48 protein-coding genes and 5 tRNA genes (2 of these 53 only partly in view) are annotated in these 57,671 nt (G+C 69.9%); 34 read left to right on the top strand and 19 right to left on the bottom strand.

Annotated features, from left to right (window positions below; all coding sequences use genetic code 11):
* From OG257_RS11765 to OG257_RS11725, 9 genes are all read left to right on the top strand, one after another.
* A protein-coding gene (locus tag OG257_RS11765; RefSeq protein ID WP_329207084.1) for an ABC transporter substrate-binding protein crosses the window boundary here: on the top strand, positions 1-984 show its 3' portion. It extends 696 nt beyond the left edge of the window; 984 of the gene's 1,680 nt are visible here — the last part of the coding sequence; its start codon lies off the left edge, out of view; its stop codon occupies positions 982-984.
* Positions 985-1,003: 19 nt separating this feature from the next.
* Positions 1,004-2,059 (top strand): ABC transporter ATP-binding protein, encoded by a 1,056-nt coding sequence (locus OG257_RS11760; RefSeq protein WP_329207082.1) that lies wholly within the window; start codon positions 1,004-1,006, stop codon positions 2,057-2,059.
* Complete coding sequence (locus OG257_RS11755; protein WP_329207080.1) at positions 2,056-3,036, top strand: ABC transporter permease; 981 nt, start codon at positions 2,056-2,058, stop codon at positions 3,034-3,036. The genes OG257_RS11760 and OG257_RS11755 overlap by 4 nt, the downstream gene beginning before the upstream one ends.
* A 2-nt stretch (positions 3,037-3,038) precedes the next feature.
* Complete coding sequence (locus OG257_RS11750) at positions 3,039-4,052, top strand: ABC transporter permease (RefSeq protein ID WP_329207078.1); 1,014 nt, start codon at positions 3,039-3,041, stop codon at positions 4,050-4,052.
* Complete coding sequence (locus tag OG257_RS11745; RefSeq protein WP_329207076.1) at positions 4,049-5,044, top strand: ABC transporter ATP-binding protein; 996 nt, start codon at positions 4,049-4,051, stop codon at positions 5,042-5,044. The genes OG257_RS11750 and OG257_RS11745 overlap by 4 nt, the downstream gene beginning before the upstream one ends.
* A 47-nt stretch (positions 5,045-5,091) precedes the next feature.
* On the top strand, positions 5,092-6,501 hold the full coding sequence (locus tag OG257_RS11740; RefSeq protein ID WP_329207074.1) for a GH1 family beta-glucosidase: 1,410 nt from the start codon (positions 5,092-5,094) through the stop codon (positions 6,499-6,501).
* A 21-nt stretch (positions 6,502-6,522) separates the two neighbouring features.
* Complete coding sequence (locus tag OG257_RS11735) at positions 6,523-8,400, top strand: discoidin domain-containing protein (RefSeq protein WP_329207072.1); 1,878 nt, start codon at positions 6,523-6,525, stop codon at positions 8,398-8,400.
* A gap of 38 nt (positions 8,401-8,438) precedes the next feature.
* On the top strand, positions 8,439-11,525 hold the full coding sequence (locus OG257_RS11730; protein WP_329207070.1) for a glycoside hydrolase family 3 N-terminal domain-containing protein: 3,087 nt from the start codon (positions 8,439-8,441) through the stop codon (positions 11,523-11,525).
* A gap of 61 nt (positions 11,526-11,586) precedes the next feature.
* The gene (locus OG257_RS11725; RefSeq protein WP_329207068.1) at positions 11,587-12,981 is read left to right on the top strand and encodes a hypothetical protein; all 1,395 of its coding nucleotides are present in this window, start codon (positions 11,587-11,589) and stop codon (positions 12,979-12,981) included.
* A gap of 36 nt (positions 12,982-13,017) precedes the next feature.
* On the opposite strand, the gene OG257_RS11720 is transcribed toward OG257_RS11725, so the two are convergent.
* Positions 13,018-13,587 (bottom strand): MSMEG_1061 family FMN-dependent PPOX-type flavoprotein, encoded by a 570-nt coding sequence (locus tag OG257_RS11720; protein WP_329207066.1) that lies wholly within the window; start codon positions 13,585-13,587, stop codon positions 13,018-13,020.
* Positions 13,588-13,747: 160 nt separating this feature from the next.
* Here OG257_RS11720 and ppk2 point away from each other — a divergent pair, with 160 nt between their 5' ends.
* The 4 genes from ppk2 to OG257_RS11700 all read left to right on the top strand — a co-directional run bounded on the left by ppk2 (position 13,748) and on the right by OG257_RS11700 (position 17,141).
* Positions 13,748-14,698 carry a polyphosphate kinase 2 gene (gene ppk2 / locus OG257_RS11715; RefSeq protein WP_329207064.1) on the top strand — a complete coding sequence of 317 codons (951 nt, stop codon included), beginning with the start codon at positions 13,748-13,750 and terminating at the stop codon, positions 14,696-14,698.
* Between the two features lie 135 nt (positions 14,699-14,833).
* Positions 14,834-15,223 (top strand): GntR family transcriptional regulator, encoded by a 390-nt coding sequence (locus OG257_RS11710; protein WP_329207062.1) that lies wholly within the window; start codon positions 14,834-14,836, stop codon positions 15,221-15,223.
* On the top strand, positions 15,220-16,113 hold the full coding sequence (locus tag OG257_RS11705) for an ABC transporter ATP-binding protein (RefSeq protein ID WP_329207061.1): 894 nt from the start codon (positions 15,220-15,222) through the stop codon (positions 16,111-16,113). The genes OG257_RS11710 and OG257_RS11705 overlap by 4 nt, the downstream gene beginning before the upstream one ends.
* Entirely contained in the window at positions 16,110-17,141 is a 1,032-nt protein-coding gene (locus OG257_RS11700; RefSeq protein WP_329207059.1) for an ABC transporter permease subunit, read from the top strand. Before OG257_RS11705 ends, OG257_RS11700 begins: the two co-directional genes overlap by 4 nt.
* A gap of 187 nt (positions 17,142-17,328) precedes the next feature.
* Here the strand turns inward: OG257_RS11700 and OG257_RS11695 are convergent, their stop codons facing one another.
* From OG257_RS11695 to OG257_RS11685, 3 genes are all read right to left on the bottom strand, one after another.
* Positions 17,329-18,444, bottom strand: a complete 1,116-nt coding sequence (locus tag OG257_RS11695) for a chitinase (RefSeq protein ID WP_329207057.1) — start codon at positions 18,442-18,444, stop codon at positions 17,329-17,331.
* Positions 18,445-18,669: 225 nt separating this feature from the next.
* Entirely contained in the window at positions 18,670-19,764 is a 1,095-nt protein-coding gene (locus tag OG257_RS11690; RefSeq protein ID WP_443054559.1) for a cellulose-binding domain-containing protein, read from the bottom strand.
* A 187-nt stretch (positions 19,765-19,951) separates the two neighbouring features.
* Positions 19,952-21,322: a cellulase family glycosylhydrolase gene (locus OG257_RS11685; protein ID WP_329207054.1), complete on the bottom strand. Its 1,371-nt coding sequence runs from the start codon at positions 21,320-21,322 to the stop codon at positions 19,952-19,954.
* A 659-nt stretch (positions 21,323-21,981) separates the two neighbouring features.
* Here OG257_RS11685 and OG257_RS11680 point away from each other — a divergent pair.
* Positions 21,982-22,215 (top strand): hypothetical protein, encoded by a 234-nt coding sequence (locus OG257_RS11680; protein ID WP_329207052.1) that lies wholly within the window; start codon positions 21,982-21,984, stop codon positions 22,213-22,215.
* A 108-nt stretch (positions 22,216-22,323) separates the two neighbouring features.
* Entirely contained in the window at positions 22,324-23,361 is a 1,038-nt protein-coding gene (locus tag OG257_RS11675; protein ID WP_329207051.1) for an RNA polymerase sigma factor, read from the top strand.
* A gap of 4 nt (positions 23,362-23,365) precedes the next feature.
* Here the strand turns inward: OG257_RS11675 and OG257_RS11670 are convergent, their stop codons facing one another.
* Complete coding sequence (locus OG257_RS11670) at positions 23,366-23,617, bottom strand: DUF397 domain-containing protein (RefSeq protein WP_329207049.1); 252 nt, start codon at positions 23,615-23,617, stop codon at positions 23,366-23,368.
* A gap of 3 nt (positions 23,618-23,620) precedes the next feature.
* Entirely contained in the window at positions 23,621-24,439 is an 819-nt protein-coding gene (locus OG257_RS11665; protein WP_329207047.1) for a helix-turn-helix domain-containing protein, read from the bottom strand.
* Between the two features lie 111 nt (positions 24,440-24,550).
* On the opposite strand from OG257_RS11665, the gene OG257_RS11660 reads away from it, so the two are divergent.
* From OG257_RS11660 to OG257_RS11650, 3 genes are read left to right on the top strand one after another with little or no spacing between them, the layout of a single operon-like run.
* Positions 24,551-24,997 carry an ATP-binding protein gene (locus OG257_RS11660; RefSeq protein ID WP_329207045.1) on the top strand — a complete coding sequence of 149 codons (447 nt, stop codon included), beginning with the start codon at positions 24,551-24,553 and terminating at the stop codon, positions 24,995-24,997.
* A 15-nt stretch (positions 24,998-25,012) separates the two neighbouring features.
* Positions 25,013-26,053: an NAD(P)/FAD-dependent oxidoreductase gene (locus OG257_RS11655; protein WP_329207043.1), complete on the top strand. Its 1,041-nt coding sequence runs from the start codon at positions 25,013-25,015 to the stop codon at positions 26,051-26,053.
* Complete coding sequence (locus OG257_RS11650; protein ID WP_329207041.1) at positions 26,050-26,682, top strand: SAM-dependent methyltransferase; 633 nt, start codon at positions 26,050-26,052, stop codon at positions 26,680-26,682. Before OG257_RS11655 ends, OG257_RS11650 begins: the two co-directional genes overlap by 4 nt.
* A gap of 86 nt (positions 26,683-26,768) precedes the next feature.
* On the opposite strand, the gene OG257_RS11645 is transcribed toward OG257_RS11650, so the two are convergent.
* Positions 26,769-27,386 (bottom strand): YceI family protein, encoded by a 618-nt coding sequence (locus OG257_RS11645; RefSeq protein ID WP_329207039.1) that lies wholly within the window; start codon positions 27,384-27,386, stop codon positions 26,769-26,771.
* 254 nt (positions 27,387-27,640) lie between these two features.
* Here OG257_RS11645 and OG257_RS11640 point away from each other — a divergent pair, with 254 nt between their 5' ends.
* Complete coding sequence (locus OG257_RS11640) at positions 27,641-28,162, top strand: hypothetical protein (RefSeq protein ID WP_329207038.1); 522 nt, start codon at positions 27,641-27,643, stop codon at positions 28,160-28,162.
* A gap of 59 nt (positions 28,163-28,221) precedes the next feature.
* On the opposite strand, the gene OG257_RS11635 is transcribed toward OG257_RS11640, so the two are convergent.
* From OG257_RS11635 to OG257_RS11625, 3 genes are all read right to left on the bottom strand, one after another.
* Positions 28,222-29,442, bottom strand: a complete 1,221-nt coding sequence (locus tag OG257_RS11635; RefSeq protein WP_329207036.1) for a cysteine desulfurase-like protein — start codon at positions 29,440-29,442, stop codon at positions 28,222-28,224.
* Between the two features lie 150 nt (positions 29,443-29,592).
* Positions 29,593-31,341: an amidohydrolase gene (locus OG257_RS11630; protein ID WP_329207034.1), complete on the bottom strand. Its 1,749-nt coding sequence runs from the start codon at positions 31,339-31,341 to the stop codon at positions 29,593-29,595.
* A gap of 205 nt (positions 31,342-31,546) precedes the next feature.
* On the bottom strand, positions 31,547-32,773 hold the full coding sequence (locus OG257_RS11625) for a glycoside hydrolase family 64 protein (protein ID WP_329207032.1): 1,227 nt from the start codon (positions 32,771-32,773) through the stop codon (positions 31,547-31,549).
* Between the two features lie 357 nt (positions 32,774-33,130).
* On the opposite strand from OG257_RS11625, the gene OG257_RS11620 reads away from it, so the two are divergent.
* From OG257_RS11620 to OG257_RS11610, 3 genes are all read left to right on the top strand, one after another.
* Positions 33,131-37,000: an endo-alpha-N-acetylgalactosaminidase family protein gene (locus OG257_RS11620; protein WP_329207030.1), complete on the top strand. Its 3,870-nt coding sequence runs from the start codon at positions 33,131-33,133 to the stop codon at positions 36,998-37,000.
* Between the two features lie 284 nt (positions 37,001-37,284).
* Complete coding sequence (locus OG257_RS11615) at positions 37,285-38,868, top strand: acyl-CoA carboxylase subunit beta (RefSeq protein ID WP_329207028.1); 1,584 nt, start codon at positions 37,285-37,287, stop codon at positions 38,866-38,868.
* A 71-nt stretch (positions 38,869-38,939) separates the two neighbouring features.
* Positions 38,940-39,143: an acyl-CoA carboxylase subunit epsilon gene (locus tag OG257_RS11610; RefSeq protein WP_329207026.1), complete on the top strand. Its 204-nt coding sequence runs from the start codon at positions 38,940-38,942 to the stop codon at positions 39,141-39,143.
* A 116-nt stretch (positions 39,144-39,259) separates the two neighbouring features.
* Here OG257_RS11610 and OG257_RS11605 read toward each other — a convergent pair whose 3' ends face one another.
* From OG257_RS11605 to OG257_RS11570, 8 genes are all read right to left on the bottom strand, one after another.
* Entirely contained in the window at positions 39,260-39,841 is a 582-nt protein-coding gene (locus OG257_RS11605; protein ID WP_205022613.1) for a GTP-binding protein, read from the bottom strand.
* Positions 39,822-40,466 (bottom strand): DUF742 domain-containing protein, encoded by a 645-nt coding sequence (locus OG257_RS11600; RefSeq protein ID WP_329207024.1) that lies wholly within the window; start codon positions 40,464-40,466, stop codon positions 39,822-39,824. Before OG257_RS11600 ends, OG257_RS11605 begins: the two co-directional genes overlap by 20 nt.
* Positions 40,467-40,555: 89 nt before the next feature.
* Positions 40,556-40,969, bottom strand: coding sequence for a roadblock/LC7 domain-containing protein (locus OG257_RS11595; RefSeq protein WP_006127847.1), 414 nt, complete (start codon positions 40,967-40,969; stop codon positions 40,556-40,558).
* 10 nt (positions 40,970-40,979) lie between these two features.
* On the bottom strand, positions 40,980-44,177 hold the full coding sequence (locus OG257_RS11590) for a sensor histidine kinase (RefSeq protein ID WP_329207022.1): 3,198 nt from the start codon (positions 44,175-44,177) through the stop codon (positions 40,980-40,982).
* A gap of 349 nt (positions 44,178-44,526) precedes the next feature.
* Entirely contained in the window at positions 44,527-45,108 is a 582-nt protein-coding gene (locus OG257_RS11585) for a GTP-binding protein (RefSeq protein WP_128848843.1), read from the bottom strand.
* Positions 45,089-45,496: a DUF742 domain-containing protein gene (locus OG257_RS11580; protein ID WP_003966010.1), complete on the bottom strand. Its 408-nt coding sequence runs from the start codon at positions 45,494-45,496 to the stop codon at positions 45,089-45,091. Before OG257_RS11580 ends, OG257_RS11585 begins: the two co-directional genes overlap by 20 nt.
* A gap of 134 nt (positions 45,497-45,630) precedes the next feature.
* A complete protein-coding gene (locus OG257_RS11575) occupies positions 45,631-46,044 on the bottom strand; it encodes a roadblock/LC7 domain-containing protein (RefSeq protein WP_168713747.1) in 414 nt (137 codons plus the stop codon).
* A 9-nt stretch (positions 46,045-46,053) separates the two neighbouring features.
* Positions 46,054-49,701, bottom strand: a complete 3,648-nt coding sequence (locus OG257_RS11570; protein WP_329207018.1) for a sensor histidine kinase — start codon at positions 49,699-49,701, stop codon at positions 46,054-46,056.
* Positions 49,702-50,280: 579 nt separating this feature from the next.
* Between OG257_RS11570 and OG257_RS11565 the strand changes: the two genes are divergently transcribed.
* The 9 genes from OG257_RS11565 (at position 50,281) to OG257_RS11525 (ending at position 54,160) form a co-directional block, all read left to right on the top strand.
* Positions 50,281-50,463, top strand: coding sequence for a hypothetical protein (locus OG257_RS11565; RefSeq protein WP_329207017.1), 183 nt, complete (start codon positions 50,281-50,283; stop codon positions 50,461-50,463).
* Between the two features lie 81 nt (positions 50,464-50,544).
* Positions 50,545-51,321 carry a fumarylacetoacetate hydrolase family protein gene (locus OG257_RS11560; RefSeq protein ID WP_329207015.1) on the top strand — a complete coding sequence of 259 codons (777 nt, stop codon included), beginning with the start codon at positions 50,545-50,547 and terminating at the stop codon, positions 51,319-51,321.
* Complete coding sequence (gene gltX / locus OG257_RS11555; RefSeq protein WP_329207013.1) at positions 51,314-52,786, top strand: glutamate--tRNA ligase; 1,473 nt, start codon at positions 51,314-51,316, stop codon at positions 52,784-52,786. The genes OG257_RS11560 and gltX overlap by 8 nt, the downstream gene beginning before the upstream one ends.
* 103 nt (positions 52,787-52,889) lie before the next feature.
* Positions 52,890-53,600 carry an HAD family hydrolase gene (locus OG257_RS11550; protein ID WP_329207011.1) on the top strand — a complete coding sequence of 237 codons (711 nt, stop codon included), beginning with the start codon at positions 52,890-52,892 and terminating at the stop codon, positions 53,598-53,600.
* Between the two features lie 87 nt (positions 53,601-53,687).
* A tRNA-Gln gene (locus OG257_RS11545) sits at positions 53,688-53,759 on the top strand.
* A 19-nt stretch (positions 53,760-53,778) separates the two neighbouring features.
* Positions 53,779-53,851 (top strand) — tRNA-Glu (locus OG257_RS11540).
* A 60-nt stretch (positions 53,852-53,911) separates the two neighbouring features.
* Positions 53,912-53,984: transfer RNA gene (locus OG257_RS11535), tRNA-Glu, on the top strand.
* Positions 53,985-53,996: 12 nt separating this feature from the next.
* Positions 53,997-54,068 (top strand) — tRNA-Gln (locus tag OG257_RS11530).
* Between the two features lie 19 nt (positions 54,069-54,087).
* Positions 54,088-54,160: transfer RNA gene (locus OG257_RS11525), tRNA-Glu, on the top strand.
* A 285-nt stretch (positions 54,161-54,445) separates the two neighbouring features.
* Here OG257_RS11525 and ndgR read toward each other — a convergent pair.
* Positions 54,446-55,162 carry an IclR family transcriptional regulator NdgR gene (gene ndgR / locus OG257_RS11520; protein WP_014048551.1) on the bottom strand — a complete coding sequence of 239 codons (717 nt, stop codon included), beginning with the start codon at positions 55,160-55,162 and terminating at the stop codon, positions 54,446-54,448.
* A gap of 174 nt (positions 55,163-55,336) precedes the next feature.
* Between ndgR and leuC the strand changes: the two genes are divergently transcribed.
* From leuC to OG257_RS11505, 3 genes are all read left to right on the top strand, one after another.
* Entirely contained in the window at positions 55,337-56,764 is a 1,428-nt protein-coding gene (gene leuC, locus OG257_RS11515) for a 3-isopropylmalate dehydratase large subunit (RefSeq protein ID WP_329207009.1), read from the top strand.
* 2 nt (positions 56,765-56,766) lie between these two features.
* Positions 56,767-57,360: a 3-isopropylmalate dehydratase small subunit gene (leuD, locus tag OG257_RS11510; RefSeq protein WP_329207007.1), complete on the top strand. Its 594-nt coding sequence runs from the start codon at positions 56,767-56,769 to the stop codon at positions 57,358-57,360.
* A gap of 104 nt (positions 57,361-57,464) precedes the next feature.
* On the top strand, positions 57,465-57,671 hold the 5' portion of the coding sequence (locus tag OG257_RS11505; protein WP_329207005.1) for a hypothetical protein. Its footprint extends 21 nt past the window's final position; only the first 207 of its 228 coding nucleotides appear in the window; the start codon lies at positions 57,465-57,467; the stop codon falls past the right edge of the window.

The raw sequence follows: 57,671 nt of genomic DNA, 5'->3' as shown, positions 1-57,671 counted from the left end.
CTGCGCTACACCGCGTACAACGACAACAGCGCGGCGACCACGGCGCTCGCGGGCGGCAAGGTCGAGTGGTCGTTCGTCTTCATGCCGAACTACAAGCAGCTGTACGTGGCCAAGGACCCCAAGAACCACAAGCTGTGGTTCCCCTCCGGGCTCGGCATCCACGGCCTGTGGTTCAACACCGCCCGCAAGCCGTTCGACAACCCGGCGCTCCGCAAGGCGATGGCCATGGTCGTCGACCGCAGGGCGATCCACGTCCAGGCCCAGGCGACGCTCTACCCGGAGATCACCAACCCGACCGGCATCCCGCTGCCCGCGGGTGAGTCGTTCCTCGCGCCCGAGTACAAGGACGCCACCACCAAGCCCGATGTCGCCGGGGCCAAGAAGATCCTCGACGAGGCGGGATTCAAGCTCAGCGGCGGAGTCCTGAAGGACCCGAGCGGCAAGCCCGTGAAGCTGACCTTCACCGACCCGGCCGGCTGGAACGACTACATCACCGGGCTGTCGATCATCAAGGACAGCATCAAGGAACTCGGCATCGAGGCCAAGGTCAAGACGCAGACCGCCGAGGCCTGGGGCAACGACGTCGCCACCGGGAACTTCGACGCCACCCTGCACTGGACCAACAGCGGCGCCACCCCGTACGACCTGTACCAGAACATCATGGACGGCGCGATCCTCCAGCCCATCGGCAAGAGCTCCCAGCTCGGCAACTTCGGCCGCTTCAAGAGCCCCGAGGCCACCGCCGCGCTCAAGGAGTACGCCAACGCCACGGACGACGCCACCCGCACCAAGGCCCTGAACGTCATTCAGAAGATCATGGTCGAGGAGGCGCCGGTCATCCCGACGGCCGCGGCCCCCATCGGTGCCGAGTACTCCACCAAGAACTGGGTGGGCTGGCCCACCGAAGCCTCTCCCTACGCGCCGCCGCAGCACACCCAGCCGACCGCGCTGGAGATCGTGCTGAACCTGACGCCCGCCAAGTAAGTACGGGGAAGAACCGGCCATGAGCACCGAACAGTCCCACGACGTGCACACCGAGACCGATGTGGTCCTCGAAGCACGCGGAGTCACCAAGCACTTCCCCGTGCGGCGTACGGGCGGCGACATCCTCGCCCGCAGACGCCGCACCGTCCACGCCGTCGACGACGTCTCGCTGAAGCTCCGGCGCGGCACCGTGACGGCCCTGGTGGGGGAGTCCGGCTCCGGGAAGTCCACCGTCGCACGGCTGCTCGCTCAGCTGTATCCGCTCACCGAGGGCGAGATACACATGGGCGGCAAGGCCGTGAAAGCGGGACGTGGCCGGTCCTTCCGCAGTTACGTCAAACAGGTCCAGCTGATATTCCAGGACCCGTTCGCCTCCCTGAACCCCGTGCACACCGTGCGCTACCACCTCACCCGGGCGCTGAAGATCCACGGCCGGGCGGGGAACGGGGAGGTGGACCTGGAGAAGAACCTGGCCGCCCTGCTGGAGAGGGTCCAGCTGACCCCTCCGCAGCAGTTCCTGGAGAAGTTCCCGCACGAGCTGTCGGGAGGGCAGCGCCAGCGCGTCGCGATCGCGCGCGCGCTCGGCGCCGACCCTCAGGTCCTGCTGGCCGACGAGCCGGTGTCGATGCTCGACGTGTCGATCCGGCTGGGCGTCCTCAACCTGCTGCGCGACCTCAAGGAGCGCATGCACCTCGCGATCCTCTACATCACCCACGACATCGCCTCCGCCCGCTACTTCGCGGACACGACGCTGGTGATGTACGCGGGCCGGATCGTCGAGGGCGGCGACAGCGAGACCGTGACCCAGCGCCCCGCGCACCCCTACACGCAGCTGCTGATCGCCTCGGCGCCGGACCCCGACCGGGTGGCCGACGAGCAGGCGCAGGAAGAGACCGGAAGCGGCGAGCCGCCCTCGTTGATCGCCCCGCCGGACGGCTGCCGCTTCCACCCCCGCTGCCCCAAGGCCATGGAACGCTGCCGCACCGAGCTGCCGCCGCGCTTCGACCTGGCGGACGGCCAGTGGGCCGCCTGCTGGCTGTACGACGGAACGACCGCACAGGGGGCCGGCAAGTGAAGTACATGCTGCAGAGGCTCGCCTTCTACGCCGTCACCGCGTGGGCCGCCATCACCATCAACTTCCTGATCCCGCGCCTGATGCCGGGTGACCCCGTCGAAGCGCTGATCAGCCGCTACCAGGGCCAGCTCGACACGAGTGCCATCGCCTCCCTGAAGGCACTGTTCGGCCTCGACGACAACCAGTCCATCTGGGAGCAGTACACCGACTACTGGTCGCACCTCCTGGACGGCGACCTCGGCCTGTCGTTCACCTTCTTCCCGACGCCGGTCGGCGAGGTGATCTCCCAGTCACTGCCGTGGACGCTCGCGCTCGTCGGCGTCACCACGATGATCAGCTTCCTCCTCGGCACCGGGATCGGCGTCTACAGCGGCTGGCGGCGCGGCTCCTGGCTCGACGGTCTGCTGCCCGTCACCACCTTCATCTCCGCCATCCCGTACTTCTGGCTCGGCCTCATCGCCATCGCCCTGTTCGCCGTGAAGTGGCCGCTCTTCCCGGCCGCCGGAGGGTACGACAGTTCCCTTGTCCCGGCCTTCGACTGGCCGTTCATCTCCAGCGCGCTCTACCACGCGGTGCTGCCCGGCGTGACGATCGTGCTGAGCGCCATCGCCGGCTGGATCCTCGGCATGCGCAACATGATGGTCACCGTCTCCTCCGAGGACTACGTCATGGTGGCGCAGGCCAAGGGGCTCTCCGAGCGGCGCGTGATGTTCGGCTACGCCGCCCGCAACGCGATCCTGCCCAACATCTCGGGCTTCGCCCTCTCCCTGGGCTTCATCGTCGGCGGCACGCTGCTGGTCGAGATGGTCTTCTCCTATCCCGGAATCGGCTACCAGCTCTTCCTGGCCGTCGGGGCCAAGGACTACCCGCTGATGCAGGGCGTCTTCCTGATCATCACGCTCTCGGTGCTCGCCGCGAACCTGCTGGCCGACATGATCTACGCCCTCCTCGACCCGCGCACCCGTAAGGAGGCCTGACGATGGCCGTCACCGCCACCGACACCGCCGTGCTCGAAGGGGTGCCCGCCCCGGCCGCACCCACCAGCAGGGCCAGGTTCCGCTTCCTGCGCGGCGGGAAGGCCCGCACCGGGCTGCTGATCCTCGGCTTCTTCGTGATCCTCGCCGTCGCGGGGCCCTGGCTCGCCCCGTACGACCCCGACATGATGAGCGACGAACTCCTGCAGGCGCCGTCCGCCGCCCACTGGTTCGGCACCACCCAGACCGGGCAGGACGTCCTCTCGCAGATCCTCGTCGGCACCCGGGGCGTCCTCGTCGTCGGCTTCATCGCCGGCATCCTCGCGACCGCCCTGTCCGTACTGATCGGGGTCAGCGCCGGATTCCTCGGCGGGGCCGCCGACGAGATCCTCTCGATGCTCTCCAACATCTTCCTGGTCATCCCCGGACTGCCGCTGATCATCATCATCGCGAGCTTCGTCCCCGACACCGGGGACCTGCTCATCGCCTCCGTGATCGCCCTCACCTCGTGGGCCTGGGGCTCGCGGATCCTGCGGGCGCAGACCCTGTCGCTCAGACGGCGCGACTACGTGGAGGCGGCCCGCGCCACGGGCGAGTCGACCTGGCGGATCATCCTCTTCGAGATCATGCCCAACCTGACCGCCGTCATCGCGTCCGGCTTCGTCGGCACCGTCATCTTCGCCATCCTCTCGGAGATCACCCTCGCCTTCATCGGCGTCGCCGACATCTCCCACTGGAACTGGGGCACCGTGCTCTTCTGGGCCCAGTCCAACCAGGCCCTGGCCCAGGGCGCCTGGTGGTGGTTCGTCCCCGCCGGCCTGTGCATCGCCCTCCTGGGCACCGCCCTCGCCCTGATCAACTTCGGCATCGACGAGTTCGTCAACCCGCGGCTGCGTACGGCGACCGGCGCCTCGCGGAAGGTCAAGATGCGGGTCGGATTCACCCCGGTGGCCCGTACGGACCGCACCGGCACCCACGCCGCCCGCACCGGCACGCGCACCAAGGAGCAGAGCGAATGACCGGCGAGCCGATCCTCACCATCAGCGGACTGAACGTCGACTACGGCACCGGATCGAGCGGCGTGCAGGCGCTGCGCGACATCGACCTCACCCTGCACCGCGGCGAGGTCCTCGGCCTGGCGGGCGAGTCGGGATCCGGGAAGTCCACCCTCGCCTACGCGGTCACCCGGCTGCTCTCCCCGCCCGGGGTGATCACCGGCGGCGACGTCCACTACCACCGGCCGGGCGCCGAGCCCGTCGACATCCTCTCCCTGTCCCCGGACGAGCTGCGCGCCTTCCGCTGGCAGGAACTGTCGATCGTGTTCCAGGGGGCGATGAACTCCCTCAACCCCGTGCACACCGTCCACAGCCAGCTCACCGACGTCCTCAAGGCGCACCGGCCGGATATGCGGTCCCGTGAACGGACCGCGCGGGCCGAGGAGTTGCTGACCCTGGTCGGCATCTCCACCGACCGGCTCGCCGCCTACCCGCACCAGCTCTCCGGCGGGATGCGCCAGCGCGTGATGATCGCGATGGCGCTCGCCCTGGAACCCGAGATCGTCATCATGGACGAGCCGACCACCGCGCTCGACGTCGTGATGCAGCGCCAGATCCTGCGCAGGCTGGTCCAGCTGAGGGAACAGCTCTCCTTCTCCGTCGTGTTCATCACCCACGACATCTCCCTGCTGATCGAGTTCTCGGACCGGATCGCGATCATGTACGGGGGCCGGATCGTGGAACAGGCCGGCGCGGCCGAGATCTACCGCGACCCCCGCCACCCCTACAGCGACGGGCTGCTGCACTCCTTCCCCGCGCTGCACGGCCCCCGGCGCGAGCTCACCGGCATCCCCGGCGCTCCCCCGCACCTCAGCGCGATGCCCACCGGCTGCGCCTTCCACCCCCGCTGCGGCAAGGCCTTCGAGCCGTGCGCCCAGCAGGTCCCGGTCCTGGCCGCGCCGGACGCCGCCCAGGACCGTGAGGTCGCCTGCTGGCTGCACACCCAGCCGGCCTGACCCGCCCGACGCCCTACCGCACCCCCACAAAGGACTTACGGAGACCCATGAACCTCGCCACGCCCCGCAGCCTGCAGCCCGCCGCCGTCCAGGGACTCCCGGCCGACTTCCGCTGGGGCGTCGCCACCTCCTCGTACCAGATCGAAGGGGCCCCGCGGGAGGACGGCCGCACCCCGTCGATCTGGGACACCTTCTGCGATGTCCCGGGCGCCGTGCACAACGCGGAGAACGGCGACGTGGCCTGCGACCACTACCACCGGATGCCCCAGGACGTGGAGCTCATCGCGGGCCTCGGCGTCGACACGTACCGCTTCTCGCTCGCCTGGCCGCGCATCCAGCCGGGCGGCCGGGGACCCGTCAACGCCAAGGGCATGGACTTCTACAAGCGGCTGGTCGACGAGCTCCAGGACAGGAACGTCACCCCGTGGATCACCCTCTACCACTGGGACCTGCCGCAGGAGCTGGAGGACGCGGGCGGCTGGCCGGCCCGTGACACCGCGTTCCGCTTCGCCGACTACGCGATGCTCGCCTACGAGGCGCTCGGCGACCGGGTCGAGCACTGGACCACGCTGAACGAGCCGTGGTGCTCGGCGATGCTCGGCTACGCCTACGGGGCCCACGCCCCCGGCCGGAGCGACATGGGCGACGCCATGGGCGCCGTCCACCACCTCCTGCTGGGCCACGGCCTCGCGGCGCAGCGGATGCGGGAGGCCGCGGGCGACAACCCGCTCGAGCTCGGCATCACCCTCAACCTCGGCACCGCCACCCCGGAGACCGACAGCGAGGCCGACCGCGAGGCCTGCCGCCGTGCCGACGGCATGGGCACCCGCCTCTACCTCGACCCGATCGTCCGCGGCAGCTACCCGCAGGACGTCGTCGACGACCTCGCGGCCCAGGGCATCGAACTGCCCGTCCAGGACGGCGACCTGGCCACCATCGCCACCCCCCTCGACGTCCTCGGCGTCAACTTCTACCGCGGCGCCCTGTTCTCCGGAGTCACCGAGGACGGATCGCCCACCGACGCCGACGGCCTCCCCGTCACCCGTGGTGTGGAGCGCGACCTGCCCCGCACCGCGATGGACTGGGAGATCACCCCGACCGAGCTCACCGATCTGCTCCTGCGGCTCCAGCGCGACTACGCGCTGCCGACCGTCATCACGGAGAACGGGGCGGCCTTCGACGACACCGTCGCCGCCGACGGCTCCGTCCCCGACGCGGACCGCACCGCCTATCTCGCCGACCACATCGCAGCCGTGTCCGAAGCCCGTTCCCAGGGCGCCGACGTCCGGGGCTACTTCGCCTGGTCGCTGATGGACAACTTCGAGTGGGCCTACGGCTACGACAAGCGGTTCGGCATCGTCCGGGTCGACTACGACACGCAGGAGCGGACGCTCAAGGACAGCGCCAAGTGGTACCGCGACACGGTCCACCTCACCCGGAACGCTCGTCACGACTGACCCGCATTGGAGCACCCCCACATGCCCTCCCGTACGACGTTATTCGCCACCACCACCGCCGCCCTGGTCGCACTCGCCACCCCCATGGCCTTCGCCGCACCCACCCCCGACCCCGCGGTCCGGGCCGCCGCCGCTGCCTGGGACACGGACCGAGCCGCGTCCGCCTACACCGCGGACCCCGGCTCGGTCACCGCGTCCGGCAGTGAGAACGGCGCATCGGGACCCGGGGCCGCCGCCGACGGAAACGCCGCCACCCGCTGGTCCAGCAACTTCGCCGACGACGCCTGGATACGTATCGACCTCGGCTCCACCATCCGCATCAACCAGGTCAAGCTGGAGTGGGAGGCCGCGTACGGCAAGCGGTACGTCCTGGAGGTCTCCAAGGACGGCACCGACTGGACGAGTTTCTACACGGAGACCGAAGGCACCGGCGGCACCGTCACCGCCCACACGTACCCGCAGGAAGTCACCGGCCGCTACGTCCGGATGCGCGGAGTGGAGCGGGCCACCGCCTGGGGCTACTCCCTCTTCTCCTTCCAGGTGTACGGAGGCGAGCCGGCCCCCGCCTCGACGACCCGCGCCAACCTCGCCCTGAACCACCCCACGTTCGGCAACCTCTACCAGCACGCCGGCAACTCGCCCGCCTACGTCACCGACGGGGGCTGGCCCGCCGACCTGAAGGCGGACCGGTCCCGCTGGTCCTCCGACTGGAACGCGGACCGCTGGGTCGGCGTCGACCTCGGCGCCACCTCCACCATCAGCAGCGTCGACCTGTACTGGGAGGCGGCCTACGCCGTCGACTACGAGGTCCAGGTCTCCGACGACAACAGGAACTGGCGCACCGTCCACCGCCCGTCCGCCGCCGAGGTCGCCGCCAGGCGCGCCGACGTGAAGTCCCCGGGCGACGCCGTCGGGCGCCACGACACGATCAACCTGGCCTCCCCGGCGACCGGCCGCTACGTCCGGATGCTCGGCAAGGAGCGCCGCTCCTTCTACAACCCGGCACCCTCCACCGCCCAGTTCGGCTACTCCCTCTACGAGTTCCAGGTCTGGGGCACCGGCGGCAACGCCGCTGCCGCCTACCCGGCCCTGCCCAAGGACCAGGGCGGCGCGTACACCACCCGCTTCTTCGACGACTTCACCGGCTCGGGCCTGGACCGCTCCAGGTGGCGTGTGGTGCGCACCGGTACGGAGATGGGCCCGGTCAACGGCGAGTCGCAGGCCTACGTCGACTCGACGAACAACATCCGCACCGAGAACGGCGCCCTGGTCCTGGAGTCCAAGTACTGCAAGGGCTGCACCTCCACGCCCAACGGCACCTTCGACTTCACCTCGGGCCGGGTCGACACGAACACCAAGTTCGACTTCACCTACGGCAAGGTCAGCGCCCGCATGAAGCTCCCGGTCGGCGACGGCTACTGGCCCGCCTTCTGGATGCTGGGCAGCGACGTCGACGACCCGGCGGTCTCCTGGCCGGGCTCCGGTGAGACGGACATCATGGAGAACATCGGATACGGCGACTGGACCAGCTCCGCCCTGCACGGACCCGGCTACTCCGCCGACGGCAACATCGGCAAGCAGCAGACCTTCCCGAACGGCGGGCGCGCCGACCAGTGGCACACCTACGGCGTCGAGTGGACGCCCGAGGGCATGACGTTCACCGTCGACGACCGCGTCGTCCAGCAGACCTCCCGCCAGAAGCTGGAGTCGACCCGCGGCAAGTGGGTCTTCGACCACAACCAGTACGTGATCCTCAACCTCGCCCTCGGCGGCGCCTACCCCGCCGGGTGGAACAAGGTCACCCAGCCCTACTGGGGTCTCCCGCAGTCCAGCGTCGACCGTGTCGCGCAGGGCGGCATCAAGGCGGAGATCGACTGGGTGCGGGTCGAGCAGAAGTAGCCGACACCGGAGAACGACCGAACAAGAGACGAGCCGCAATGCCACGCACACCGCACACCCGCCCACTCAACCGAGCGAGACCGGCGACCGCCGCGCTCGCCGCCGTCACGGTCCTCGCCGGACTGCTCGCCGGGGCCGTCCCCAGCGCGGCAGCCGCGGGGGACGAGCCCGCACCGGTACTCGTCGACCGCTTCGAGGGCGAGGTCCCGCTCGGCAACCCGCCCGCCGACTCCCTCTTCACCTGGGGCGGCGACGCCGACGACCACCCCGCTCTGGAGTTCAAGGAGCGCGCCGACGCCCCCGAGGGTGCCAAGGTCCTCCAGGGCACCTACGACATCAGCGCCTGGGGCGGACTCAGCCACGAGTTCGCCGTCGACCAGCCCCCGGAGAACTGGACCGCCCACAAGGGCATCCGCTTCTGGTGGTACGGGCAGAACACCGCGCCCCTGCCGCCCGGTTCGGGCAAGCGCATCCACTTCGAGATCAAGGACGGCGGCGCCAACGGCGGCGCGTCCGAGCTGTGGACCACCTCGTTCACCGACGACTGGGAGGGCTGGCACCAGGTCGAGATCCCGTTCGCGGACTTCGTCTACCGGGCCGACTACCAGCCCGTCGGCGGCATCGACCAGGTCCTCGGCCTCGACGAGATGTGGGGTTACGCCCTCACGCTCCCGCCCGGCGCCCCCGGCGCGTTCGCCATGGACGCCGTCGAGCTGTACGGGAAGGCCGACCCCGCGCTGAAGTCGGGCGTCGTCATCGACTCGGCCGTGCACCCGGTCAAGGAGGGCGGCACGGCGGACATCAGGATCTCCGTCGCCACCACCGGCTCCGTCCCCGTCGAGGAGCCCGTCACCGTCGCGTACACGACCCAGGGCGGCAGCGCCGAGTCCGGCAAGGACTACACCCCGGTCACCGGCACCCACACCTTCCCCGCGGGTACCGCCTCCGGCACCACGCACACGGTCTCGGTGACCACGCGGAAGGACGGCGGCGCGGAGTCGGCCGAGACGGTCCCGCTCGAACTCACCGTCACCGGGGCCAAGCCGCCCAAGGAGAACCCGCAGGTCGTCATCGACGCCCACGGACTGCCGTACCAGAACGCGAAGCTTCCGGTGAAGAAGCGCGTCGAGGACCTGCTGTCGAGGATGTCGCCGGCCGAGAAGGCCGGCCAGATGACCCAGGCCGAGCGCAACGCGCTCAGGTCCCCCGGCGACATCGCCGCGTACGACCTCGGCTCGCTGCTCTCCGGCGGCGGCTCCGTACCCACCCCGAACACGGCCGCGGCCTGGGCGAAGATGGTCGACGCCTACCAGCTGCGCGCCCAGGCGACCCGCTTCCAGATACCGCTGATCTACGGCGTGGACGCGGTGCACGGCCACAACAACGTGATCGGCTCGACGATCATGCCGCACAACATCGGCATCGGCGCGGGCCGCGACCCGAAGCTCGCCGGGAAGACCGGTGCGGTCACCGCGAGCGAGGTGCGCGCGACCGGCATCCCGTGGGACTTCGCCCCCTGCGTGTGCGTGACCCGCGACGAGCGCTGGGGACGCTCCTACGAGGCGTACGGCGAGGACCCGGCCCTGGTGGAAGCCATGGAGACGGTGATCACCGGCATGCAGGGCCACGCCTCCGGCAAGGACCTGGCCCGGAGCGACAAGGTGCTGGCCAGCGCCAAGCACTTCGTCGGTGACGGCGGTACGGAGTTCGGTTCGTCCACCACCGGCTCGTACCCCATCGACCAGGGCATCACGAAGGTCACCCGCGAGGAGCTCGAAGCGGTCCACCTCTCGCCGTTCGCCGAGTCCGTGAAGCGGGGAGTCGGCACGGTCATGCCGTCGTACTCCTCGCTGGACATCCTCGGTGACGACGAGGGTCCGGTGAAGATGCACGCCAACGCCGAGATGATCAACGGTGTGCTGAAGGACCGGATGGGCTTCGAGGGCTTCGTCATCAGCGACTGGCAGGCCATCGACCAGATCCCCGGTGACTACGCCAGTGACGTACGGACGTCCGTCAACGCCGGACTCGACATGATCATGGTCCCGACGCGCTACCAGGAATTCACCGAGACCCTTCAGGACGAGGTCACCGCCGGCCGGATCGGCCAGGCCCGGATCGACGACGCCGTGTCCCGGGTCCTGACCCAGAAGTTCCGCCTCGGCCTCTTCGAGAAGCCGTACGCGGACGCCTCCAACCTGGACAAGGTCGGCTCGGCGGACCACCGCGCGGTCGCCCGCGAGGCGGCGGCCAAGTCCCAGGTCCTCCTGAAGAACGACGGCGCGGTCCTCCCGCTCCGGCCGTCCCAGAAGGTGTACGTCGCCGGATCCAACGCCGACGACCTCGGCAACCAGGCCGGCGGCTGGACGGTCAGCTGGCAGGGCGCATCCGGAAGGACCACCACGGGTACGACGATCCTGGAGGGCATCAGGAAGAACAACGCCTCCGCCACGTACTCCAAGGACGCCTCGGCTGCCACGGACGGTTACGACGTCGGTGTCGTGGTCGTCGGCGAGACCCCGTACGCCGAAGGCATCGGTGACGTCGGCAACGGCCACGACCTGGAGCTCACGGCCGCCGATCAGGCAGCCGTCGACAAGGTCTGCGCGGCGATGAAGTGCGCGGTCCTGATCGTCTCCGGGCGCCCGCAGCTCATCGGCGACAAGCTCGGTGACATCGACGCGCTGGTGGCCTCCTGGCTGCCGGGCACCGAGGGCGACGGCGTCGCCGACGTCCTCTACGGCAAGAAGGCCTTCACCGGACAGCTCCCGGTGACCTGGCCGAAGTCCGAGTCGCAGCTGCCGATCAACGTCGGCGACGCGGCGTACGACCCGCAGTTCCCCTACGGATGGGGACTGACCACCCTGAAGAAGGTCCCCGGAGGCGGCGAGCTCACCCTCACCGCCCTCGCCGCGGCCGCGCAACTCGCGGAGAAGGCGCACCTCGGGAAGACCCCGGCGGGCAGGGCGATCGTGGACCAGGCCAGGCTGCTGGTCCAGCAGAAGGCCGGCGGGAAGCCGACAGCGGCGGTGTCCAAGCCGTTCGCCGAGGCCGACCACCTGCTGCTCACCGGTGACCTGACCGGAGCGGTGGCGAAGCTGCGCACGGCGTACCGCGCCGCGTAACAACACGGAGGAAGCCCGAGTGGGCGGCGCATTTGTCGCCCACTTGGGTTACTTTCGGAGTATGCGGAAGAGGCTGTTCGCCCCCCTTTGGGCCTTCCTGCTGCTGATACTCACGGCGGCCGTGCTGGCGCTGTCCCCCGCTGCACCGGCCGTGTCCGCCGCCCCCGCCACCGTCGACGAGGCCGGGCAGGCCCTGCGCGAGGACCCGGTGTACGTGGACCCGGCAGCCACCGGCCTGCTCTCCGCCTCGCAGGAGAAGGCCCTGGAGGACAAGATCCTCGACGCCGACAAGCCGGTCTTCGTGGCCGTGCTCCCGGCGACGTCCGAATACCCCGAGCAGAACCTCCTCCAGAACCTCCGCACCGACACCGGGATCACCGGTGTCTACGCGGTCCGGCTCGGCGACGGGTTCGACGCGGGTGCCGACCCGCAGGTCATGCCGGTCCGGGCGGTGGACAACCTCACCACGGCCGTCGAGGCGCCCGGCACGGACACGAGCGCAGCCACCCAGCTCAACGCCTTCGTCGACCGTGCCGTCGAACAGGCCAGGGGCAGCGCCCCCGCCTCGTGGTCCGGCACCGGCGGCGACGAGAACGGCGCGGCCGGTGCGGCCGGCCTGATCGCACTGGGCGCGGTGGCGGTCGCCGGCGGCGCGGGCGCGTACGCGATCGTCCGCCGCAACAGGAAGCGCAAGGAGGAAGAGGAACAGGCCTCTCTCGAAAAGCTCCGGGTCGTCGTGGACGAGGACATCACCGCGTACGGCGAAACCCTGGACCGGCTGGACTTCCACCCCGCGGAGGCGGGCGCCGACGACGCGATGCGCACGGACTACGAGCGCGCGCTCGACTCCTACGAGGACGCCAAGTCCCGTATGGGCAATGCCCGCCACCCCTCCGACGTGCGCGGGGTCACCCAGGCCCTGGAGGACGGCCGCTTCTCCCTCGCCGTCCTGGAGGCCCGCCGCAAGGGCGGCGCCCTCCCGGCCCGCCGCCCGCCCTGCTTCTTCGACCCGCGCCACGGCCCGTCGGTCGCCGACGTCCTGTGGAGCCCGTCCGGCGGCGCGGCCCGGGACGTGCCGGTCTGCGGCGCGGACGAGGTGCGGCTGCGCGAGGGCGAGGACCCGATGAGCCGCACGGTCGACGTGGGCGACGGCCGGCGCCGCCCGTACTGGGAGGCGGGCCCCGCGTACGGCCCCTGGGCGGGCGGCTACTTCGGCGGCGGCCTGCTGCCCGGCCTGCTGGTCGGGACCATGCTCGGCTCGATGCTCGCCACCCCGGCCTACGCGTCGGAGTACGGCGGCGGTGACTTCGGCGGCGGCGGGGAGTGGAGCGGCGGCGACTCCTCCGGCTCCGACTTCGACTCCTCGGGCTTCGGCGGCGGCGGCTTCGGTGACGGCGGAGGGTTCGGTGACGGCGGCGGCTTCGGCGGCGGCGACTTCGGCGGGGGCGGGTTCTGACCCAGGGCGCCGGCTCAGGGGTTCCGGCTCAGGCCCTCAATCCCGGCCCGCTCCCTCCCACGTGTCCGGGGCCCAGACCCCGGAGCGGCGCAGGGCGGCCGGGCAGTGCAGGTAGATCTCGTCGATCTCGACGACCAGAGCGAGATCCGGACGCTTGCCCTTGACCGTCATGTCGTCGAAGAACGGTGCGTCCGTGAGGATCCGGGCGCGGCCGTTGATCCGCAGAACGGTCATCGCCCCGGGTATGAGGTAGAGCAGGCCGACGTGCGGGTTGGCCAGGATGTTGTGGAAGCTGTCGCCGCGCCGGTTGCCCGGAAGGTCGGGCAGCGCGAGGGTGCGGGCGTCCAGGACCCGGGTGAAGCCCGGCTCGCCGCCGCGCGGGGAGGTGTCGCAGTTGCCGTCGGCGTCGGAGGTGGACACGGCGCAGAACGGCGCACGGGCCAGCAGGCCGAGGTCGTCGTCGGTGAGCGTGTCATGGACCTTGTCGATGACGAGGGGCCACGGAACGCCGAGGATCTCCCGCAGCTGCTCCGCCGACTGCAGGGGCACGGCTCCGGCCAGCGGGTCCCCGGTACGGGAGGGCGCGGCGGGCGCGGCGTTCGACAAGGGTTTCTCCGTACCTCGTGGGATGCGGCAGCTCATCGCCGACCTGCCGTTATTAGGGTTACCTTACTTAGCTCTCCGCGGGTGTCGGTACCGGGGGAGGGTGCGTGCTGTGTCCGCCATCCGGTGGCATCCGGTGCGAACGGGTGCCAGGCTGGGCAGGGTGGACCGCGACGAGGTGGGCAAGCAGCTGCTGGACGGGCTGACCGTAGACACCAGCAGGCCGGAACAGCCGGTCCTGCTCGACGAGGCGGGCCGGCCGATCAAGACCTGGCGGCAGAACTACCCGTACGACCGCAAGATCCGCCGCAAGGAGTACGACCGCGCCAAGCGCATCCTGCAGATCGAGCTGCTCAAGCTCCAGCGGTGGACGAAGGACACCGGCGCGCGCGTCGTCGTGGTGTGCGAGGGGCGGGACGCGGCCGGCAAGGGCGGCACCATCCAACGCTTCACCGAACGCCTCAACCCCCGTGGCGCCCGCATCGTCGCCCTGGACAAGCCCACGGACCGCGAGCGGGGGCAGTGGTACTTCCAGCGTTACGTCGCCCACCTGCCGGCGCCGGGCGAGCTCGTCTTCTTCGACCGCTCCTGGTACAACCGGGCCGGTGTCGAGCGGGTCATGGGGTTCTGCACCGAGCCGGAGTACGAGCTGTTCCTCGAACAGTGCCCGGCCTTCGAGGACATGCTCGTCGAGGACGGCATCATCGTCGTGAAGTTCTGGTTCTCCGTCTCCCGGGCCGAGCAGCGCACCCGTTTCGCCATCCGCCAGGTCGACCCGGTACGGCAGTGGAAGCTCTCGCCCACGGACATCGACTCCCTCGACCGCTGGGACGACTACACCACGGCGAAGGTCGAGATGTTCCGCGTCACCGACACCGCGCACGCGCCGTGGACCGTCGTGAAGAGCAACGACAAGCGCCGCGCGCGCATCGAGGCCATGCGCAGTCTCCTGGCCCGTATCGACTACGCGGCGAAGGACGTCGAGGCCGTCGGCCGGCCGGACCCGCTCATCGTGGGCGCCGCCGCCACTCTGCTGGAACCGGGCGAGGAGGACACCGCCCTCTCGCCCACCCGTTTCGCTCCGAACGCGGAAGGTCCGGGCGAACACCCTTAGGGCGTACGGCGTACGGATCCCGAGGGCGGCACGCACATGTGCCGCCCTTTTTCTGCGTGCTCGGCCGGTTCCGTTGACAGATCCGGGGTCGCTAGAGTCCTATAGTGCTAGGAACCTAGATGAATAGAGGAGACGGTGATCGAGTTTCACCTCGACTCCCGGTCCGGCGTCGCGCCGTACCTGCAGCTCGTCCACCAGGTGCGTCAAGCGATGCGGCTGGGCCTGCTGTTCGAGGGCGACAGGCTGCCCACGGTCAAGGACGTCGCGGCCAAGGTCGCGATCAACCCCAACACCGTGCTCAAGGCGTACCGGGAGCTCGAGTACGAGGGCCTGGTCGCCAAGAAGCCCGGCGTCGGCACGTTCGTGTCCAGCACCCTCAGCGACGCCTCGCTGTCCGAACACGAGCCGCTGCGCCAGGAGTTGCGCGGCTGGCTGGAGCGGGCGCGAGCAGCGGGGCTGAACGAGGAGAGCATCGAGGCCCTGTTCCTGAGCACCTTCCGCACCTCCACCGAAGAGGAGAAATGACCGCAATTCTGGAAGCGAGAGGCCTGGGCAAGCGGTACGGCCGCCGCCAGGCGCTGGACGACTGCACCCTGAGCGTGCCCGCCGGCCGGGTCGTCGGCCTGGTCGGCCCCAACGGGGCAGGAAAATCAACCCTGTTGCAGCTGGCCTGCGGGCTGATCACCCCGACCTCGGGCACCATCGAGGTCCTCGGCGGACGCCCCGCATCCGGGCCCGCACAGCTGGCCAAGGTCGGCTTCGTCGCCCAGGACACCCCGACGTACACCGGGCTGTCCATCGCCGATCACCTGCGCCTCGGTGCCCGGCTCAACCCCGCCTGGGACGAGAAGCTGGCCCAGGGCCGGATCCAGGACCTCGGCCTGGACCCCGCCCAGCGGGTCGGCAAGCTCTCCGGGGGCCAGCGCGCCCAGGTCGCCCTGACCCTCGCCGTGGCCAAGCGCCCCGAACTGCTCATCCTGGACGAGCCGGTCGCCGCCCTGGACCCGCTGGCCCGGCGCGAGTTCCTGCAGGGACTCATGGAGTACGTCGCCGAGCACGGCACCACCGTCATCCTCTCCTCGCACCTGGTCTCCGACCTGGAGCGGGTCTGCGACCACCTGGTCTCCCTGGTCGCCTCCCGCGTGCAGATCGCCGGCGACGTCGACGACCTCCTGGGCACGCACTTCCGGCTCACGACGGCCCGCCGCGACGCGGAGGACCTGCCGGACGGGATGCGGGTCCTGACGGCCACGCACACCGAACGGCAGAGCACCTTCATCGTCCGGGCCGCCGCCCCGGTCCACGACCCCGCCTGGGTCCTGGAACCCCTCGACCTGGAGGACCTGGTCCTCACGTACATGGCCGACGGCAGGGCCCGCCCGGCCGGCCGTTCCGCACTGGAGGCACAGCGATGATCTGGCTCACCTGGCGCCAGTACCGAGTCCAGACCCTGGTGGCCCTCGCGGCCCTCGTCGTGATCGCGGCGGCCCTCCTGGTCACCGGGATCCAGATCCGGGACACCTACGACAGCAACATCCTCGGCTGCGGCGCGGACTGCGGATCGGCCAAGAACGCGTTCATCACCGAGTACGAGTCCCTGTACTTCCTCGCCACCGGTCTCGTCATCGCCGTCCCCGGAGTCTTCGGGATCTTCTGGGGTGCGCCGCTGATCGCCCGGGAGCTGGAGACCGGCACCCACCGGCTGGTCTGGAACCAGAGCATCAGCCGCACCCACTGGCTCGCGGTCAAACTCTCGGCGGTCGGCCTGAGCGCCGTGGCGGTCTCGGGACTGCTCAGCCTCGGGGTGACCTGGTGGGCTGCCCCGCTCGACGAGGTCTACAGCGAACGCTTCACGCCCGTCCTCTTCGACGGGCGGGGCATCGTCCCGCTCGCCTACGCGGCCTTCGCCTTCACCGCCGGCGCCTGCGCCGGACTGCTGATCCGCAGAACGGTCCCCGCGATGGCGGCCACACTCGCCCTGTTCGTCGCGGTCCAGGTGCTCATGCCCTTCGCCGTCCGTCCGCACCTCATCGCGCCGGAACATGCCGTCGTATCGCTCAAGGCGATCACCATGCCCGGGGACGAGGGCGGCGCCGAGTCGTCCGCCACGCCGGAGTGGACGGCGACGAACATCCTCCTGTCCGGCGACGAGGACAACGCGAGCCTGGACGTCGGCGTGTCCAAACCGGGCGCCTGGGTGGTGTCCGGCACCGGGCCGGTGCTCGATTCGGCGGGCCGGGAGGTCCGGGGGGCCGAGGGCTGCGCGAGCCGCGACACGGACGCCATCAAGTGCTTCGCGGAGTCCGACCTCCACGTCGAGGTGTCCTACCATCCCGCCGACCGCTACTGGCCGTTCCAGTGGATCGAGACAGCGATCTTCCTCGCCCTGTCCGGGCTGCTGACCGGCTTCTGCGTCTGGTGGCTGCGCCGCCGTCTGAACTGACGGGCACATGAGAAGGCGGCCGAAGCCAACGCAACTGGCTTCGGCCGCCCTCCGAGAACCCTAGGGCCTCTCGTTGAACCCTAGGGCCTCTCGTTCGGATCATGCCGGGCTCGCGAGGTCCGGCCTGATCCGAACGAAAGACCCCGGCCGCCGGTCGGGCGCCTGTCGGAGACGGGGCGGGACCGGCTCAACGCCCCTGCAGTGCCTTGACGTTGTCGCCGAAGGTCCAGCCGCGCGACCCGTCCCAGTTGATCGACCACGTCATCAGCCCCTTGAGGCCGCTGATGCCGTTCCACGCCTGGGACACGAGCGAGGGCGCCATGTAGCCGCCACCTGCTCCCGACTGGGCGGGCAGACCGGGTACCTGCTTGTCGTACGGCACCCTGATGGTCGTGCCCTGCACGACGAGGCCCCGGTCCAGACAGTCGGTCTGGGCGGTGAAGCCCTGCACGGTGCCGGCCTCGTAGGAGTCGCCGGAGCACCCGTACATGCTGCCGTTGTAGTACTGCATGTTCAGCCACCACAGCCTGCCGTTGTCGGCGTACTTCTTGATGACCGGCAGATAGGCGCCCCAGATCGAGCCGTAGACGACGCTGCCGCCGGTGACGTAGGCGGTCTCGGGGGCCATGGTCAGGCCGAACCCGGCGGGCATGGCGGCGAGGACCCCGTCGATGATCCGGATCAGGTTGGACTGCGAGGGCGAGAGCGTGCTGATGTTGCCGCTGCCGATGAGGCCGGTCTCGATGTCGATGTCGATGCCGTCGAAGTTGTGCGTCTTGAGGATCGGCACCACGGTCTCCACGAAGCGGTCGGCCACCGCCGTGGAGCTGAGGTCGATGCCGGCCGTCGCGCCGCCGATGGACAGCAGGGTGGTGAGCCCCGCCTCCTTCGCCTGGCACATCTCGGTCGGCGTGGGCACCTTGACGGTGGCGTCCATGCCGTCCTCCCACAGCACGGTGCCGTCCGAGCGGATGACCGGGAAGGCCGCGTTCACGACGTTGTAGCCGTGCTGGGGGATGCGCGGATCGGCGATCGAGGTCCAGCCGAACGGCGGGTGGACGCCGTTGGCTGCTCCGTCCCAGTTCTCCCAGTACCCCTGGAGCACCTTGCCCTGCGGCCGGGCCTTCAGGGCGCAGGTGGCGGCGGCCGGGGACGCGGAGTTCGCGGAGGGCGCCCCGGTGGCGGCGGATGCGGCCGGTGCCGTGCCGATCAGCGCCTGGGCGGCTCCCGCGGCCGCCAGCGCGACAGCCAGAAGCCGGGTGGTGCACGTGTTTCTTGCCTTGCGTCGCGACAGTCGAGGCATGGGGGCCCTTTCTGTGGGCTGCGCCGAGGGCACAGTGGGGGGATGCGGGGGCCGGCGGCACGCTGCGGTCTAGACCAACTCTGAGGCTAGTCCTGCCGGTTGGGCATGTCCATACCAATGTTGTCCCGTGGGCTGCGGGCCGAGCCCGGCCCCGAAGGCGGCTCACGCAAACGAGGGAACACCGGGGCAGACGCAGTCGTCCCCGGTGTTCCGGTCGGTGGACCGTCAGCAGCCGATGGGAGCGGAGCCGACGGTCACATCGTCGAACCACAGGGTGTCGTCGCCCGTCCCGTAGCTCTCCCACCCCAGGCGCAGGGCCGTGGGCCGGGGCGGTGCGGTGCGGGCGAGCCACTGCTGGTCGATGTCCTGTGTGGGGACACCGTCGGCGTGCAGGCCCGGAATCTGCTCGTCGCCGAGCCAGGTGTCGAGACCGGGGGCCGTCGTGTCGATCGCGAACCGCAGGCACTGCCAGCTTCCCGTCGGCAGCGGCCTGCTCAGCGCCACGCCGACCGGGCTCTGCGCCGGCAGTGTGGCGTCGTCGCTCTCCCGGTTCCACTGCAGGGCGCCGTTCTGGCCCCCGACGCGCAGGCTCCGCCCGGCCTGGGAGCTGTCGGGCAGGGAGACGAAAGTGACGTGGGCGGCGGGGAGCGCGGTGGTGTGCCTCACCCACATGCGTACGTACATCACCGGACCCACCGAGGACAGGTCCGCGGTGGAGGCGACGAAGGCGTGGTTGCAGTAGCCGGTCCCGCCGTCGATCCGCAGCGACCTGCCGCCGCTGTGCGCGACCACGGTGTCGACAGCAGCCGTGCCGGTGCCCTGGCAGTCGGGTGCGGTGAACTGCCAGGCGCCGGACGGAGCGGGGCCGGTCTGGTCCTCGAAGTCGGAACAGATCACTGCGCTGCCGCAGTCCGCGGCGGGCGGGGTCGTGGGCGGCGGGGTCGTCGGGGGAGTGGTCGTGGGGGGAGTGGTCGGCGGCGGGGTGCCGTCACCGCCGCAGGGCGTGCCGTTGAGGCTGAAGTCACTGGGTGCGGGGTCGGCCGAGCGCCAGGTCCCCTGCAGGCCGAAGTCGGCCGTGCCACCCGTGGCCAGCGTGCCGTTCCAGCCGGAACCCACGGCGACGACGGAGCTCCCGGTCTGGGTGACGCTCGCGTTCCACGCCGAAGTCACCTGCTGGTCGCCGGTGTAGGTCCAGTTCAGACGCCAGCCGTCCAGTGCCGGGCCGAGATTCGTGACCTTGATCTGGGCGGTGTAGCCGCCCGTCCACTTGTTCACGGTGTAGTCGACCCGGCAGCCGGACTCCGCGCCGCTCGCGGACATCGCCGTGAAGCCGGACGCCAGCAGCACGACGGCCGTGAGGACCGCCGTCCACCGCCTGTGCAGTAATCGTGGGAGAAGGACGCGCACGTGTGCCTCCGAGGCAGGGGGTGAGGGGGTGCGGAAGGGTGACGGGAGCGGTTCCCGTCACCGGGGCGGGGCTCCGGCCCGGCCGGAGCCCCGTCGGACGTCAGCCGGTGGGGAAGCTGTCGGGAGTGCTGATCCGGTTCTTGAGCAGCGCCCCGGACTCGGTCAGCACACCACTGCTGCTGTAGTCGCTGCCGGCGCAGGTGCCGGGCCGGAGGGCCGCACTGCTCTCGGGGGCGTCGGAGTAGGTCCAGTTCGCGTAGCTGATCTTCAGCTGATCGAGCAGGTTCAGCCAGGCCGTGGTGCTCGCCGCGTCCATCGCTCCACCGCCGGTGGCGCTCACCGTGCCGAACTCGGTCACGAACAGCGGCAGTTGTGAAGCCGCCCGGCTCACCGTGGTGCGGTAGTTGTCCTTGTGGCTCGCCGCGTAGAAGTGGAACGCGTACATGATGTTGGTGGCATTGACGGGATTGCTGACGACCTCGCTCTCGTTGGAGCCGTCCGAGACTCCCAGCGATGACCAGCCGCGGGTTCCGACGATGACGACGGCATCCGGGTCGGCGGCCCGGATCACCGGGATGACCTGCTCGGCGTAGTTCTTGATGGCCGACCAGCTCACGCCGTTGGGCTCATTGGCGATCTCGTAGATCACGTTCTTCTTGTCGGCGTTGCGGGCGGCGACGGAGGCGAAGAACGTCTTCGCACGTTCGAGGTTGAAGTTCGGGTCGCCCGGCGTCAGGGTGTGGAAATCGATCAGGGCGTACATGCCGCGGGCCTCGGCCATGTCGACGAGGCCGTTCACGCGGCTGGTGAAGCCCGCCGGGTCGGTCTCGTAGCCGTCCTCCTGCACATACATGGCGATGCGCAGCAGGTCCGACTTCCAGTCCTTCGCCAATGCGTCCAGGGACGCGGCGTTGTAGCACTCGCTGAACCACTGGATGCCGTGCGTGCTCATGCCCCGCAGCTGTATGGGGCGGTTGTACTGGTTGCACAGGTTCACGCCGCAGACGTGGAGCGGGCCGTTGATGTCCACGGGGGTGCCGTCGGCCGGGACGGGCGGTGGCTCCTCGGTGGCACCCGTACAGGCGACGCCGTTGAGCGTGAACGCCGTGGGTTTCGGGTTGGCGCCCGTGAAGGTACCCGTGAAGCCCACGTCGGCCGCCGCGCCCGTGGCCAGCGTGCGGTTCCAGTCGACGCCGACGGCGGTGACCGTGGAACCGGACTGCGACCAGGTGGCGTTCCAGCCCTGGGCGATCTTCTGCCCCGCGTCCGGCAGGGCGAACCCGAGGGTCCATCCCGTGACGGGGGCGCCCAGGTTGGTGATCTTCACTCCGGCCTGGAAGCCGCCCGTCCACTGGCTGGTGACTGTGTAATCGACCCTGCAGCCGGTCGCGGCCGCCGCCTGGGGGGCGATCGCGGCCGTGAGGCCCAGGACTGTCGCGCAGGTCGCCAGTAAGGCGAGCAGGCGTTTCATGGCGTTCCTCCTCGTGCGAAGCGGGAAGAGCGGTGGGAGCGCTCCCATTGCCTATCGGCCCGAGAACGTACACCGCGCGCCGATGCGCGTACAGACATGCGGCGAAGAGTGGTACGGGAGGCGCGGCACCGCGGAACCGGTGCTCGTCCGCCGGACCGGCCGGGGGCCGGTCGGCGGGTCACCGCGGCCGAGACCCGTCCGCGGGCCCGGAATCAGGCCCCCGACCGAGCTTCCGGCGGGCGGGCCCGGATCGTCTGCGGCAGATCTGCACACCGTGTCCGCAGGTGGCGGGGCGCGCCCCGCGGCTTTCCGGGTGCGGACCGGATCCGTCACGTCGGCGGCCGACAATGTCCCTTTCGTGGCGGATCGAAAATTCGGCCGCCGGAACGTCCGTCGGTCGGGAAAGTGAAGAATCTGCACCGGTCCATGGAGCAATGTGACCGTGCTGTCCCGTCGATACCCGAGGGCAATTCGCGGGACGGCTGAAGGCTGGCCCCGCAACGCCCTCACGTGCTTACATCCCTCACATCGCGCCGCGGTGAAGTTCGCCGCCTTCGGGCGCAAGGCGAGGCTTCGGTATTCGCGGCAGCGGCAAGGGCCTTTCGCTATTGCGGAGTTGGCTCCAGTCATTCGGAATTGATGCGAAGGGAATTCACATGATGAGCTCCGCCCCCCAGGTACAGACCCAGGAAATCTCCGACGCGGACCTGGACGCCGTGTCCGGCGGCCTCGCCGGCGCGGCTTCGCTCGAGGCGCCGCTCGTCGGCGGCATCACCGGTGCGGTCGGCGCCGACCTGGGCGCGCTGCCGCTCGCGGGCAGCCTCTCGGGCGCCCTCGGTGGCAACGTGCTCGGCGTCGCCGGGCTCGGCTCCGCCGCGACTCTCGCGGTCTGATCCGGCGCTGAGCCCGTATGCCCCGACACCTGCCAGGTCGCGGGGCATAGGGGCCGCACCGTGATCCATGCACATCGGACCGGAAACCATGGACCAGAGGTTCTGAACGTGAGCGATCCCCGTGCCGCTCGTCGTCCGGACGGCCAGGGCAACCGGTGGGAGCTCGTCTGGAGTCACCGGGACGAACTGCTGGAGATCGCGCGCAGTCGCTCATCGAGCGCCGAAGAGGCCGAGGACGCCGTTCAGGAAGCGATGATCCGCGCGGTGGAGGACCCTGACGTCCAGCTCGGCCGGGTGCGCTCGTGGCTCAGGCTCGCGACCGTACGCGCATGCGCCGACCGTCACCGCGAGGTCGCCCGCGACCGGGAGTTGGGCAGGAGCCTCTCCGCCGTTCCGGTCGAGCCCTTCCTGGTCGAGGAGGTGGCATGCGACCGGGCGGAGGCCAGATGGCTGGCCGCCCGCACCGCGGAGGTGCTGCCCGCCCGCCAGGTGCAGGCGCTGCGGCTCCAGGCGCAGGACCTCGACGTCGGACAGGTGGCCCGGACCATGGGACTGAGCTACCGGGCGACCGAGTCACTGCTCGCCAGAGCCAGGCGGTCGCTGCGCAACGTCCTGGCCGGGAGCCTCACGCTGGCCGCGACCGTGTGGATGTGCGCACGCAGATTTCCCCGTACGGGCGTCGCCCAGTCCGCGGGGGCGACATCGGCGGCGATGACGCTCGCCGTGGCGGGAGCGGTTCTGCCGGCCGGGCCCCTCGACCGGCCGGACGGCCTGCCTTCCGGGAGCAGGCCCGAAGCTGTGGTGGCGCGTGCCGCCCCGGCCGTGGAGTTCCCCGCTCCCCGCGCTCGGGCACGTCCTCACGGGGCATCCCCCTCGCCGGACCCGCATCGCATCGACCGGGCGCTCCAGGGCGCCTCGCGATCCGTTCCGGAGGAGCCGCCGAGGACCCACGAGCCGTCGGGCACGGTGACCGTGGAGATATCGATCGAATCCGGCGCACCGGTTCCGGCACTGCCGTCTGTGGCCACGCCCACGTCATTGCCGTCACTGCCGGTGGACGCGTCAGATGTCCGTCGTCCGGAAGCACCCTCGGTACCGTCCGACTTCACCACCGCCACGTTGGGCGGCACGTTCGATCTGCGCTGAAGTGCTAGGCCGCGGCGCTGACGAACGCGGACCAGGCGGCCGGGCGCACGGTGAGGACCGGGCCGTCGGCGACCTTGGAGTCGCGGATGTGTACGGCGGCGGGGTGGGCGGAGACCTCGATGCAGTTGCCGCCCTCGCTACCGCTGTAGCTGGACTTGCGCCAGTCGTAGGCGACTTCGAGGCAGTCGCCGCCTTCGCTCGCGCTGTAGCTGGACTTGAACCACGTGAGGGGTGCGGCGTGTGCTGCGCGAGGCATGACTCACTCTCCAAGCAGGTCGTCCAGCAGGCGCATGCTCTCCTCGGGGGAAAGTGCCTGCGAACGCAGCATCCCATATTTCTGTTGCAGCACACTGACCTCGTCGAGATCGTCGATCAGGACGCTGACCCGTTGCCCCTCCACGTAGGCCAGTTGATCGTGATCGGGGGTTTCCAGCAGGACCATGGGACCGTCGAGGGCGGCGTGAGTCTCCCGGTCAGTGGGCATGATCTGCAGTCCCAGGAAGGGGAGTTCGGCGCAGCGGCGCAGGTGCTGAATCTGCTCGCGCAGCACGGAGCGTCCTCCGAGAGGGCGGGTCAGGATGCTCTCCTCGATCAGGAAGCTGGCCATCGGCCGGGGCCTGCGGTCGAACATGCGCTGCCGGTCGAGCCGTGCAGCGACCCGCTCCTCCAGCTCGTCGTCCTCCAGGGGCGGATAGAGGCTGACGAAGACGGCGCGGGCGTACTCCTCCGTCTGAAGCTGCCCAGGCACCACCTGGTTCTCGTACGACAGCAGCGTCACCGCCTCCTGCTCGTACTCCACGAAGTCCTGCACGAACGCCGGAAACCGCTCCCTCTGCGGCACCTTCGCCACCGCGACCCGTAACACCCCCTTGGTGTCCAGCAGTTCGTCCAGCTGCGCCGCGAAGTCCGCCTGGAGCGGCCGGCGGCCCTGTTCGATCGAGGCGATCGTGTCCTCGCCCACGCGGAAGCGGTCGGCCAGCGACGCCTGCGTCAGCCGGGCCGCCTTGCGGAACGTGGCCAGCTGCGCGCCGATCACGTGCCAGGACGTGACCCGCTTGTTCCTCTTTGCCGAGTGCATGCTGTGCCCCTCCCCGTACGCGACCCCGCCGGACCCGTCAGCACCCGTACAAACTCGGTGTACGACCTGACGCGCTGATCAACCCTAGTGACGTTCTGTGACAGTCGTCCCGTGAATGAATCAACTCAACTCCTCTGCTTCCGCGAGGCGTTCTACCGCCGTGAGCGCAGGTCGATCCCTCTCGCACGGCAGTTCGTGCGTGCGACGCTGCTCGACTGGGCGTGCGGGGTGCCCGTCGACGACGTACTGCTCTGCGTGAGCGAACTCGCCACCAACGCGCTGGTGCACGGCGTCCCGCCCGGCCGTGGATTCCGGGTCCGGCTCTCCTGGGAGCGAGTGCTCAGGGTCGAGGTCCACGACAGCGGGGGCGGCGAGGTCCAGGAGGGGGCGGACCCTGCCCCGTACGCGGAGTACGGGCGCGGGCTCGTGCTCGTCGGGGCGCTCGCCGACGCATGGGGGGTGGGGGAGCGGAGTCCGGGGAAGACCGTCTGGTGCGAGTTTGCCGCTTCGGCAAGCAAGCTTGTCGAAACGGGGCCGGGCGCGCACCATCTGCCGTAGATGGAGGTGTTTCGCATGAGTGGCAAGAATCAGCGTTACGACGTGGTCGTGGTGGGTGGCGGGACCGCAGGCCTGAGCGGGGCCCTGGCCCTGGCCAGGGCGCGGCGTTCCGTGCTCGTGATCGACGCGGGCAGCCCGCGCAACGCACCCGCGTCCCACGTGCACAACTACCTGGGCCGGGAGGGCACCCCGCCCTCGGAGCTGCTGGCCATCGGCCGGGCGGAGGCCTCCGGGTACGGGGCCGAGATCGTCGAGGGCGAGGCCGTTGCGGCCGAGAAGCTCCCCGACGGCGGATTCCGGGTCGTACGGGAGGACGGGAGCACCGTCGAGGCGCGCCGGCTGCTGGTGACCACCGGGCTGGTCGATGAACTGCCGCAGGTGGACGGTCTGGCCGAGCGCTGGGGTCACGAGGTGCTGCACTGCCCGTACTGCCACGGCTGGGAGGTACGGGACCGCGCGATCGGCATCCTGGCCGTGAGCCCGATGGCCGTGCACCAGGCACTGCTCTGGCGGCAGTGGAGCGAGGACGTGGTGCTGTTCCGGCACCTCCGGTCCGACTTCACCGACGAGGAGTACGAGCAGCTGGCCGCGCGCGGCATCGCCGTCGTGGACGGCGAGGTGACCGGGCTGGACGTGGAGGAGGACCGGCTCACCGGAGTGCGGTTGGCCGGCGGCACGGTGATCCCGCGCGAGGTGCTCGTGGTCCAGCCGCGCTTCACCGCGCGCTCCGGGGTCCTGGAGAGCCTCGGCCTCGTGCCCACCGCGATGGAGATGGGCGACCACCTCATCGGCACCTACATCGCGGCCGATCCGGCCGGTGCGACCGAGGTACCCGGGGTGTGGGTGGCCGGTAACGTCGCCAACCTCATGGAGCAGGTGATCGGCGCCGCCAACGCGGGGCTGAAGGCGGGGTCGGCCATGAACGCGGACCTCGTCACCGAGGACACCGGCCGCGCGGTCGCCGCCCGGCGGGAACCCTTCTCGGCGGAGGCCGAGCGCAAGGTGACCGAGCGCGTGCTCGGGGACCGCCGTCACGGACTGCAGGAGACACGATGACCGACGACACCACCCGGACCGACGCCGAACTCTGGGACGACCGGTACCGCGAGAGCCACCGGATCTGGAGCGGGAACCCCAACACCGCTCTGGTCCGTGAAGTGGACGGCCTGAAGCCGGGGCGCGCCCTCGACCTCGGCTGCGGCGAGGGCGCCGACGCGGTCTGGCTCGCCCGGTGGGGCTGGACGGTCACCGCCACCGACATCTCGCGGGTCGCTCTGGACCGGGCGGCCGGACATGCGGCCGAGGCAGGCGTGGCGGACCGGATCGACTGGCAGTGGCACGACCTGGGGGCCTCGTTCCCGGAGGGGGAGTATGACCTGGTCTCCGCCCAGTTCCTGCACTCCATGGGTGATCTGCCGCGCGAGCGGATCCTGCGGCAGGCGGCCTCGGTGGTCGCGCCCGGTGGCGTACTCCTGATCGTCGGGCACGCGGGCTTCCCCGCCTGGGAGCACGACCACCCGGATGTGCAGTTGCCGACCACGGACGAGGTGCTCGCCTCCCTCGAACTCCCGGACGGGGAGTGGGAGGTGCTGGTCAGCGCGGAGCACGAGCGGATCCAGAACGACCCGGACGGGAACCCCACCACCCGCACGGACAACGCGCTGAAGGTGCGCCGCACCGTGTGACCGGAGGCCCCGGACGCCGAGCGCCCGCCCTCCTCCCCCGTGGGGGAGCGAAGGCGGGCGCGCTCGGTTCAGGATCTCCGTACGGTTCAGGCCTGCGGGGCGGCCTTGATCGCGGAGATGTCGAAGTTCAGCTTGACCTTGTCGCTGACCATCACGCCGCCGGTCTCCAGCGCCGCGTTCCAGGTCAGGCCCCAGTCGGAGCGCAGGATGTCGGTGCTGCCCTCGAAGCCCACGCGCTCGTTGCCGTAGACGTCGGTGGCGGAGCCGTTGAACTCCAGGTCGATGGCGAGCGGACGCGTGACGTCCTTGATGGTGAGGTCGCCGGTGACGCGGTACTTGTCGCCGCCGAGCTGCTCGGCCGTGGTGGACCGGAAGGTCATGAGGGGGAACTTCTCGGCCTCGAAGAAGTCGCCGCTGACCAGGTGGCCGTCACGGTCGGAGATGCCGGTGTCGACACTCGCGATCTTGACGTCGATGGAGGCGGAGGAGTTCGCCGGGTCGGTGCCGTCCAGCTGCAGGGTGCCCTCGTGCTCACCGAAGGAGCCGCGCACGTTGGTGACCATGGCGTGGCGCACGGTGAAGCCGATGCTGCTGTGCGCCGGGTCGATCGCGTAGGTGCCGGTCAGGGCGGCCAGTGCGGGGTCCACCGCGAGGGTGGCGGTGGTGGACGGGGCGTCGTTGTTCTTGCGGTTGAACAGAGCCATGGCTCCTCCTCGGGGACGTGTTCAGGCGAGTGGCTGTCGAAGTTCTTGTTTAACCTTCAACGAGATTGACTGTAGACCAATGTGGTTCGAAATTCAACAACAAGGGTCCAGGCCCTTCCGAAAGCCGCTCCGCATGCTTTTCGGTCACGCGGCACCTCTGGCGGACGCGCGTAGAACCGGGCAGGATCTCCCTGCTCGCCCCGCACGGCAGCTCGCTCATCCCCCGTTTTGTCATGAGCAGGAGGAATCCCCCCATGCTGACCCGTCCCGTACTCCGCTCGGCCCTGACCGCCCTCGCCCTCGTCCTCGGTGTGCTCTTCGCACCCGGCGTCGGCGTGATCGGCGGCGCGACCGAGGCCCACGCCGTCACCAAGCTGACCCACTCCCAGGCCACCTCCCGCTTCAGCTCCTCCGGGATCACCTGGTCCTCGTCCGGCGGCTGCTCCAACCGGAACGTCTCCACCTGTACGTCCTTCGACCAGCTCAACCTCACCAGCGCCCAGGGCGCCCAGACGCTCAAGAGCGCCACGGGATGCGGGCTCAACATCACCGGCGGCACCGAGACCGGGCACGCCAGTGGCACGTACTCGCACTGGAACGGCTACAAGCTCGACTTCGGCAAGACCACCTGCCTGACGAACTACGTGAAGAGCGCGTTCACCTACATCGGCGTGCGCGGCGACGGAGCACCCCAGTACCAGTCCGGATCCGGCAACGTCTACGCGGACGAGGGCAACCACTGGGACGTGACGTACTACAACTGCGGCGGCTGCTGATCCCGCACACACAGGTGCCCCCGTCCGGCGGGACGGGGGCACCGTGCGTCCGGGGACGCTCAGGCGTCGGCGGGGTGGGCGGTGAGGAACGCGGCCAGGGCGTCCAGCAGCCGGTCGGCGTCCTCGGCGCTGCTGTACGGCGCGAGGCCGATCCGCAGCCCGCCGCCGTCGCCCAGACCCAGATGACGCGAGGCCTCCAGGGCGTAGAAGGAGCCGGCCGGAGCGTCGACCCCGTGCTCGGCCAGATACCGCGAGGCCAGCGCGGCCGAGCGGCCCGGGAACGTCAGCAGCAGGGTCGGTGTGCGCAGGGCAGCCCGCGAGTGCACGGTGATCCCGTCGAGGGCGGCCAGCCCGGTCTCGATACGGGCCCGCAGGGCGTCCTCGTGCGCCTCGATCTCCTCGAAGGCGGCGAGCAGCCGCTCCCGCCGGGTGCCCCCGGTGCCGGGAGCCAGCGAGGCGATGAAGTCCACCGCGGCGCGGGCGGCGGCCAGGAGCTCGTACGGGAGGGTGCCCAGCTCCAGGCGCTCCGGGATCGCGTCGGTGGACGGCAGGAGCTTGTCGGGCCGCAGGGTCTCCAGCAGTTCGGGCCGGCTCGCCAGCACGCCCATGTGCGGACCGAGGAACTTGTACGGCGAGCAGACCAGGAAGTCCGCGCCGACTGCGGTCAGGTCGACGGCCGCGTGAGCCGTGTAGTGCACGGCGTCGACGTGCAGCAGTGCGCCGGCGCGGTGGACGAGCCCGGCGATGGCGGGCAGGTCGGGGCGGGTGCCGACGAGGTTGGATGCGCCGGTGACGGCGACCAGCCGGGTCCGCTCGCCGAGTACGGCGGCGACGTGGCCGGGCGTCAGCTCCGCGGTCGCGGGGTCGAACTCGGCCCACCGGACCGTCGCGCCCACCGCCTCGGCGGCCTGGATCCAGGGGCGGATGTTGGAGTCGTGGTCGAGACGGCTGACCACCACCTCGTCACCGGGCCCCCAGTCCTTGGCCAGGGTGCGTGAGAGGTCGTAGGTGAGCTGCGTCGAGCTGCGGCCGAACACGATGCCGCGCGGCTCGGCCCCCAGGAGGTCGGCCAGCGCGGACCGGGCCCCGGCCACGATGGCCTCCGCGTTGCGCTCGCCCTCGTTCTGCGTGCCCCGGACGGCGAGCGGGTTCGCCAGCGCGTCGACGATCGCGTCGATGACCGGCTGGGGCGTCTGGGTGCCGCCGGGCGCGTCGAAGCGGGCCGACCCGGACTTCAGGGCCGGGATCTGCGCGCGGACTGCGTGGACGTCGAAGGGCATGCGTTCTCCTGGAACATGGCTGCGGACCAGCTGGGGAGGCGGCGCACGGGTACGGGCCCCCGGACAGGATCCTGCCCCGCGCCGGTACGCGGCGCGCAGCCGGGTGCCCGGCAGCCGCTCGGGGCCGCCGGGCACCCGGCCCGTCACGTGTCAGGTCTGCGGCGGCAACGCCGGCCCGAGCGAGGAGAACTTCTCCTTGCTGATCACCCGGCGCGGCGGCCAGGTGATGTTCTCCGGCGGCCAGCTCTGTCCCGTCCTCTTCAGGAACCAGGCCGGCGGCTCGTACATCGGGGGCTCGTACCCGTCCGGCAGTGCCGTCTTCCAGGCCACGTCCTTGCGCCGCTTCTCGAACTCCTCCGTGACCCCGCGCAGCAGCTCCGGCTTCACCAGCAGGTCGACAGCCGTCGCGGCCAGATAGGCGGCGGCGGCCTTGACGGCCGCGTGGGCGGGCGCCGCCCCCGCGCAGGAGGCGGTCGACCAGGTGTGCATCTTCGACCCTATGGGGGCCAGCGCGGCACCCATCGAGACGGTCGGAACCTGCCAGCTGATATCGGCCACATCGGTGGAGCCGCCCCCCAGGAACACCGGGTTGGGCGGCGACAGCTCACCGATCTTGTCGTGCAGACCGCTCTGCGGCAGCCCCAGCGAGCCCTGGAGCTCCTTGGCCAGCCGCTGGGCCTCCGCGGAGAACTTCGGCGGCCCGATCTGCCGCATGTTGTCGTACATCAGCTCGGCGAAGGCCTTCGAGGGGAGCTGGTTCCAGCAGGCCGAGGTGATCCTGTGCCGCACCGAGGTGCGGCTGGCGGTCGCAGCCGCCTCCGAGACGGCGATGACCTTCTCCAGCAGCGACTGGACCCGCTCGACGCTCCCCTCCCGCACGTAGTAGGAGATCTCCGCGATCTCCGGCGTCACGTTCGGGATGTCGCCGCCGTTGTTGATCACCCAGTGCAGCCGGGCGGAGGACGCCATGCTCTCCTCGCGGAGGAACTCCGACATGGTCGCCATCATCACGGCCGCGTCCAGCGCGCTCTTGTTGCCGAGCGGGGTGCCTCCGTGGCCCGCGACGCCGAGGAAGGTGAAGGTGACGGCCGTCATCGCGTTGGAGGTGCCCCAGCCGGTGGCGTTGCCGGTGGAGGGGTGCCAGTCGAGGAACGCGTCGAGTCCGTCGTACACGCCCCGGCTGACGGCGTAGGTCTTGCCGATCAGCTGTTCCTCGGCGGTCGAGCCGAAGAACTTCACGGTCACGTCGAGCTTGTGGCTCCGGGAGGCCTCCGCGACCGCGGCCGCCGCCGCCGCGGCCGCCGCGCCCAGGGCGCAGTGGCCGCAGCCGTGACCGGGTCCGTAACTCGGGGCGAAGGGGTCGTGGACGTACTCCTTCGGATCGTGCTCGCCCACCCCCTTGTTCTGGGACAGGCCCGGCAGTGCGTCGTACTCGCCGCTGAAACCGATGGCCGGACCGCCCTTGCCACGGGTGTACGTGGCGGTGAACGCGGTCGGGAAGCCGGCCGTGCCGAACTCGATGTCGAAGCCGGCCCGGCGCAGGAAGTCGGCCTGGGCGATGGAGGAGTTCCACTCCCGCAGGCTCAGCTCGGCGTGCTCCCAGATCTCGTCGTTCAGACCGGTGATCCGTGACGCGTTCCGCTCTATCCAGCCGAGCGCGGTCCGCTTGGCCGGCGAATCCTGGGCGAGCCCCTCGGGCGGTGTGTAGGCGGTGCCCGCCGCCGTCAGGCCCGCGGCCTCGTCGGAGGCCGCCGCCATCGCCGGATCGGCGGATGCCGCAACCGCCGTGGTGGCGATTCCGGCGGCTCCGAGCAGCTGCATGATCCGGCGGCGGCTGAGCCCGTCACCGGCCGCGTGGATCTCATGGTCGTGCTCGCTGGGATCGTGCAAGTCACACACGGGCGCCTCCGGCCGATGGCATATACAAGTATGGGTGCCGGGCACTCTCCATTCCGGATGTTGCGAAGTCAAGAGGTCCGCGTATCTCTGGAGTTACACGTTCCGGTTGTCGGGACGGCGTCCGGGCCGCCGGCAGGGCAGGAGTCCGGGCCGCCCGCCGTGTGGGGGACGGCGGGCGGCCCGGGGTCCTGGGGCAGGGCTCCGGTCAGGAACCGACGCTCACCGTGAAGCGCCGCGGGTTGCCGTCGTGGGCAGCCCCGGAGACGTCCGGCTGGCCGTCCGGGCGTACGTCGTCGTACGGGAACGCGTACCCGATCGGGGAGTTCGCGTGGACGACGCGCGACCAGTGATTGGTGACCGCGCCCTTGTAGTAGTCCGCCACCGTGGTGCCGTTGGGCTGCTGGGGGTGGCTGAGCATGATCGAGCGGTTGAAGCCCGCTGCGATCCTCGCCAGCAGTGCCTTCTTGTCGTCGGAGTCACCCGGGTTGTTCGTGAAGGGCCCGTGGTTGCAGGTGAAGATGTCCTTCGACGTCGGCTTGACGAAGGTGTGACCGCCCTCGAACGTCAGGGTGTCGCCACTGACCCGGCCCGCGAGCGTGCCCCGGCCGCCCTGGAGGTCGATCCGCAGGTCGGTGGAGCGGTACTTCTCCCAGACCTCGTCGATCTGAGCCGTGAACAGATCCCGGAACGGCATCTCGTTCGGCCGGTCGAAGAACGGCGCCATCAGGTTCTGCGGCGAGACGACCCGCAGGACCTTCCCGTCCGAGCCGCGCGTCACCAGCTTGTCCCACGGCTGTCCGTCGGCGGCGGCCTGCGCCGTCAGGTCGTCGGCGATGCGCTGCACCGCGCCGTCCGGGAGCGGTGCCACGGTGTGCGTGGTGTCGCCCTCCAGGGTCAGGCCGATCGGCAGCGCGGTCACCAGGTCGACGTAGCTGATGTTGGCGTAGATCTGCTGCGGGTTGAACGTGAACTCGCAGAACGACCAGGTCCGCCCGTAGTTCGGGTCGGTGGGCGTCGCGAACGCCGGCTCGACCAGCGAGGGGCCGGGGTTGAGGTAGAAGTCCAGCTTGTCGTCGCGCACGAAGTAGACCCGGGCCCCGTACATCTGAGGCAGCGTCAGCACGACGGGCCCGGCGCCCGCGGGCTTCAGCGGGATGGCGCAGTCCACCGGGAGCGGGGTCTGCGGTGCACCCGGGGAGTCCGGGTGGTAGACGCTGCCGTCGGCCCGCAGCAGCACCCAGCGGTCGGTGCCCTGCTCGTGGCCGGTGACGTACGCGTGCACCGTGCCCGGCAACGAGCGGTTCTCCAGGGCGAGTTCGCACGTCGCCGGTGCGGCCGACGTGCGCGGGCTCAGGGCGCTGCCCCAGAGCGGATAGGTGAGCGCGGTCGCGGAGGCGGCTGCGCCCGTCAGGAACATTCTGCGCGAAATCATGAAGAACTCCCGAGGTGTGGGGGCCGCAGACGGAGTCATGGGGTGGTGGAGAGGGAGGCGTGCGGTGGGGGGCCGCCTGCGGTGCGAACCACTTTCGTCACGGGTGCCGCGACCGTCAAGACTTACGACTGAGAGCGCTCTCAAGAATCGAGATTCTTCACAACTCGACGGTTCGGAGGGGCATTTCGCAACCCTCGGTCGATGGTCGCGTGCTCGCGGTGAACAGGAACTGAACGCGTGACCCGGCCCGGCCCGATCCACCGCTCTTGGACTAACCGACCACGGTTGTTGGACTGGTAAGTCCCTCGGGGCGGTATGACGTTGACCCTGCCGAGGCCGGGGGATTACTCAGTCCTCATGTCGTCAAGATTCCGTTCGGCGGGCGCAGTCGCCGCCGCCTCAGCCGCCGTCCTGGCCCTCGTGGGGACCGCACTCCCCGCCGCAGCCGCCGACCCGCCGCCCGCCGCGGCAGCCGATCCCGCCGCAGCCGGCGCCGTCATCGCCTCGGAGCGGCTGTCCGTCTCCGTGGCCAAGGACTTCCCACGCGTCCTGACGTACACCGACCGGGCCAGTGGCGCGCAGCTGGCCGGCAGCACACAGCCGGTCACCGCCGTCACGCTCAACGGTGCCGCCCACCCCGTGCGGCTCAAGGGCGCGCCCGAGTTCACCGCCGGGGAGGCCCGCTACACCCTCGCCTTCGAGGATCTGCCCGGCGTGGAGATCGACACCACGCTCTCCGTGGCCGGACGCGCCACCACCTTCAGGGTGGCCGCCGTCCGCGACACCGAGGCCTTCCGTGTCGGCACCATCGACATACCCGGCCACGACCTGGTCTCCGTCGGCTCCACCGAGACGGGTGCCGCCACCGCGTTCACCCGGCTGGACCCGGACTCCACGAAGACCGCCGACGTGTTCGCGAAGGTCACCGAGGAGACGGCCGCCGACAGCGCGCCGCTCGGCGCCTCGTACGCCATCGTCAACAACGGCACCCTGGCCGCCGCCGTCGAGTCCAACTCCACGTACGACAAGCCCTCGGGCGCCACCGGCGGCGACGACGCCCGCTTCTGGCACCAGGCCCGCAAGGCCGCCGACGGCAGCGTCCGGGTCGGGGTGTGGTCCGGTCAGTGGACCTACCGGGGCGAGGGCGCGCCGAAGCCGGAGAGCGGTGCGAACCTGCCCTGGGCGAAGGTCGTCGTCACGCCCGACGCCAACGGCGACAAGGCCGTGAACTGGCAGGACGGCGCGGTCGCCTTCCGGTCCATCGGAATCACGGCGCCGGGTTCCGAGGACACCGCGAACCGGGTCATCACCCACATCCCGTTCAACTTCGCCAGCCAGGCCACCCACCCCTTCCTGCGCACCCTCGACGACGTCAAGCGGGTCTCGCTCGCCACGGACGGCCTCGGCCAGCTCGCGGTGCTCAAGGGCTACGGCTCCGAGGGCCACGACTCGGCCCACCCCGACTACGGCGGCAACTACAACAAGCGGGCCGGCGGCCTGAAGGACCTCAACGCGCTGCTCGAGGACGGCAAGAAGTGGGGCGCCACCTTCGGGGTCCACGTCAACGCCACCGAGTCCTACCCCGAGGCGAACGCGTTCGACGAGAAGCTCGTCGACAAGACGAAGCCCGGCTGGAACTGGCTCAACCAGAGCTACTACATCGACCAGCGCCGCGACATCAACAGCGGAGACCTCGCCAAGCGCTTCCAGCAGTTGCGCGACGAGACCGACGACAACCTCGACTTCCTCTACATCGACGTCTACTACTCGCACGGCTGGATCGCGGACAAGACCCTCCGGGCCGTGCAGCAGCAGGGCTGGAACGTCGGCACCGAGTGGGCCGACAAGTTCGAGCGCGGTTCGCTCTGGTCCCACTGGGCCAATGACCTCGACTACGGCGGGGCCACCAACAAGGGCCTCAACTCGAAGATCATCCGCTTCATCCGCAACGACGAGAAGGACATCTGGAACAACGACCCGGTCCTCGGCCAGACCGCGCTGGAGGACTTCGAGGGCTGGACCGGCGAGACGGACTGGAACGCCTTCTACGCCAACATCTGGGAGAGGAACCTCCCCGCCAAGTACCTCCAGCAGCAGAAGATCACCCGCTGGGACGGCAACGACATCACACTCACCGGCGGGGTGCGCGGCACGGTCGAGGACGGCAGCCGAACCTTCTACGATCACGGCCGCAAGGTCCTCAGCGGCACCGGCTACCTTCTGCCCTGGGACGGCGGCAAGAAGCTCTACCACTACAACAAGGCCGGTGGCAGCAGCAGTTGGGCCGTACCGGGCACGGGCGCGTACACCGTCTACAAGCTCACCGACAACGGCCGCGTCAAGACCGGCACCGTCCGGCCCGCCGGCGGGAAGATCACGCTGAAGGCCACCGCCGGACAGCCCTACGTCCTCTACCCGGACAGGGCGCCGCAGGCCGCCGACCCGCGGTGGGGCGAGGACACCCCGGTCGACGACCCCGGCTTCAACGACAGCGGGCTCGACGACTGGACGCGGACCGGCACCGTCACCCGTGACACCGACGACCAGGGACGCAACAGCGCCGAGCTCTCCGGCTCCGGCACGGCCGCGCTCTCCCAGCGCATCACCGGACTGAAGCCCGGCACGCGCTACACCGCCTCCGCGTTCATCGAGGTCGAGCCGGGCAGCAGCCGGCACACCACCCTCTCGGCCGGCGGGAAGTCCGTCGCCGTGGACCGGTCCACCGCCGAGGACCAGGTCGCCGCGTCCGACCGGCACGGCACGTACTTCCAGCGCGCCAAGGTCAACTTCACCGCCCCCGCCGACGGCCGCACCACCCTGCGCATCGAGGCGGCCGGCGGCAGCACGGCGACCGTGCGGGCCGACGACGTACGCATCGTCGCCAACGCCCCGGCGACGAAGCCGGGCACCGTCGCCTACGAGGACTTCGAGGACGTCGACCAGGGCTGGGGACCCTTCCTCAAGGGTGACGCGGGCGGCTCCACCGACCCCCGCACCAGCATCTCCCAGCTGCACGCCCCCTACACCCAGGCCGGCTGGAACGGGAAGCTCGTCGACGACGTGCTCGGCGGCAAGGAGTCGCTCAAGGCCCACGAGGAGAACACCGGCCTCGTCTACCGGACCGCACCGTGGACCGTCCCGATGACCGACGGCCGCCGCTACAAGATCGAGTACGACTACCAGTCCAGCCACGCCGGGGCCTACGAGTGGGTCGACGGATACGACCGGATCGACGCCGACGGCGCCCCCGCCTCCACCGAGACCCGGGCCACGCCGATCGGCAGGCAGCTCACCACCGGTCACTTCACCGAGACCGTCACCGCCGGCTGCGGAGACACCTGGACCGGGCTGCGCAAGCGCGGCGACGCTCCCGAGGGCGCCGACTTCGTGCTCGACGGATTCACGGTGACCGACCTCGGAGCCGCCCCCGCGGGCGAGCAGGCCGCCTGCGCCACGCTCGCCGTCACGGCCGGAACCCAGGCATTGGAGCCCGGAGTGGCCACCACGGTGAAGGCCGCCTTCACCAACCACGAGGCGACGGAGGCCACCGGCGTCGAGGTCGGACTGACCCTCCCGGAGGGCTGGACGGCACAGCCCGCCGGCCCCGTCACCGTCGACCGGGTCGCACCCGGCGCGAAGACGGAGGCGAGCTGGCAAGTCACCCCGCCCGCGGACGCCGCGTACCAGGCGTACGACCTGGCTGCCGCCGCCTCGTACACGGTGGCCGGCACCGCACGAACCCTCGGCGCGAACACCACCGTGCGGACCCTGCCCCCGCCGCCCGTCACCGACAGCTGGGCCAGTGACCTGGACTGGACGAGCTCGGAGAACGGCTGGGGCCCGGTCGAGCGCGACCTCTCCAACGGAGGGACGGGCGCCGGCGACGGCACCCCCCTGAAGATCGGGGGGACCGCGTACGAGAAGGGCCTGGGCACCCACGCCCCGGCGAAGGTCCGCTACTACCTGGGCGGGAAGTGCACCTCGTTCACCGCCGAGGTCGGTGTGGACGACGTGCAGACCTCGCGGGGGAGTGTGCAGTTCTCCGTCACGGCGGACGGCACGGTGAAGGCCGCGTCGCCCGTGCTGAAGGCGGCGGACACCGCGTGGCAGCTGGAAGCCGACGTCACCGGCGCGAAGTACGTCGAGCTGGCCGTCGCGGACGGCGGGGACGACAACGGCAACGACCACGCCGACTGGGGCAGCGCCCGCTTCCACTGCGGAAACTGAACCAGCGGGTTCTCACGAGGGGGCGGTTCCGGTTCCGGTTCCGCCCCCTGCCATTCTGGGTACGAGGTCCGCCGGGCCGGTGGATCCGCGGCGTGGCGCGCAGCCACCGATGTGCCCCACACCACAGACCCCTCTTTGTGGGAGAACCACAACGGGAGAGCCCCACGGGCTGGCAGATGGGCTGCATGGTGCGCCGGTTCTGTCAGGTGCCACCAGGAAACCGGGCAGGAGACTGTCCGGAGTCGACGGCACGATTCCCTGGGTCGGGTTCGTAGGGTCGATACATGACCGTTGTGGACGAAATCCCGGGCGAGCCGAGTGACACGCGTGGCCGGGTGGCCGAACTGCTGGATCTGCGCGAGCAGGCACGGCGCGGACCGAGCGACCGGGCGACCGAGGCACAGCACGCCAAGGGCAAGCTGACCGCCCGGGAGCGCATCGAGCTCCTGCTCGACCCCGGTACGTTCAAGGAGGTCGAGCAGCTCCGCCGCCACCGGGCGACCGGATTCGGCCTGGAGGCCAAGAAGCCGTACACCGACGGTGTCATCACCGGCTGGGGCACGGTCGAGGGCCGCACGGTCTTCGTCTACGCGCACGACTTCCGGATCTTCGGCGGCGCGCTGGGCGAGGCCCACGCCACCAAGATCCACAAGATCATGGACATGGCCATCTCGGCCGGTGCTCCGCTGGTCTCGCTGAACGACGGCGCCGGCGCCCGTATCCAGGAGGGCGTGAGCGCGCTCGCCGGGTACGGCGGGATCTTCCAGCGCAACACCCGCGCCTCCGGTGTCATCCCGCAGATCAGCGTGATGCTCGGCCCGTGCGCGGGCGGCGCGGCCTACAGCCCCGCCCTCACCGACTTCGTGTTCATGGTCCGTGAGACCTCGCAGATGTTCATCACCGGACCGGACGTCGTCAAGGCGGTCACCGGTGAGGAGATCACCCAGAACGGGCTCGGCGGCGCGGATGTGCACGCCGAGACCTCGGGCGTCGCGCACTTCGCGTACGACGACGAGGAGACCTGCATCGCCGAGGTCCGCTACCTGATCGGGATGCTGCCGTCGAACAACCGGGAGAACCCGCCCGTCACGCCGACCGACGACCCGGCCGACCGCCGCGGCGACGTCCTGCTGGACCTGGTCCCGGCCGACGGGAACCGCCCGTACGACATGCACAAGGTGATCGAGGAGCTCGTCGACGACGGCGACTTCCTGGAGATCCACGAGCGCTGGGCCCGTAACATCATCTGCGCCCTGGCCCGGCTCGACGGCCAGGTCGTCGGCATCGTGGCCAACCAGCCGCAGTCGCTGGCCGGTGTCCTGGACATCGAGGCGTCCGAGAAGGCGGCTCGATTCGTCCAGATGTGCGATGCCTTCAACATTCCCATCGTCACTCTGCTGGACGTACCCGGCTTCCTGCCCGGCGTCGACCAGGAGCACGGTGGAATCATTCGGCACGGTGCGAAGCTCCTGTACGCGTACTGCAACGCCACCGTGCCGAGGATCTCGCTGATCCTGCGCAAGGCATACGGAGGCGCGTACATCGTCATGGACAGTCAGTCCATCGGAGCCGACCTCACCTACGCCTGGCCCACCAACGAGATCGCGGTGATGGGCGCCGAAGGTGCCGCCAACGTCATCTTCCGCCGTCAGATCGCGGACGCCGAGGACCCCGAAGCCATGCGGGCCCGCATGGTCAAGGAGTACAAGGCCGAGCTGATGCACCCCTACTACGCCGCGGAGCGCGGCCTGGTCGACGACGTCATCGACCCCGCCGAGACGCGCGAGGTACTGATCGCCTCTCTCGCGATGCTCCGCAACAAGCACGCGGACCTGCCGTCCCGCAAGCACGGCAACCCCCCGCAGTAGTCGCAGCCGCCCCGGCAACCCCGGAGGTGTAGACGACCAGCTGCCCAGAACGTCCAGAAGACGGAGACACCATGAGCGTCACTCCCGCCGAGTCCGTGCTGCGCGTCGAGAAGGGCCAGGCCGGCCCCGAGGAGCTCGCGGCCATCACCGCGGTCCTGCTCGCACGCGCCGCCGCCCAGCCCGACGCGCCCGCCCACAGGGGCCGTAACCACGCCGGATGGCGCCGACTGGAGCGCACCCCCGGTTTCCGTGCCCCGCACAGCTGGCAGGGCTGAGAAGGGCCCCTCAGGCCCCTTCCGGACCCCTCAGGCCCCATCCGGGCCCCGGACGCACAGAAAGGCCCCGCACTCCCTCGGGAGTGCGGGGCCTTTCGTGTGCCGTGTCCGGGACCTCAGCGCAGGCGGGCCATCAACGCGTGCTCGACCAGCGTGATGAGCGCGCTCTTGGCGTCCCCACGGTGACGGGCGTCCGTCGTCAGGATCGGGGTGTCGGGGCCGATCTGCAGGGCCTCGCGCACCTCGTCCGGGGTGTAGGGCTGGTGTCCGTCGAAGCCGTTGAGGGCGATGACGAAGGGGAGGCCGCTGTTCTCGAAGTAGTCGACCGCGGGGAAGCAGTCGGCGAGACGGCGGGTGTCGACGAGGACGACGGCGCCGATGGCGCCGCGGACCAGGTCGTCCCACATGAACCAGAAGCGGTCCTGGCCCGGTGTACCGAAGAGGTACAGGATCAGGTCCTGGTCGAGGGTGATGCGGCCGAAGTCCATGGCCACCGTGGTGGTGGTCTTGTCCCCGGTGTGGGTCAGGTCGTCGATGCCCGCGGACGCGGACGTCATCACGGCTTCGGTGCGCAGCGGGTTGATCTCCGAAACGGCACCGACAAACGTGGTCTTACCCACGCCGAAGCCCCCTGCCACCACGATTTTCGCCGAGGTGGTGGAGCGGGCCGCTCCGCCGCTAGAGCTTGCGAAGTCCACTGAGCACCCTTTCGAGCAGTGTCACGGCTGGTTGGCCGCCGGCGGCCTCGTCGCCGCCGGGCTGATGGATAGCGACGAGTCCGGCCTCGGCCAGGTCGGCGACGAGGATCCGGGCAACGCCGAGGGGGATCGTGAGAAGGGCCGAAATCTCGGCGACCGACTTGATCTCGATGCAGAGCCGGCAGATCCGCTGGTGCTCGGGCAGCTGCCCTTGGAGCCTCGACGGATCGGCCGTGGTGCTGACCAGTGCCTCGATGGCGAGCTGGTACCGCGGCCGGGTCCGGCCGCCGGTCATGGCGTACGGACGGACCAGCGGGTTGTGCGCCGCGGGCTTCGACGGCTCGGGCGCCTGCCGCTGGACCGGCTGGATGCGCGACGGAGGTGCGTCGTAGCGCTGCGGGGGCTGCTGCTGCGGCCACCCGGAACCCGGCTGCTGCGGCTGTTGCTGGGGCCAGCCGCCCCCCTGCGCGCCTTGCGGCGACTGCTGGGGCTGCTGGTAGGGCTGATACGGCTGATAAGGCTCTTGCGAACCCTGCACGCCGGGGTGGTTGAAGCGGTTGTCGCCCTGCTCACCCGGAACGTGCCGACCACCCTCGTACGGGTGTCCGCCTGTGGGTGCTGCCACGTTTCCTCCTCCGACTGCCGGTCGCCATCCCAGTGGTGCCGCGCCACCGCACCTTATGGCGCGGTGACGAGAAACGCACTGTCTGTCTGTCAGTTAAGAAGACTTCCCTGGAGCTCGGCGCGAAGATCCGGGGTGAGAACACTTCCTGCACGGTCTACGAGAAGCGCCATTTCGTACCCAACCAGACCGATATCGGCGTCCGGGTGGGCAAGGACGGCGAGTGAAGATCCGTCAGAGATGGACATGATGAAGAGGAATCCTCGCTCCATCTCCACAACGGTCTGGTTGACTGCGCCGCCCTCGAAGATCCGGGAGGCGCCCGCGGTCAGCGACGTCAGACCGGAGGCGACTGCCGCCAGCTGATCGGCACGGTCACGCGGGAAACCTTCGGACATCGCCAGCAGGAGTCCGTCGGCGGAGACCACCACCGTGTGCGACACCCCAGGGGTGTTGTCCACGAAGTTGGTGATCAACCAGTTCAGATTCTGCGCCGCCTGGCTCATCGGGCTCACACTAACGCTCCTGGTTGTAGGTATTACTTGTGTCCGACCCCGCGGTACGTCCCCGCTGGACACCACGTCGCAGATTGCTCAGCCTGCCACGTACGTCCTCGGGGGCACGGGAGACCTGTGGGCCGCCCTGCTGGGTCTGCTCCGCCGTTCCCTCGACCAGATTGGCCTTGGGCACGCGCCGGGGGAGTCCGGACGGGGTGATTCCGCCCGCCTTCGGATCCTTGAGCTTCTCGGCCCGCTCCCAGCGCTCGTCGTTGGCCGAGCGCCAGTCGTCGGGGCCTTCCCCGCTCGCCGGTGCTGTCTGCGGCGGCTGAGGCTTCTCCTGCTGCTTCGGCGGTCGCTGCTGCTGTTCCGCCGCCGCAGGCTGATCGTTTCCACGGCCGGTGGGCTGCCAGTGCTGCTGGCCCGCACCCCGGCGCGGGAGACCCGCGGTCGTCAGGTCGTGACCGTTGTTCGGGGTGGGCCCCGGACGGTCGAAGCCTACGCGCTCCTGCGGCTCCGCGGGGGCGCTCGGAACAGATTCCGCTTCCGGCTGCGCAAGCGGCTCGTACCCGCCCTGGTATCCGCCCTGATCCGCCCAGTCACCCTGGTGGGTCTGGTCGGACTGAGGGGCGAACTGGTCGGCGTACTGCTCCTGCTGGGGCTCCGGTGCGGCGTACGAAGCTTCCGCATAGCCCTGCTGGGGCTGCTGGTAGCCACCCTCGGCGCCGTACTGCTCGTAGCCGCCGTCGTATCCGGGCTGTGCGTAGCCCTGCTGCTCCTGGCCGTACTGCTCGGGCGCGTACTGCTCCTGGCCGTACTGGTCCTGGGCGTAGCCCTGCTGACCCGCGCCGTTGTCCTGGAACGCCTGGTGCTCGGGTCCGGTCTGCGCCTCCAGCGCGGCCCGGCGCTCCTCACGCATCAGCGAGCGGCCGACCGGGTCGAGCTGCGGGGAGTCCGCAGCCGGGGTGTCGTACCGCGAGTCGTCGAAGCCGAGCTCCGCCGCCGTACGCATCGGAGCGTGGTGGGCGGGCAGTTCGAACGGCTGCGGCTGCTGCTGCTCGGGAATGATGGAGGAGACGGTGAAGTCGCCCTGCGGCGCCGACTCGCCACCGCCACCATGGGTGATCGCGTCCGGCAGCATGACCAGCGACGTGGTGCCCGCCTGCTCGCCCGAGGGGCGGAGCTGGACGCGGATGCCGTGCCGGTCGGCCAGCCGGCCGACCACGAACAGACCCATGCGCTGGGACACCGCGGCGTCCACGGTCGGAGGGTTGGCCAGCTTGTGGTTGATGTCGGCGAAGTCCTCGGCGGTGAGGCCGATTCCCTTGTCGTGGATCTCGACCATGACACGGCCGTCGGGCAGCCGGGTCGCGGTGACGCGCACCTTGGTCTGCGGCGACGAGAACGTGGTGGCGTTCTCCAGCAGCTCGGCGAGCAGGTGCACGAGGTCGGTCACGGCCTGGCCGTGGATCTCGCTCTCCGGAACACCGGTGAGCTCGATGCGCTCGTAGGACTCCACCTCGGAGGAGGCGGCACGCAGGACGTCGACCAGCGGAACCGGCTGGTTCCAGCGGCGGCCGGGCTCCTCGCCGGCGAGGACGAGGAGGTTCTCGCCGTTGCGGCGCATACGGGTCGCCAGGTGGTCCAGCTTGAAGAGGCTCTCCAGCTGGTCCGGGTCGGCCTCGTTGTTCTCCAGGTCGGTGATGAGGGTCAGCTGGCCCTCGATGAGCGACTGGTTGCGGCGCGACAGATTCGTGAAGATCGCGTTGACGTTGCCCCGCAGCATGGCCTGCTCGGCTGCGAGCCGGACCGCCTCGCGGTGCACCTGGTCGAAGGCGCGGGCGACCTCGCCGATCTCGTCCTGGGTGTTGATCGGGATCGGCTGCACCCGGGTGTCCACCCGGCCGGGCTCGGTCCGCGACAGCTGGTCGACGAGCATCGGCAGGCGCTGCTCGGCGATACCGAACGCGGCGGTACGCAGCTGGCGCATCGCGCGGCTCATCTGTCGGGCCATGAGGCCCGCGATGATGAAGGCGGCCAGCAGCGAGATGATCACGATCGCGGCGTTGACGATGGCGTCGTTCCGGGCGCTGGACGAGATGTCCGCGGCCTCGGTGACGGCCTTGTCGACGAGCTCGTCCTCAACGGTGGTGTAGCCGTCGAACTTGGCGGTGGCGGCGGCCATCCAGGTCTCGGGGGTGATCCCCTTCTTCCGGAGGTCCTCGGGGCGCTGGCCCTGGCCGATCTGCTGGGCCATGCCGTCGAAGACCGAACCGTCGATGCTCGGCGGCGCCACGAAGGGCTGACCGGTGGCCGCGGCCTGCTCCTTGGCGGCCTTGAGCTGCTTGGCGCCCTCGGCGGCCTTGCCGGCCATGACTTCCTTGAGCCGCGCCACGTCGGCCTCGGTACCACCGGAGACGAACTCGCCGAGGGCGATCTGCTCCAGGTAGTTGTACGAGCCGAACGCCTTGACCTGGGCGTCGAAGGTGGCGTTCTTCTGGCTGGGGCGAACCAGCAGGTGCATACCGATGGAGCGCTGAAGCGATTCTGCGGCCTTGGCCAGCTCGATCGCGTACACGGTCCGGCCGTAGGTGGTGATGTTGCTGCTGCCCAGGCCGAGCTCGTTGGAGAATTCCATCAGCGAGTGCTGGACCTTGGTGTAGCCCTCTTCCGTCTTCACCGGGTCCATCGCCTCGGCGTAGGCGGCCTTGCGCAGCTCGGGGAGGAGCGGCTCCTCCACCTTGAACAGCTTGAGGCGGCGGTCGAGCCCCTCCTTGTCCGGCATGCCCTGGACGGCGGTGTCGAACTTCGTCGCCGCTTCGTCCGTGATGGCGCGGGCGTCCTCGACCTCGGCCGCCGTGCGCTTGTTGGACAGCAACGGCTGGGCGGTGAGGTCACGCTCGTTGAGCAGTGCCTGACCGTACTCCGCGGCCGCGCGGACGACCTGAGCCGTCTTCTCGGCGTCCTGGGCCTCGTTCCACCTGTCGACGGACCCCTTCACCTGGAAGCCGCCCATGACCAGGCCGACCAGCGCGGGAATCAGGAGAATCGCGTTCAGCCGGGTGGGCACCCGCCAGTTGCGCGGCGACAGCCGACTGGTGCTGCCACCTGCCGGTTCCGCCTCGGATATCTCCGCAGGCGACACCGCAGCGCGCGGCGGCGGGGTGAAGTTGCCCCGCTCCGGCTGCGCCGCGGAGCCCTCGTTGCTTCGCCTCACTCGACCAACAACCTCTCGGCGTCGGCACCTACGTTGTGCCGGATTATTCGTTCAGGGCCGTATTACTCGGTAGTTCGACGCATTGCAGCACGCGGACCGGCCGCGTTCCAAACAGTCGGAATGCCTGATTCCGAGTGGCGCGCGCCTCAGATAAAACGGGCATAAAGAACGAGCCCCGTCAAAAGGCGGGGCTCATGTGAGCACAGTGGTACCGCTCGGATGCGTCGGGTGCTGATGCCGCTTCAATTCTCTGTCGAAATGTTATGAACACGGGGGCGGATCGTGTCAAAGGACACAGGCCGCCCCCGCTTGACTACAGCAACTTCCGTAGATCAATACCGACTTCGCGCTACTTGAGCCGCGCCATCAAAGCGTGCTCCACCAGCGTGATCAGACCGCTCTTTGCATCTGCGCGGTGACGGGCGTCCGTCGTGATGATCGGTGCGTCGGGGCCGATCTGCAGGGCCTCACGCACTTCCTCGGGAGTGTAGGGCTGGTGTCCGTCGAAGCCGTTGAGGGCGATGACGAAGGGGAGGCCGCTGTTCTCGAAGTAGTCGACCGCGGGGAAGCAGTCGGCGAGACGGCGGGTGTCGACGAGGACGACGGCGCCGATGGCGCCGCGGACCAGGTCGTCCCACATGAACCAGAAGCGGTCCTGGCCCGGTGTACCGAAGAGGTACAGGATCAGGTCCTGGTCGAGGGTGATGCGGCCGAAGTCCATGGCCACCGTGGTGGTGGTCTTGTCCCCGGTGTGGGTCAGGTCGTCGATGCCCGCGGACGCGGACGTCATCACGGCTTCGGTGCGCAGCGGGTTGATCTCCGAAACGGCACCGACAAACGTGGTCTTACCCACGCCGAAGCCCCCTGCCACCACGATTTTCGCCGAGGTGGTTGCGCGGGCTGTCCCGCCGCTAGAGCTTGCGAAGTCCACTGAGCACCCTTTCGAGCAGTGTCACATCCGGCGCGCCGCCGGCCTCTCCATTGCCCGGCTGGTGGATGGCCACCATGCCGGCTTCCGCCAGGTCCGCCACCAGGATCCTGGCCACGCCCAGCGGCATGGACAGCAGGGCCGAAACCTCGGCCACCGACTTGACCTCACGGCAGAGGTGGCAGATCCGCTGGTGCTCGGGGAGCAGCGTCCCGAGGTGAGCGGGGTCTGCTGTTGTGCTGACCAGCGCCTCTATCGCGAGCTGGTAGCGCGGCCGGGTCCGGCCGCCGGTCATTGCGTACGGACGGACCAGCGGCTGGTCGCCTTCACCGTCGTACGACGCGTGGTGCAGTGCGCCGTACGGATCAGGTGAGGCGGGTGGCGGGGTCATGAATCCTCCGGGCGTGACAGCAGGGTGTCGCCTTGCCGTCGGGAAGGGCCGGTGGGGGGTCTTTGACGGCCGGACGGGTGAGGGTTTCGAGTAGTACCTGGGGGGATCGTGTCAGGGGTCTGCTGCATGGCCGCCTAGTGGAGCAGACTGCCTTGTAGTTCGGCGCGGAGGTCAGGGGTGAGTACCGACCCCGCGCGGTCGACGAGGAGTGCCATCTCGTACCCGACCAGACCGATGTCCGCGTCCGGGTGGGCGAGAACGGCCAGAGACGAACCGTCCGAGACGGACATGAGGAAAAGGAATCCTCGCTCCATCTCCACAACGGTCTGGCTCACGGCGCCGCCTTCGAAGATCCGGGAGGCACCCGCGGTCAGCGACGTCAGACCGGAGGCGACTGCCGCCAGCTGATCGGCGCGGTCGCGCGGGAAACCTTCGGACATTGCCAGCAGCAGGCCATCCGCGGAGACCACCACCGTGTGGGACACCCCTGGGGTGTTGTCCACAAAGTTGGTGATCAGCCAGTTCAGATTCTGCGCGGCCTGACTCATGGGGCTCAACTAACGCTCCTGCTGGTGAGTGGGGCCGAGTTGGAAACTGCCGGTAGACGAGCCGTTGTTGGCCTGTCGTCCCTGCTGGATGCCCCGGCGGAGATTGGTCAGACGGCCGCGTACGTCATCGGGCGCACGCGAAACCTGAGGTCCGGACTGATGATTCTGCTGCTGAGCAGTGCCCGGCACCAAATTGGCACGCGGAACCCGGCGCGGCAGCCCGGAGGTGGTGATCCCGCCCGCAGCGGGCTTCTTGACCCGCTCCGCCTGACGCACGAGCTCGTCATTGGGCGAGGCGCGCCAGGAACTGGTGACGCCGGCATCGGCCGCACCACGCCGGGGCATGGGCGGAGCCGGGGTGCCGAGGGGCTCGGGAGCCGACGGTGCCTGCGGCTCGGCTGCGGGCGGCTGAGCGCCGCCCTGCCCCGGGCCGTGGAACCAGTTCGTCTCGAGCGTGTCGTACAGCGGCGTACGCCCGTCACCCGGACCGGCGGGCGGCAGCGCCTCGGGCTGCTGCGGCAGCGCCGGACGGCGCGGCGGCTCACCCGCGGGCTGGGCCGGCGGACGCGGTGCACCGAAGTCGGCGTTGTCCTGCCGGCGCGGTGCGGGCATCTGGTTCTGCGGGGCCTGGGCGCCGTAGCCCTGGTCCTGCGGCAGCGGGGCGTTGAAGTCCGGGCGGGCGAACTGCGCGGTGCTCGCCGGGTCCGGCGCCTGCGGCGCGGAGAAGTCCGGGCGGGCGAACTCGGACGTGGCACCGGGGCCCTGGCGGTCGTTCATGGGCGGACGCTGGTTCGGCGCGTTGAACGGCTGGTGGGGAGCGGAGCTGCCCGGGCGGGCGAACCGGCCGGAGTCCGGCTCCTCGTGACCGCGCGGCGCGTCCGGCTGACTACGCCGGGAACCACCCTGCTCCTCGACGCCCCAGCTCGCGCTCTGCGGACGCTGCGACGGCGGGTTGCCACCGGGCAGCTCGGCCCGGGGACCGCCGGACGGCGGCGGCAGCTGACGGCCGGGGCCGCCGGGCTGCTGGAAGCCGGCCTGCTCGTTGCGTGCCTGCTGCGGCTGCGGGGCCTGCCGGGCGGGCGGACCGCTCTGGCGGCCCTGCTGGCCCTGTGCAGGACCCCCCGTGTGACCGAAGAGGTTGGGCTGGCCCGAGTCCGTACGGCCGGGAGACTCCTGCTGACCGCGCGCGCCCGTCCGGGCGCCGCCGCCGAAGGCGCCGGAGAGGCCGCCGCCCTGGGGCTGGTTCGGGCGGCCGGGGCCCTGCGGACCGTTGCCGGGGCCCTGCGGACCGCCGTCACGCGAGGGCAGCGCGGCCCGCGGGCCCGAGCCCGTGCCGACCTGCCCGCGCTGCGGACCGGAACCCAGGCCCTTGGCGGGAGGAGCGGACGGGGAACCCGCAAGCCCGGGACGCTGGCCCGCGCCGGCACCGGAGCCGTTGCCACCGGCGAGGAGACCACCGGGAGAACCGCCCTGCGGTCCCTGACCCTGCTTCGACGGCGGCTGCTTGCCGCCGTGCGCGACCTCCATGGGCAGCATGACCAGCGCGGTCGTACCGCCGGAGTCGGAGGGACGCAGCTGGATCCGGATGCCGTGACGCAGGGACAGCCGGCCGACCACGAACAGACCCATGCGGCGGGACACCGAGACGTCCACGGTGGGCGGCGATGCGAGCCGCTCGTTGATCGCCGCGAGGTCCTCGGGGGAGAGGCCGATACCCGTGTCGTGGATCTCGACGAGCACACGCCCGTCGGGCAGTGCGTGACCGGTGACCCGGACCTTCGTCTGCGGCGAGGAGAACGACGTCGCGTTCTCCAGCAGCTCGGCGAGGAGGTGCACGAGGTCGTTGACGACGCGGCCGGCCACTTCGGTGGCGGGCACCGCGGCCAGTTCGATGCGCTCGTACTGCTCCACCTCGGACGCGGCGGCACGGAGCACGTCGACCAGCGGCACCGGACGGGTCCAGCGGCGGCCCGGCTCCTCGCCCGCGAGGACGAGGAGGTTTTCGCCGTTACGGCGCATACGGGTCGCGAGGTGGTCGAGCTTGAAGAGGGAGGACAGCTGGTCCGGGTCGGCCTCGCGCGACTCCAGTTCGGAGATGAGCGAGAGCTGACGCTGGATGAGGCCCTGGCTCCGTCGCGAGAGGTTGGTGAACATCGCGTTGACGTTGCCTCGCAGCAGCGCCTGCTCGGCGGCCAGTCGGACCGCCTCGCGGTGCACGTCGTCGAAGGCCGCGGCCACCTTGCCGATCTCGTCCCGGGAGTGCACACCGACCGACTCGACCGAGGTGTCGACGTCCTGCGGGTCGGTCTCGGAGAGCTGCTTGACGAGCTCGGGCAGCCGGTCCTGGGCGACCCGGGTCGCGGTGTCCTGCAGTCGCCGGAGCGAGCGGATCATGGACCGCGCCACGACGAAGGCGCCGACGAGGGAGACACCGAGGACGATGAGGATGACCGCACCGTTGAGGATGGCGTCGCGCTGCGAAGCCTCGCGGAGCTCGCGGGCCTTGCCCTCCATCTCACCGAGGAGGGTCTCCTCGATGGTCTTCATGGCCTGGATCTTGTTGGAGCTCTGGTCGTACCAGTCCATGTACGTGCGGGGCTTGCGGCCCTCCATGCCCAGCGGGCTGTCGAGCACCTGCTTCGCGTACATGTCCGCGGCGGTGATCTCGGGGTTGCCGTCCTTGAGCGAGTCCGTCAGCTCGGAGGAGCTGTTGCCGGTGGTCGCGTAGGTCGTGTCGAACGTCTGGAGAGCGAGGGCTTCCTTGCGGTTGGCGTTGCGGCCGAACACCTTGTCGTTGTCGTTGAGGTGCGACTGGTCGCTGTCACCCCCCGGAAGCGCCGCGGCGATGATCGCGCGCTGGACCGAGGCGTACTCCTTGGCGGAGGAGAAGGCCGCCAGGGCGCGGGTCCGCTTGATCATGTCCGGGTTGCTGGTCGCCTGCGCCATGTCCTGCGAGAGGCCCAGCAGTGCGGTGATCAGCTGGCTGTACTGGTCGACCGTGTTGAGGCTCGGGGCGCCCTGGGTGTACGCGTCCTTGCGGATGCTGGTGAGCTCGCCGAGCTGGGTGGCGATCTGGTTGACGCTGGAGCGGATGCCCTCCAGCGCCTCGTCGGACTGCGTGTCGCCGATGTCGTCGGTTGCGTCGAAGAACGCGTCCTTGGCCCGGTCGGTCCGCTTCCGGGGCTCAGTGATCTTGAAGTCGGTGGCCTTCACCTTGTTCGCCAAGGGGCCTGCCGACTTGTCGCGCTCCTCCTGGAGCGCGTTGGCGAGCGCGGTCGCCTGCTTCGTCATCTGGGTGAGCAGCTGCATGTGCTCCAGCTGTTCCATGTCATTCATGGACTCGTTGATCCGCAGTCCGCCCAGCGTGGTCGCGGCGACCACGGGAAGGGCGAGGAGGGAGACCAGACGGGTGCTGATGCGCCAGTTGCGCAGGGCTATGCGTGAGCCGGTGCCTACCGGCCCCGCGGGTTTGAGAGGCGTGGCCGGGTCCGCGCCGCCGGTGCTCGTCGTACCCGAGCGCTGCGCGCGGTCACCGCTGTCGCCGGCTCCGGCCGGCCCGGGGTTCTGGGCGTGCTGGGGCGAGGAACCGCGGTCGGTCCCGCCGCGCGGCTCCTGTTCCGCCGGAGCGCTGCCATCCCTCTTGAAACGTCCCTGCACTAGCGTCGCAACCTCTGGACCAGGCGTCCCACCACGTGTTCGGGCGGGACGGTGTCGGCGTCGTGGGGCGCTGGACGCGCCCCATGGTGGTCGTGAGTGACCGGCGTACTTCCCCCTCCCGCCGCCACTCGGCGCTGCGTTGCGCCCCTGCGCGCCGGGCCTGAAACCCGCGGCGGTGCGTGGAATTCCAGCACAGTGGAGGATCTCCAACAAGGCCCACGTACCGGGCTGTGACCTCTGTGACACCGTGTGATGGGTGGGTAACAAGCCGTGGAGAGTGTTCAGGGGCAAATCGGATCATTGGGGGTGTGCCCCCTGGGGGCGAGCGGTGTCCCAGTCGACATGATCGGGAGCGGAATGGCAGATTCAGTGCCGTAATGCCCGCTTTGTTTCCCGTGGTCGACTGTCCGCAATGGGCTATTTGTCGGCAACTTCGTGAGCAAACTCACATGATGATCGACGTCTCTTCCCCGCTCCCGTGGGGAATCGGATGTTTAGCCTGACGCTTTACAGGGATAGCGAATCCGACAACCGGCGCCCCTCCGGGCGGCGCCCCAGCGACAAGGGCCCACACGGCAGATGAAGACGACGATGATGTTCCGCAACATTGCCAACCCCCGGCGCACCACGCTGGCGCACCTCGAGGACGCCGTAGCGCTGCACACGCCGGAGCAGCCGGAGCACGCCGTCGACCTGCCCACCCAGACGGCCAACCCCCGCCGCACCATCCTCATGGAAGCACCCGCCACGGCCGCCGGCTGATGCGACGGCTGTCCCCCTCACCCGCGCTAGCCTGGAGCGTCAGTCTTCAGCCAGCCAGCAAGTGAGGGGCGACAGCATCCCGTGCGCATCGCCAGGTTCTCCATCGACGGCAATGTCGCCTTCGGCGCGGTCGAGGGCGACAGCCCCGACAGCCTCGTCCTCGACATCATCAAGGGCATCCCGTACGCCGACTTCGAGCTCTCGGGGACCAAGGTCCCGCTGAGCAAGGTCCGGCTGCTGCCCCCCGTGCTCCCCAACAAGGTCGTGGCCATCGGCCGCAACTACGCGGAACACGCCGCCGAGCTCGGCAACGAGGTCCCGGATGTCCCCGTCGCCTTCTTCAAGCCCACCACCTCGGTGATCGGCTCCGGTGACGCCATCGAGTACCCCTCCTTCTCCGACGACCTGCACCACGAGGCCGAGCTGGCCGTGGTCATCGGCCGGATGTGCCGCGAAGTTCCGCGTGAGCGCGTCAAGGACGTCATCTTCGGATACACCTGCGCCAACGACGTCACGGCCCGCGACGCCCAGAAGCGCGAGAAGCAGTGGGCCCGGGCCAAGGGCTTCGACACGTCCTGCCCGCTGGGCCCCTGGGTGGAGACCGACCTCGACCCCCGCGACCTGACCATCCAGGCGACGGTCAACGGCGAGCAGCGCCAGCTGGGCCGCACGAGCGACATGATCCGCTCGATCGAGGACCTGGTCGTCCACATCACGGAAGCCATGACCCTGCTCCCGGGCGACGTGATCCTCACCGGAACCCCCGCAGGGGTCGGACCCCTGCACGTCGGCGACGAAGTCGCCGTCACCATCGAAGGCATCGGCACTCTCACCAACAAGGTGATCAAGCGTGGTTAACGGACCTGTCCGCGTACGTTTCTGTCCCTCCCCGACCGGCAACCCCCACGTGGGCCTGGTCCGGACAGCTCTCTTCAACTGGGCTTTCGCCCGGCACCACCAGGGCACCCTGGTCTTCCGTATCGAGGACACCGACGCGGCCCGCGACTCCGAGGAGTCCTACGAGCAGCTGCTCGACTCGATGCGCTGGCTCGGCATGGACTGGGACGAGGGCCCCGAGATCGGCGGCCCGCACGCCCCGTACCGCCAGTCGCAGCGCATGGATCTCTACAAGGACGTCGCCGAGAAGCTCCTTGCCGCCGGTCACGCGTACCACTGCTACTGCACCACCGAGGAGCTCGACACCCGCCGCGACGCCGCCCGTGCGGCCGGCAAGCCGTCGGGTTACGACGGCCACTGCCGCGCGCTGACGGCCGAGCAGACCGCGGCGTACGAGGCCGAGGGCCGGACCTCCATCGTCCGCTTCCGGATGCCCGACGAGGCGATCACCTTCACCGACCTCGTCCGCGGTGACATCACCGTCCAGCCGGAGAACGTCCCGGACTACGGCATCGTCCGTGCCAACGGCGCTCCCCTGTACACGCTGGTCAACCCGGTCGACGACGCGTTGATGGAGATCACCCACGTCCTGCGCGGCGAGGACCTGCTCTCCTCCACCCCGCGCCAGATCGCCCTCTACAGGGCGCTCATCGAGCTGGGCATCGCCAAGGACACCCCCGCCTTCGGCCACCTCCCCTACGTCATGGGGGAGGGCAACAAGAAGCTCTCCAAGCGCGACCCGCAGGCCTCGCTCAACCTGTACCGCGAGCGCGGCTTCCTGCCCGAGGGGCTGCTGAACTACCTCTCGCTGCTCGGCTGGTCGATCGCCGAGGACCGCGACATCTTCGGCCGTGACGAGCTGGTGGCCGCATTCGACATCGCCGACGTCAACGCCAACCCCGCACGCTTCGACCTGAAGAAGGCCGAGCACATCAACGCCGAGCACCTGCGCATGCTCGACGTGAAGGCCTTCACCGAGGCCTGCGGCCCCTGGCTGAAGGCCCCGTTCGCCCCCTGGGCGCCCGAGGCCTTCGACGCGGAGCAGTTCGCCGAGATCGCCCCGCACGCCCAGACCCGTGTGACGGTCCTCTCGGACATCACGGCCAACGTCGACTTCCTCTTCCTGGACGAGCCCGTCCACGACGAGGGGTCCTGGACCAAGGCCATGAAGGAGGGCTCCGACGCCCTCCTCGTCACGGCCCGCGCCGAGCTGACCGCCGCGGAGTGGAACGCCGAGGCGCTCAAGACGGCCGTCCTCACCGCCGGCGAGAAGCACGGGCTGAAGCTCGGCAAGGCCCAGGCCCCGGTGCGCGTCGCCGTCACCGGCCGCACGGTCGGTCTGCCGCTCTTCGAGTCCCTGGAGATCCTGGGCCGCGAGAAGACGATCGCCCGCATCGACGCCGCGCTGGCCAAGCTGGCCGCGTAACCGTCGTACGCAGGGAAGAAGGGACCGCACGGCCTTCCGGGCCGTGCGGTCCCTTCCGCTGTCCGGCTGCCGGGCCCACGGGGCAGCCGGTAGCGTGACTTTCATGGCGATTCGCGCGGTCCTCTGGGACGTGGACGACACGATCTTCGACTACGCGGGGTCGGACCGCACCGGCCTGCTGCGGCACCTCCGGGCGGAGGGGCTGGCCGACAGTGACGAGGACCACCACGGCCGCTGGATGCGCATCGCATCCGCCCACTGGGCGCGGGTCGCCGCCGGTGAGTCCGACTGGTACGCGCACTGCCGGGACCGGGTCCGGGAGTTCCTGGACGCGGAGCTGAGCGACGCGGACGCCGATGCGTGGTTCACCCGGTACGTCGGGCACTACGAGAGTTCCTGGGAGCTCTTCCCGGACACCGTGCCCGTGCTCGACGCGCTGGCCGGCACGCACCGGCACGCGATCCTGTCGAACTCCTCCGTCGACCACCAGGAACGCAAGCTGCGGGCCCTCGGCGTGCGTGACCGCTTCGAGGTCCTGCTGTGCGCGCGGGAACTCGGCGTCTACAAGCCGGATGCCAGGGCCTTCCGTGCGGCCTGCGAGGCGCTGGAGCTCGACCCGCACGAAGTGGTCTACGTCGGGGACGAGCCGGACATCGACGCCGCCGGAGCCACGGCCGCGGGTCTCGCCGGCGTGTGGCTGGACAGGCGCGGCCGGGGCGGGCGCCCGGAACTCGTCCGGATCACGGGGCTGCAGGAGCTCCCCGGTCTGCTGGCAGGCAATACCCGTTTTGGAGCGCCGGACACCTTCAGGTAATGTTCTTCCTGCGCCGCCCGAGCGGACCGAAAGATCCGGCCGGGAAGCGCAGACAGAAATGAAACCCCCCGAGGGGTTGCGTTTCAGTGGGCTATGGTGTAATTGGCAACACTACGGTTTCTGGTACCGTCATTCTAGGTTCGAGTCCTGGTAGCCCAGCGCAAGACCGAAGTAACAAGCCCCCGTTGTGTAGCGGCCTAGCACGCTGCCCTCTCACGGCAGTAGCGCCGGTTCGAATCCGGTCGGGGGTACAGATCCTTCCCGCGAGAACATCTGGGTCGCACCCACGTTCTTGATGCAGGATCGCTAGGGCCCCCGTTGTGTAGCGGCCTAGCACGCTGCCCTCTCACGGCAGTAGCGCCGGTTCGAATCCGGTCGGGGGTACTTGCAACACCATGGGCTATGGTGTAATTGGCAACACTACGGTTTCTGGTACCGTCATTCTAGGTTCGAGTCCTGGTAGCCCAGCGCAAGACCGAAGTAACAAGCCCCCGTTGTGTAGCGGCCTAGCACGCTGCCCTCTCACGGCAGTAGCGCCGGTTCGAATCCGGTCGGGGGTACAACAGCTCGACAGGGAAAGGCCCTTCACCTCGGTGAAGGGCCTTTCTCGTGTGCCGCACGGCTGTTGGGCGCGGTGGCGGACCCCGCAGGGATGACCGGGGCGGAAGAGGGTGGCCGTGCGTGCGCCCAAGGAGCCTTGTACGGGGGAGAGTTCACCCGGCTCCTGGGCGGAGCGGCGGGTATCGCGTCCGGGGAGTGGGCACCGGAAGGAAGGAGCAGGATGAAGAAGGGGGCCGCCACGGCGCTGGAGCGGCCTTCGGGGAAGGGTGGTGCGCGGTACTGGTTCAGCCGGTGCGGCGCAGGGCCTCGCTCAGCCGCGCGGCCGAGTCGATGACCGCCTGGGCGTGCATCCGGCCGGGGTGGCGGGTCAGCCGCTCGATCGGGCCGGAGACGGAGACCGCGGCGACCACCCGGTTCGACGGGCCGCGGACCGGTGCGGAGACCGAGGCCACGCCCGGCTCGCGTTCACCGATCGACTGGGCCCAGCCGCGGCGCCGTACGCCGGAGAGAGCCGTCGCCGTGAAGCGGGCCCCCTGCAGACCGCGGTGCAGGCGCTCCGGCTCCTCCCAGGCCATCAGGATCTGGGCGGAGGAACCCGCCTTCATGGTGAGCGTGGAGCCGACCGGCACGGTGTCCCGCAGTCCGGACAGGCGCTCCGCAGCCGCCACGCAGATCCTCATGTCGCCCTGCCGGCGGTAGAGCTGCGCGCTCTCGCCGGTGATGTCGCGCAGGTGCGTGAGAACGGGTCCTGCCGTCGCCAGGAGCCGGTCCTCACCCGCCGCGGCCGCGAGTTCCGCGAGCCGGGGGCCGAGAATGAAACGGCCCTGCATGTCCCTCGCCACCATCCGGTGGTGTTCCAGTGCCACGGCCAGTCGATGAGCCGTGGGCCTTGCAAGCCCTGTCGCCGCGACCAGTCCGGCGAGGGTGGCCGGACCGGACTCCAGGGCGCTCAATACCAGAGCTGCCTTGTCGAGAACGCCGACGCCGCTAGAGTTGTCCATACGACGATACTCGCGTCTCACTCTGTGAAACGCAAGTTCAATTTTCTCCGGAAGTTGCGAACCTGTACGTGCGGCCGCACAACGGCCCGCAGCCACCGCCCCGCTCGGGGGTCCGGACGGAGGCGCACCGAATCTCTAGTTGGGCCGGCGAAGACGCCGGCCGGAGGGAAAGCGATGGGTAGGACACTCGCGGAAAAGGTCTGGGACGACCACGTCGTCCGGCGCGCGGAGGGCGAGCCCGACCTTCTCTTCATCGATCTGCACCTGCTGCACGAGGTGACCAGCCCGCAGGCGTTCGACGGCCTGCGTCAGGCCGGACGCCCGGTACGGCGCCTCGACCTCACCATCGCCACCGAGGACCACAACACCCCGACCCTCGACATCGACAAGCCGATCGCCGACCCGGTCTCCCGTGTCCAGCTGGAGACCCTGCGCAAGAACTGCGCGGACTTCGGTGTCCGGCTGCACTCGCTCGGCGACGTCGAGCAGGGCGTCGTGCACGTGGTCGGCCCGCAGCTGGGCCTGACCCAGCCCGGCACCACGGTGGTCTGCGGTGACTCCCACACCTCCACCCACGGCGCGTTCGGTGCGCTGGCCTTCGGTATCGGCACGAGCCAGGTCGAGCACGTCCTGGCCACCCAGACGCTGCCCCTGGCCCGCCCGAAGACCATGGCGATCACCGTCGAGGGCGAACTCCCCGACAGCGTCACCGCCAAGGACCTGATCCTGGCGATCATCACCCGGATCGGCACCGGCGGAGGCCAGGGCTACATCCTCGAATACCGCGGTTCCGCCATCGAGAAGCTCTCGATGGAGGCCCGGATGACCATCTGCAACATGTCGATCGAGGCCGGTGCCCGCGCGGGCATGATCGCCCCGGACCGGACCACCTTCGACTACCTGCAGGGCCGCGACCACGCGCCCCAGGGCGCGGACTGGGACGCCGCGGTGGCGTACTGGGAGACCCTGCGCTCCGACGACGACGCCGTCTTCGACGCCGAGGTCGTCATCGAGGCCGCGGAGCTCGCGCCGTTCGTCACCTGGGGCACCAACCCCGGCCAGGGCGCGCCCCTGTCGGCCAACGTCCCCGACCCTGCTTCGTACGAGGACGCCTCGGAGCGCAACGCCGCCGAAAAGGCCCTGGAGTACATGGGGTTGACCGCCGGCCAGCCGCTGCGCGAGATCAACGTCGACACCGTCTTCGTAGGTTCCTGCACGAACGGCCGGATCGAGGACCTGCGCAACGCGGCCTCGATCCTGGACGGCCGCAAAGTCGCCGACGGCGTACGGATGCTGGTCGTCCCGGGCTCCGTCCGGGTCGCCCTGCAGGCCGTCGAGGAGGGCCTGGACAAGGTCTTCACGGCCGCCGGCGCCGAATGGCGGCATGCGGGCTGCTCGATGTGCCTCGGCATGAACCCCGACCAGCTGGCCCCCGGCGAGCGCTCCGCCTCCACCTCGAACCGTAACTTCGAGGGCAGGCAGGGCAAGGGCGGCCGCACGCACCTGGTCTCCCCGCAGGTCGCCGCCGCGACCGCCGTGCTGGGCCATCTGGCCTCGCCCGCAGACCTGTCCGACGCCCGTACGCCCGCCGGAGTCCGATAACCATGGAAGCATTCACCGCACACACAGGCCGGGCCGTCCCGCTGCGCCGCAGCAACGTCGACACCGACCAGATCATCCCCGCGCACTGGCTGAAGAAGGTCACCCGCGACGGCTTCGAGGACGGGCTCTTCGAGGCCTGGCGCAAGGACGAGAACTTCGTCCTCAACCGGCCCGAGCGCAGTGGCGCCTCCGTACTGGTGGCCGGCCCCGACTTCGGCACCGGCTCGTCCCGCGAGCACGCCGTCTGGGCCCTGCAGAACTTCGGCTTCAAGGCGGTCATCTCCTCCCGGTTCGCCGACATCTTCCGCGGCAACTCGCTGAAGAACGGTCTGTTGACCGTCGTCCTCGACCAGAAGGTCGTCGACGCGCTGTGGGACCTGTCGGAGGCCGATCCGACGGCCGAGATCACCGTTGACCTGGAGAAGCGGCAGGTTCTCGCCGAGGGAATCACCGCCGACTTCGAGCTCGACGAGAACGCCCGCTGGCGACTGTTGAACGGGCTCGACGACATCAGCCTCACCCTTCAGAACGAAGCGGACATTGCGACTTACGAGGCGGCCAGGCCGCCCCATAAGCCGCGCACAATTGACGCCTGAGCAGCGCTTTTCCCGAACTGCGCCCCCTGCCTTCCGGCAGGGGGCGCAGTCGCTTGTTGAGACCCCCTCGGGCGACAACTCGCCCCAGATGGCACAATCGGTGCATGGGACGCGACAGCCAACTCGAGCTCTATGGCGAAGTCGCCGACCGATTGAAGGAAGCGCACGCAAGGGTGCGCACACTGCAAGTCCCGGAGGGCGTAAGGATGGCGCTGTCCCGGAAGCTGCTGGTCGTCACGGCCGCGGCTAAGCACGATCTCCCGGACGCGGCAAGGCGTCTGGACCGGTTGATGAAGGACCTCGATGAGGGC

It is taken from the genome of Streptomyces sp. NBC_00683, from assembly GCF_036226745.1.
Lineage (GTDB): Bacteria > Actinomycetota > Actinomycetes > Streptomycetales > Streptomycetaceae > Streptomyces.
The sequence above is the reverse complement of the archived record's forward strand: the minus strand, read 5'-3'. Positions and strand labels throughout refer to the sequence as shown.

Bases quoted from the DNA above. Each gene is read 5' to 3' on its own strand.
- OG257_RS11740 (WP_329207074.1), top strand. From the start codon at position 5,092: ATGAACCTCGCCACGCCCCGCAGCCTGCAGCCCGCCGCCGTCCAGGGA.
- ndgR (WP_014048551.1), bottom strand. From the start codon at position 55,162: ATGGACAACTCTAGCGGCGTCGGCGTTCTCGACAAGGCAGCTCTGGTA.
- OG257_RS11575 (WP_168713747.1), bottom strand. From the start codon at position 46,044: ATGAGTCAGGCCGCGCAGAATCTGAACTGGCTGATCACCAACTTTGTG.
- OG257_RS11595 (WP_006127847.1), bottom strand. From the start codon at position 40,969: ATGAGCCAGGCGGCGCAGAATCTGAACTGGTTGATCACCAACTTCGTG.
- OG257_RS11735 (WP_329207072.1), top strand. From the start codon at position 6,523: ATGCCCTCCCGTACGACGTTATTCGCCACCACCACCGCCGCCCTGGTC.
- OG257_RS11640 (WP_329207038.1), top strand. From the start codon at position 27,641: ATGCTGACCCGTCCCGTACTCCGCTCGGCCCTGACCGCCCTCGCCCTC.
- OG257_RS11670 (WP_329207049.1), bottom strand. From the start codon at position 23,617: ATGCCTCGCGCAGCACACGCCGCACCCCTCACGTGGTTCAAGTCCAGC.
- OG257_RS11610 (WP_329207026.1), top strand. From the start codon at position 38,940: ATGAGCGTCACTCCCGCCGAGTCCGTGCTGCGCGTCGAGAAGGGCCAG.
- OG257_RS11655 (WP_329207043.1), top strand. From the start codon at position 25,013: ATGAGTGGCAAGAATCAGCGTTACGACGTGGTCGTGGTGGGTGGCGGG.
- leuC (WP_329207009.1), top strand. From the start codon at position 55,337: ATGGGTAGGACACTCGCGGAAAAGGTCTGGGACGACCACGTCGTCCGG.
- OG257_RS11730 (WP_329207070.1), top strand. From the start codon at position 8,439: ATGCCACGCACACCGCACACCCGCCCACTCAACCGAGCGAGACCGGCG.
- OG257_RS11725 (WP_329207068.1), top strand. From the start codon at position 11,587: ATGCGGAAGAGGCTGTTCGCCCCCCTTTGGGCCTTCCTGCTGCTGATA.
- leuD (WP_329207007.1), top strand. From the start codon at position 56,767: ATGGAAGCATTCACCGCACACACAGGCCGGGCCGTCCCGCTGCGCCGC.
- OG257_RS11705 (WP_329207061.1), top strand. From the start codon at position 15,220: ATGACCGCAATTCTGGAAGCGAGAGGCCTGGGCAAGCGGTACGGCCGC.
- OG257_RS11700 (WP_329207059.1), top strand. From the start codon at position 16,110: ATGATCTGGCTCACCTGGCGCCAGTACCGAGTCCAGACCCTGGTGGCC.
- OG257_RS11745 (WP_329207076.1), top strand. From the start codon at position 4,049: ATGACCGGCGAGCCGATCCTCACCATCAGCGGACTGAACGTCGACTAC.
- OG257_RS11615 (WP_329207028.1), top strand. From the start codon at position 37,285: ATGACCGTTGTGGACGAAATCCCGGGCGAGCCGAGTGACACGCGTGGC.
- OG257_RS11580 (WP_003966010.1), bottom strand. From the start codon at position 45,496: ATGACCCCGCCACCCGCCTCACCTGATCCGTACGGCGCACTGCACCAC.
- OG257_RS11685 (WP_329207054.1), bottom strand. From the start codon at position 21,322: ATGAAACGCCTGCTCGCCTTACTGGCGACCTGCGCGACAGTCCTGGGC.
- OG257_RS11620 (WP_329207030.1), top strand. From the start codon at position 33,131: ATGTCGTCAAGATTCCGTTCGGCGGGCGCAGTCGCCGCCGCCTCAGCC.
- OG257_RS11635 (WP_329207036.1), bottom strand. From the start codon at position 29,442: ATGCCCTTCGACGTCCACGCAGTCCGCGCGCAGATCCCGGCCCTGAAG.
- OG257_RS11750 (WP_329207078.1), top strand. From the start codon at position 3,039: ATGGCCGTCACCGCCACCGACACCGCCGTGCTCGAAGGGGTGCCCGCC.
- OG257_RS11550 (WP_329207011.1), top strand. From the start codon at position 52,890: ATGGCGATTCGCGCGGTCCTCTGGGACGTGGACGACACGATCTTCGAC.
- OG257_RS11645 (WP_329207039.1), bottom strand. From the start codon at position 27,386: ATGGCTCTGTTCAACCGCAAGAACAACGACGCCCCGTCCACCACCGCC.
- OG257_RS11760 (WP_329207082.1), top strand. From the start codon at position 1,004: ATGAGCACCGAACAGTCCCACGACGTGCACACCGAGACCGATGTGGTC.
- OG257_RS11690 (WP_443054559.1), bottom strand. From the start codon at position 19,764: ATGTCCGCGAGCGGCGCGGAGTCCGGCTGCCGGGTCGACTACACCGTG.
- OG257_RS11650 (WP_329207041.1), top strand. From the start codon at position 26,050: ATGACCGACGACACCACCCGGACCGACGCCGAACTCTGGGACGACCGG.
- OG257_RS11625 (WP_329207032.1), bottom strand. From the start codon at position 32,773: ATGATTTCGCGCAGAATGTTCCTGACGGGCGCAGCCGCCTCCGCGACC.
- OG257_RS11665 (WP_329207047.1), bottom strand. From the start codon at position 24,439: ATGCACTCGGCAAAGAGGAACAAGCGGGTCACGTCCTGGCACGTGATC.
- OG257_RS11680 (WP_329207052.1), top strand. From the start codon at position 21,982: ATGAGCTCCGCCCCCCAGGTACAGACCCAGGAAATCTCCGACGCGGAC.
- OG257_RS11695 (WP_329207057.1), bottom strand. From the start codon at position 18,444: ATGCCTCGACTGTCGCGACGCAAGGCAAGAAACACGTGCACCACCCGG.
- OG257_RS11565 (WP_329207017.1), top strand. From the start codon at position 50,281: ATGAAGACGACGATGATGTTCCGCAACATTGCCAACCCCCGGCGCACC.